The organism is Deltaproteobacteria bacterium (assembly GCA_019309045.1).
Classification (GTDB): Bacteria; Desulfobacterota; Syntrophobacteria; order BM002; family BM002; genus JAFDGZ01.
Genome location: JAFDGZ010000021.1, coordinates 57,672 through 111,179 on the forward strand (window position 1 = coordinate 57,672; position 53,508 = coordinate 111,179).

Annotated in this window: 46 protein-coding genes and 2 pseudogenes (1 of these 48 cut by a window edge); 39 read left to right on the forward strand and 9 right to left on the reverse strand. The window is 52.1% G+C overall.

Features of this window, described 5'->3' with window-relative positions; all coding sequences use genetic code 11:
• The 7 genes from JRI89_06470 to JRI89_06500 form a co-directional block, all read left to right on the forward strand.
• Positions 1-234: the 3' end of a cytochrome b/b6 domain-containing protein gene (locus tag JRI89_06470; protein MBW2070885.1), read on the forward strand. 603 nt of this gene lie to the left of the window's left edge; only the last 234 of its 837 coding nucleotides appear in the window; its start codon lies beyond the left edge, outside the window; its stop codon occupies positions 232-234.
• 478 nt (positions 235-712) lie between these two features.
• Complete coding sequence (locus JRI89_06475; GenBank protein MBW2070886.1) at positions 713-1,684, forward strand: serine acetyltransferase; 972 nt, start codon at positions 713-715, stop codon at positions 1,682-1,684.
• A gap of 95 nt (positions 1,685-1,779) precedes the next feature.
• A complete protein-coding gene (gene cysK, locus JRI89_06480) occupies positions 1,780-2,694 on the forward strand; it encodes a cysteine synthase A (protein MBW2070887.1) in 915 nt (304 codons plus the stop codon).
• 435 nt (positions 2,695-3,129) lie between these two features.
• The gene (locus JRI89_06485; protein MBW2070888.1) at positions 3,130-4,359 is read left to right on the forward strand and encodes a homocysteine biosynthesis protein; all 1,230 of its coding nucleotides are present in this window, start codon (positions 3,130-3,132) and stop codon (positions 4,357-4,359) included.
• A 141-nt stretch (positions 4,360-4,500) separates the two neighbouring features.
• Positions 4,501-4,908 carry a 4Fe-4S binding protein gene (locus tag JRI89_06490; protein ID MBW2070889.1) on the forward strand — a complete coding sequence of 136 codons (408 nt, stop codon included), beginning with the start codon at positions 4,501-4,503 and terminating at the stop codon, positions 4,906-4,908.
• A gap of 204 nt (positions 4,909-5,112) precedes the next feature.
• Positions 5,113-6,090 carry a phosphate/phosphite/phosphonate ABC transporter substrate-binding protein gene (gene phnD, locus JRI89_06495; GenBank protein MBW2070890.1) on the forward strand — a complete coding sequence of 326 codons (978 nt, stop codon included), beginning with the start codon at positions 5,113-5,115 and terminating at the stop codon, positions 6,088-6,090.
• A complete protein-coding gene (locus JRI89_06500; protein ID MBW2070891.1) occupies positions 6,065-8,266 on the forward strand; it encodes a sigma 54-interacting transcriptional regulator in 2,202 nt (733 codons plus the stop codon). Before phnD ends, JRI89_06500 begins: the two co-directional genes overlap by 26 nt.
• Before the next feature lie 9 nt (positions 8,267-8,275).
• Here JRI89_06500 and JRI89_06505 read toward each other — a convergent pair whose 3' ends face one another.
• Both JRI89_06505 and JRI89_06510 read right to left on the reverse strand, forming a co-directional pair.
• Positions 8,276-9,748 (reverse strand): cation:proton antiporter, encoded by a 1,473-nt coding sequence (locus JRI89_06505; GenBank protein MBW2070892.1) that lies wholly within the window; start codon positions 9,746-9,748, stop codon positions 8,276-8,278.
• Positions 9,749-10,073: 325 nt separating this feature from the next.
• Entirely contained in the window at positions 10,074-11,852 is a 1,779-nt protein-coding gene (locus JRI89_06510; GenBank protein MBW2070893.1) for a dynamin family protein, read from the reverse strand.
• A gap of 445 nt (positions 11,853-12,297) precedes the next feature.
• Between JRI89_06510 and JRI89_06515 the strand changes: the two genes are divergently transcribed.
• The 13 genes and pseudogenes from JRI89_06515 to JRI89_06575 all read left to right on the forward strand — a co-directional run bounded on the left by JRI89_06515 (position 12,298) and on the right by JRI89_06575 (position 26,900).
• Entirely contained in the window at positions 12,298-12,642 is a 345-nt protein-coding gene (locus JRI89_06515) for a winged helix-turn-helix transcriptional regulator (GenBank protein MBW2070894.1), read from the forward strand.
• Between the two features lie 71 nt (positions 12,643-12,713).
• The gene (locus JRI89_06520) at positions 12,714-13,238 is read left to right on the forward strand and encodes a Fe-S cluster protein (protein MBW2070895.1); all 525 of its coding nucleotides are present in this window, start codon (positions 12,714-12,716) and stop codon (positions 13,236-13,238) included.
• A gap of 44 nt (positions 13,239-13,282) precedes the next feature.
• Positions 13,283-13,839 (forward strand): annotated as a pseudogene (locus JRI89_06525) (arsenate reductase ArsC).
• Positions 13,836-15,044, forward strand: a complete 1,209-nt coding sequence (gene arsB / locus JRI89_06530; protein MBW2070896.1) for an ACR3 family arsenite efflux transporter — start codon at positions 13,836-13,838, stop codon at positions 15,042-15,044. The pseudogene JRI89_06525 and the gene arsB overlap by 4 nt, the downstream one beginning before the upstream one ends.
• Positions 15,045-15,052: 8 nt before the next feature.
• Positions 15,053-15,574, forward strand: a complete 522-nt coding sequence (locus JRI89_06535) for a rhodanese-like domain-containing protein (protein ID MBW2070897.1) — start codon at positions 15,053-15,055, stop codon at positions 15,572-15,574.
• Between the two features lie 253 nt (positions 15,575-15,827).
• A complete protein-coding gene (locus JRI89_06540) occupies positions 15,828-16,268 on the forward strand; it encodes a DoxX family membrane protein (GenBank protein MBW2070898.1) in 441 nt (146 codons plus the stop codon).
• A 358-nt stretch (positions 16,269-16,626) separates the two neighbouring features.
• Positions 16,627-18,375, forward strand: coding sequence for a metalloregulator ArsR/SmtB family transcription factor (locus tag JRI89_06545; GenBank protein ID MBW2070899.1), 1,749 nt, complete (start codon positions 16,627-16,629; stop codon positions 18,373-18,375).
• Between the two features lie 91 nt (positions 18,376-18,466).
• Entirely contained in the window at positions 18,467-18,700 is a 234-nt protein-coding gene (locus JRI89_06550) for a TM0996/MTH895 family glutaredoxin-like protein (GenBank protein MBW2070900.1), read from the forward strand.
• A 165-nt stretch (positions 18,701-18,865) separates the two neighbouring features.
• Complete coding sequence (locus JRI89_06555; GenBank protein ID MBW2070901.1) at positions 18,866-19,372, forward strand: thioredoxin family protein; 507 nt, start codon at positions 18,866-18,868, stop codon at positions 19,370-19,372.
• Between the two features lie 181 nt (positions 19,373-19,553).
• Positions 19,554-20,744 carry an efflux RND transporter periplasmic adaptor subunit gene (locus JRI89_06560; GenBank protein ID MBW2070902.1) on the forward strand — a complete coding sequence of 397 codons (1,191 nt, stop codon included), beginning with the start codon at positions 19,554-19,556 and terminating at the stop codon, positions 20,742-20,744.
• A 13-nt stretch (positions 20,745-20,757) separates the two neighbouring features.
• Entirely contained in the window at positions 20,758-23,871 is a 3,114-nt protein-coding gene (locus JRI89_06565; protein ID MBW2070903.1) for an efflux RND transporter permease subunit, read from the forward strand.
• A gap of 284 nt (positions 23,872-24,155) precedes the next feature.
• Entirely contained in the window at positions 24,156-25,385 is a 1,230-nt protein-coding gene (locus JRI89_06570; GenBank protein ID MBW2070904.1) for a SpoIIE family protein phosphatase, read from the forward strand.
• 276 nt (positions 25,386-25,661) lie between these two features.
• Positions 25,662-26,900, forward strand: coding sequence for a universal stress protein (locus tag JRI89_06575; protein ID MBW2070905.1), 1,239 nt, complete (start codon positions 25,662-25,664; stop codon positions 26,898-26,900).
• Between the two features lie 95 nt (positions 26,901-26,995).
• Here the strand turns inward: JRI89_06575 and JRI89_06580 are convergent, their stop codons facing one another.
• The 4 genes from JRI89_06580 to JRI89_06595 all read right to left on the reverse strand — a co-directional run bounded on the left by JRI89_06580 (position 26,996) and on the right by JRI89_06595 (position 30,175).
• Positions 26,996-27,724, reverse strand: coding sequence for an ABC transporter permease (locus JRI89_06580; protein ID MBW2070906.1), 729 nt, complete (start codon positions 27,722-27,724; stop codon positions 26,996-26,998).
• Positions 27,721-28,686: an ABC transporter ATP-binding protein gene (locus tag JRI89_06585; GenBank protein ID MBW2070907.1), complete on the reverse strand. Its 966-nt coding sequence runs from the start codon at positions 28,684-28,686 to the stop codon at positions 27,721-27,723. Before JRI89_06585 ends, JRI89_06580 begins: the two co-directional genes overlap by 4 nt.
• Positions 28,683-29,435, reverse strand: a complete 753-nt coding sequence (locus tag JRI89_06590) for a sulfite exporter TauE/SafE family protein (GenBank protein MBW2070908.1) — start codon at positions 29,433-29,435, stop codon at positions 28,683-28,685. Before JRI89_06590 ends, JRI89_06585 begins: the two co-directional genes overlap by 4 nt.
• A 365-nt stretch (positions 29,436-29,800) precedes the next feature.
• Positions 29,801-30,175 carry a helix-turn-helix transcriptional regulator gene (locus JRI89_06595; protein MBW2070909.1) on the reverse strand — a complete coding sequence of 125 codons (375 nt, stop codon included), beginning with the start codon at positions 30,173-30,175 and terminating at the stop codon, positions 29,801-29,803.
• Positions 30,176-30,916: 741 nt separating this feature from the next.
• Here JRI89_06595 and JRI89_06600 point away from each other — a divergent pair.
• The 8 genes and pseudogenes from JRI89_06600 (at position 30,917) to JRI89_06635 (ending at position 39,496) form a co-directional block, all read left to right on the forward strand.
• Positions 30,917-31,303 (forward strand): response regulator, encoded by a 387-nt coding sequence (locus tag JRI89_06600; protein ID MBW2070910.1) that lies wholly within the window; start codon positions 30,917-30,919, stop codon positions 31,301-31,303.
• A gap of 76 nt (positions 31,304-31,379) precedes the next feature.
• On the forward strand, positions 31,380-32,081 hold the full coding sequence (locus JRI89_06605) for a 4Fe-4S dicluster domain-containing protein (GenBank protein ID MBW2070911.1): 702 nt from the start codon (positions 31,380-31,382) through the stop codon (positions 32,079-32,081).
• Positions 32,081-33,229: a polysulfide reductase NrfD gene (nrfD, locus tag JRI89_06610; protein MBW2070912.1), complete on the forward strand. Its 1,149-nt coding sequence runs from the start codon at positions 32,081-32,083 to the stop codon at positions 33,227-33,229. Before JRI89_06605 ends, nrfD begins: the two co-directional genes overlap by 1 nt.
• Positions 33,230-33,249: 20 nt before the next feature.
• On the forward strand, positions 33,250-36,051 hold the full coding sequence (locus JRI89_06615) for a molybdopterin-dependent oxidoreductase (GenBank protein ID MBW2070913.1): 2,802 nt from the start codon (positions 33,250-33,252) through the stop codon (positions 36,049-36,051).
• A gap of 16 nt (positions 36,052-36,067) precedes the next feature.
• Complete coding sequence (locus tag JRI89_06620) at positions 36,068-36,748, forward strand: molecular chaperone TorD family protein (GenBank protein ID MBW2070914.1); 681 nt, start codon at positions 36,068-36,070, stop codon at positions 36,746-36,748.
• Between the two features lie 274 nt (positions 36,749-37,022).
• Positions 37,023-37,709, forward strand: a complete 687-nt coding sequence (locus JRI89_06625; protein MBW2070915.1) for a TraR/DksA C4-type zinc finger protein — start codon at positions 37,023-37,025, stop codon at positions 37,707-37,709.
• A gap of 222 nt (positions 37,710-37,931) precedes the next feature.
• Positions 37,932-38,931, forward strand: a pseudogene (locus JRI89_06630) (molybdopterin-binding protein).
• Between the two features lie 67 nt (positions 38,932-38,998).
• A complete protein-coding gene (locus JRI89_06635; protein ID MBW2070916.1) occupies positions 38,999-39,496 on the forward strand; it encodes an MOSC domain-containing protein in 498 nt (165 codons plus the stop codon).
• On the opposite strand, the gene JRI89_06640 is transcribed toward JRI89_06635, so the two are convergent.
• From JRI89_06640 to JRI89_06650, 3 genes are all read right to left on the reverse strand, one after another.
• The gene (locus JRI89_06640) at positions 39,471-40,184 is read right to left on the reverse strand and encodes a tetratricopeptide repeat protein (protein ID MBW2070917.1); all 714 of its coding nucleotides are present in this window, start codon (positions 40,182-40,184) and stop codon (positions 39,471-39,473) included. The two genes, JRI89_06635 and JRI89_06640, sit on opposite strands and share 26 nt — an antisense overlap.
• 124 nt (positions 40,185-40,308) lie before the next feature.
• Positions 40,309-41,484: a cysteine desulfurase gene (locus JRI89_06645; GenBank protein MBW2070918.1), complete on the reverse strand. Its 1,176-nt coding sequence runs from the start codon at positions 41,482-41,484 to the stop codon at positions 40,309-40,311.
• A 9-nt stretch (positions 41,485-41,493) separates the two neighbouring features.
• Positions 41,494-41,742, reverse strand: coding sequence for a sulfurtransferase TusA family protein (locus JRI89_06650; GenBank protein MBW2070919.1), 249 nt, complete (start codon positions 41,740-41,742; stop codon positions 41,494-41,496).
• A 534-nt stretch (positions 41,743-42,276) separates the two neighbouring features.
• On the opposite strand from JRI89_06650, the gene JRI89_06655 reads away from it, so the two are divergent.
• The 11 genes from JRI89_06655 to JRI89_06705 all read left to right on the forward strand — a co-directional run bounded on the left by JRI89_06655 (position 42,277) and on the right by JRI89_06705 (position 53,024).
• On the forward strand, positions 42,277-42,663 hold the full coding sequence (locus tag JRI89_06655) for an NADH-quinone oxidoreductase subunit A (GenBank protein ID MBW2070920.1): 387 nt from the start codon (positions 42,277-42,279) through the stop codon (positions 42,661-42,663).
• Between the two features lie 59 nt (positions 42,664-42,722).
• Entirely contained in the window at positions 42,723-43,217 is a 495-nt protein-coding gene (locus JRI89_06660; GenBank protein MBW2070921.1) for an NADH-quinone oxidoreductase subunit B, read from the forward strand.
• A complete protein-coding gene (locus JRI89_06665) occupies positions 43,217-43,759 on the forward strand; it encodes an NADH-quinone oxidoreductase subunit C (GenBank protein ID MBW2070922.1) in 543 nt (180 codons plus the stop codon). Before JRI89_06660 ends, JRI89_06665 begins: the two co-directional genes overlap by 1 nt.
• Positions 43,759-44,874, forward strand: a complete 1,116-nt coding sequence (locus JRI89_06670) for an NADH-quinone oxidoreductase subunit D (GenBank protein ID MBW2070923.1) — start codon at positions 43,759-43,761, stop codon at positions 44,872-44,874. The genes JRI89_06665 and JRI89_06670 overlap by 1 nt, the downstream gene beginning before the upstream one ends.
• Before the next feature lie 80 nt (positions 44,875-44,954).
• Positions 44,955-46,292 carry an NADH-quinone oxidoreductase subunit H gene (locus JRI89_06675; GenBank protein MBW2070924.1) on the forward strand — a complete coding sequence of 446 codons (1,338 nt, stop codon included), beginning with the start codon at positions 44,955-44,957 and terminating at the stop codon, positions 46,290-46,292.
• Positions 46,293-46,309: 17 nt separating this feature from the next.
• Positions 46,310-46,948 (forward strand): 4Fe-4S binding protein, encoded by a 639-nt coding sequence (locus JRI89_06680; GenBank protein MBW2070925.1) that lies wholly within the window; start codon positions 46,310-46,312, stop codon positions 46,946-46,948.
• A complete protein-coding gene (locus JRI89_06685) occupies positions 46,929-47,429 on the forward strand; it encodes an NADH-quinone oxidoreductase subunit J (protein ID MBW2070926.1) in 501 nt (166 codons plus the stop codon). The genes JRI89_06680 and JRI89_06685 overlap by 20 nt, the downstream gene beginning before the upstream one ends.
• 5 nt (positions 47,430-47,434) lie before the next feature.
• Positions 47,435-47,758, forward strand: a complete 324-nt coding sequence (gene nuoK, locus JRI89_06690; GenBank protein MBW2070927.1) for an NADH-quinone oxidoreductase subunit NuoK — start codon at positions 47,435-47,437, stop codon at positions 47,756-47,758.
• A gap of 63 nt (positions 47,759-47,821) precedes the next feature.
• Entirely contained in the window at positions 47,822-49,876 is a 2,055-nt protein-coding gene (nuoL, locus tag JRI89_06695) for an NADH-quinone oxidoreductase subunit L (protein ID MBW2070928.1), read from the forward strand.
• A gap of 83 nt (positions 49,877-49,959) precedes the next feature.
• Positions 49,960-51,462: an NADH-quinone oxidoreductase subunit M gene (locus JRI89_06700; protein MBW2070929.1), complete on the forward strand. Its 1,503-nt coding sequence runs from the start codon at positions 49,960-49,962 to the stop codon at positions 51,460-51,462.
• A gap of 68 nt (positions 51,463-51,530) precedes the next feature.
• Complete coding sequence (locus JRI89_06705; protein MBW2070930.1) at positions 51,531-53,024, forward strand: NADH-quinone oxidoreductase subunit N; 1,494 nt, start codon at positions 51,531-51,533, stop codon at positions 53,022-53,024.
• Positions 53,025-53,508: the final 484 nt, after the last annotated feature.

Sequence of the window (53,508 nt, forward strand, 5' to 3'; positions counted from 1 at the left end):
TTCCCCATGGATCGCGCCATGTTTGAAGGAAGCATCGACCTGGAGAGCGCTAATCACGAAAGGCCTGAATGGATCGCCCGCCTGAAAAAAGCAGGCGAACTGGAAAAAAGGCTGGTGCCCGGGGCAGCACCTGGCAGACTGGTTTTCTTCTATCTCTTTGGTTATGCTGCCATGGCAGTGGGCCTCTTCCTGCTGATAGGCGGCGTCGTCAACAGTCCATACATTGCCTGGTAGCAACCCTTTGTAGCAGTGCATATCGGGGCGTTATTTCATGCCATGATGGCCGCATGTACCAGGGGTACAACCTAATTCCTTGACCTTGCAAGCCATAGCTCTGCAGTTGCCTCCCAGATTATAACCGCAAAGTAGAGGCGCCAGCCTCATATCACTTGACAAAAACAATTTAATCTATATAATAGTAAAATAATATGAATAGTTGCCCAGGGGGTGATGACGTGGAGATGACCATGAGCGAAGACGATATGGGCTGTTGTGGTTGTCAAATTATGAGGAATTGGAAGGCGGCAAGCGGCAACTGCACGGTGTCTTCGGCAACCATGCTCTACGTACCAGTGCCCCTGACGCAGTACAGTCTTTGAGCCCACCTCCCCTTTCCACCTCAGGTTTCGCCTAGCGTCCACAAACGTTTTTCCAAACCTGCAATAGTAATCACAATGAGTATCGGCCATTTGCCGAAAGTTAGGGGAGTGAAATGAGTGAAGCATACCACCTGAGAGATAAAGAAGTCGAAGCCTGCCGTGTAGAGATTGACACTGCCGCAAAGTTCCGCAGGAAGCTGCCAGTGGTCGTTGGCAAGCTGGTGACCTCTGCCAGGGATCCCGAGCTCTTCTCCCATATTGATGCAGAAACCATTCCGTCCCTGGAACGCATCATAGATATATTACACCGTTCCAGGCGTCTGCTGTTTCCCGGCTATTTGAATGGGCAGGTTCTGGATGCAAACGCCTTGGAATATGTCATTGGCATGGAAGCGACCCGCTTGTTCGAGGATGTTGCCAAGCAGGTGGCCCTGAGCATCCGGCACGACTGTCAGAGGTACCAGATGGTGTGCACTCGCTGCCAGGAACGGGGACAACAGGAAGCTCTTCGTTTTCTCGAGGAGCTTCCCAGGATCCGCAACATACTCGCCACCGATGTCCAGGCAAGCTATGATGGCGACCCAGCTGCCAAGACCATTGATGAAGTTGTCATCAGCTATCCAGGAGTTCTGGCTATAACCGTGCACAGGATTGCCCACCAATTCTGGCAGCAACAGGTGCCTCTAGTGCCGCGAATGATGTCCGAGTATGCTCATAGTATCACCGGTATCGACATTCATCCTGGGGCCTCCATTGGACCCAGTTTCTTCATTGACCATGGCACCGGCGTGGTAATAGGCGAAACTACCACCATCGGCTCGAGAGTACGAATCTATCAAGGGGTAACACTTGGCGCCCTTTCTCTGCCCAAAGAGGAGGTGGAGCGTTTGCGGGGTGCAAAGCGACATCCCACCATTGAAGACGACGTCACCATCTACGCCGGAGCTACTGTACTCGGCGGTGATACTGTCATTGGCGCTGGCGCGGTGATTGGCGGCAATGTCTGGATCACAGAATCGGTTCCTCCTGGAACCAAAGTTTTTCTGGCTCCACCCAAGCTGATCTACAAGAACTCCGTGAGGTGATCCTCTCGCGGTAGTTCAGGTTTGTCAATCGCATAAAGATAGCCGCTCGCCTTGTCTGCAGGTGCCAAGTTGAGAAGAAAGAGAGGAAGCTTCCTATGAAAATTGCCAGCCTGATTGGCCATACCATCGGGAATACCCCGCTGGTGGAACTCAAGAGTATGGCAGGGGATCTGCCCGGGAAGATCCTTGCCAAATTGGAGTTCTTCAATCCTCTGGGTAGCGTCAAGGATCGCATCGGTCGGAGCATGATCGAAGCGGCTGAAGTTGACGGCAGATTGAAGCCCGGCGGCACCATCATCGAGCCCACCAGCGGCAACACCGGCATCGCCCTCGCCATGGTTGCTGCCAGTAAAGGCTACCACCTCATTCTCACCATGCCGGAAACCATGAGCGTGGAGAGGCACAAATTGCTGCTGCGCCTGGGGGCAGAACTTGTCCTCACTCCTGGAAGCGAAGGGATGAAGGGGGCTATCAAAAAAGCTCAGGAATTGCTTGAGGCAAACAGCACAGGATTCATGCCTGATCAGTTTTCCAATGCTGCCAACCCGACGGTGCATCGTGAGACAACCGCCCTGGAGATCTGGCATGACACAGACGGCAAGGTAGATATCCTGGTCTCCGGTGTGGGCACAGGCGGTACTATCACCGGCGTTGCCGAAGTAATAAAAGAGAAGAAACCTTCTTTCCGGGCCATTGCCGTGGAACCCAGCGAATCACCCGTACTTTCCGGTGGCAACCCCGGTTCTCACAAGATTCAGGGAATCGGCGCCGGGTTTGTACCAGCTGTGCTGCGTCTGGATCTGGTGGACGAGGTCGTTCAGGTGGGATATGAGGAAGCTGAAGAAATTGCCGCCCGCCTGGCTCGGGAGGAGGGAATCCTTGCAGGCATTTCCAGCGGCGCTGCGGTCTGGGCGGCTCTGCAGGTAGCTGGAAGAGAAGAGAATCGCGACAAGACCATCGTTGTTGTCCTGCCCAGCACCGGGGAGCGGTACATCAGCACCTGGCCATGAAGAAGGGTGCAGGGTTCATAGCGCAAGGTGCACGGCCACGGGAAACCCTGGTCGTCTGCTGATCGCGGCAGGATGCCGCTCCCACAGGTTGATGGTGGTGCGAGTTGACAGTTTCGCGTTGCGAGTTGCAAGTTACGAGTTGCTGGTTACCATTTGTCTCTCATTGATCCCTGCGCCGTGCGCCTTGCACCCTGCGCCTTTATTTATTTGATCGCGGCTAGCCTGTCCCGTCGCCGGGGAGAGCCGCTCCTACGAAAGAGAGAGAAGTGAGGCTACATAAGTGTCAATTCTCTATAGGTAGTCAATATTCGGCGCGTTGCGCTGCAAAGGGGGTGGTCTCATGCTATGGATAATGGCCGGCCCCGTATGGGGGCTGTCAAGAACAACAAGATTAACATTAGATAGCTCGACACATCTTATAGCAGGAGGAGATTCATGGCTAAGACCATCCAGGAAATCAATGAAAAAATACGCCGAGGTCGGGCAGTGGTCTGTACCGCCGAGGAGGTTATCCAGATAGCAAAGAGTAAAGGCGCCAAGCAAGCTGCAGCCGAGGTGGACGTGGTCACCACCGGCACTTTTGCGCCCATGTGTTCATCCGGAGCCTATTTCAACGTGGGCCACAGCAAGCCGCGCATCAAGCTCGGCGGCGGCACCGTTACCCTGAACGATGTTCCCGTATATACCGGGTTTGCCGCTGTCGACTTCTTCTTGGGTGCTACCGCCGTGCCTGACACCGACCCGAGAAACACTATTTATCCGGGCAAATTCTCCTACGGCGGCGGCCATCTTATCGAGGATCTGGTAGCTGGCAAAGATGTCCAGCTTATCGCCCGCGCTTATGGTACGGACTGTTATCCGCGGCGCAAGCTCGAGACCTGGATCAGGCTCGAAGATATGAACGAGGCCGTGCTCTTCAACATGCGCAACTGTTATCAGAACTACAATGTGGCAGTGAACCTTTCTGACCGGCTGATTTACACTTATATGGGAGTCCTGCAGCCCAATATGAGGAACGCCACCTATTGCAGCGCTGGCCAGTTGAGCCCGCTGCTCAATGATCCTTTCTATCGAACAATAGGGATAGGAACCCGCATCTTTCTTGGCGGCGGCATTGGCTATGTGGTGGGCAACGGCACCCAGCACAATCCCAGCGTACCTCGGACCGCCAAAGGCATTCCCCGCATGGGTGCCGGCACTCTGGCAGTCACTGGCAGCCTGAAGCAGATGAGTGCTCGTTGGCTCAGAGGAGCTTCCTTCACTGGCTATGGCGTCACCTTGGCGGTTGGCATCGGTATCCCCATTCCGATACTGGATGAGGACATGCTGCTATACACTGCCGTCACCGATGCAGATATCGTGGCGCAGGTGGTGGATTACAGTGAAGCTTATCCACACTACACTTCGGGAAATCTTGCTGAAGTGAGCTACGCTGAACTCAAATCAGGCTCAATTACTGTAAACGGCAAGAAAGTTCCCAGCGCTGGCCTTTCTTCCTATGTCCGCGCCAGGGAGATTGCCGAAATCCTCAAGAGTTGGCTAGAAAAAGGCTCCTTTCTGCTCACCGAACCGGCGGAAACTCTTGTTTCTGCCGATTCGGAAGTCGAATTCAAGCCCCTGCAGGAAAGGCCCATCCTAAACAACAACAGGGTGGCTGCCTCTTGAAAAATGAGCTCTCAAGCCGGCAGATCATGCCAGCGGTTGAGCATATGGTCCGGAGCCAGGGAGCTCTCATGGACAAGGCACATTTCAGTCAAAATCAATCTGGCAAAGCAAATGAGATTATGAGCCTCGAGGAGGAATGAAATGGCGAAAAAGCGTCTCGTGCTCAATTTTCCACCTCAGTTGATCGACCAGCCGGTCACTTACCGCCTGATCACTCAATATCAGCTGGAAGTAAACATTCTGCGAGCCAGCATCACTCCGCGGGAATGGGGCAGACTCGTGGTGGAGGTGACCGGCAGCAAGGAAAATCTCGATTCCGGCTTGAAGTTTGCCTCCAATCTGGGAGTGGAAATCAAGCCACTCGCCCAGGATGTCCAGTGGTATCAGGAACGCTGCATCGAGTGCACCGCCTGCACAGCCATTTGCCCCACCGGTGCGCTGCAGCTGTCGAGAGAGGAGATGAGGGTCTCTTTTGATCACGACAAGTGCATCGTCTGTGGCCTTTGTCTTCCCATCTGTCCATATGGCGCAGTGGAGATTATGTTTTGAACCGGGGCACACTTTTCGGACACCGAGAACACTCTCTGTTATTGCCTAGTCACTGGCGCGCATTATAAGGCGCGGACAAACGGTCTTCCTCACAGAAGCAGAAAAAACTGTTTGTCCGCTGCCTTCCTTGTGTTAGAATCTAGAGTAAAATAATAGGGAAAACGTGCCTAAACAACAAGCCCTGGTTTCCTCAGAGAGCTGACAATGCAACATATTTCACCTGCCACTTTCCTTATCAGCTCTTCACTATTGGCCGTCAGTTTGCTGTTTTCGTTGAGTTGCAGCCGTGATGTGGACTCACATGTGGTTGACTTCAGCAAGACTATGCAGGTGGAGCGGCCCGGCGAAAGCACATCGCCAAAGGGTTCGTCTCTGCGGGTAGCGGTGGGCGCCATGATTTCTCCTAGAGAGACTTTTGCCTATTATCACCGTATGTTAGATTACATTGGCCGACGTCTACACATGGAAGTGGAACTTGTTCAGCGCAAGACTTATGCCGAAGTCAATGAACTCTTTGCCAGAGGCCAGGTGGATGTAGGGTTCATCTGTTCAGGCCCTTACGCCCTGAGCAAAGCGACATATGGCTTTGAACCTTTGGCCACACCTTTGGTTCACGGGCAGCCATCATATCAAGCTTACCTTATCGTCAATAGAGAAAGCACCATTTATCGGCTGGAAGATCTGAGAGGAAGAGTTTTTGCCTTCACGGATCCTCAATCCAATACCGGGAAACTGGTGCCCACTTACTGGGTGACCCAGCTGGACGAACAGCCGGAGACCTTCTTTGCCAGAACCATCTACACTTACAGCCACGACAACGCCATTATCGCGGTGTCCAAGGAGCTTGTTGACGGTGCTGCAGTGGACAGTCTGATCTGGGAATATTACAATCACAAACGACCCGAGCTCACAAGCAGAACGCGCATCATTAGAAAATCCACACCATATGGCATACCTCCGCTGGTCTGTTCGTCATCCCTGCCAGCGCAGCTCAAGGGCCGCATTCGGCAGGTGCTCTTTGCCATGCATGGCGATCCGGAGGGCCAGACAATTCTCAGCCAGCTCATGATTGATCGATTCGTGCCCGTAAGGGAAGAATGGTATGAAACGATCAGAGATATGAAAAAGAAACTTGCTTCCCCTGGAAACAGACTCGATGCGACCTCTAAAACTCAAGAGTAAGCTGCTGCTGGCAGTGTCCCTGCTGGTGATCGCTAGCGGTCTGAGCATCTCCTCTCTGGTTGCCCAACGTTACTCGAGGAGTCTGTTGAGTGCAGTATCCTCGCAGGCAGAAAATCTTGCTCATGCCGTGGCTCTGGAATCTGCGGACAAAATCCTCACCAACGACCTGGTCGCTCTGCAAAAGATGCTCGAGTACCAGGTGAGAAGTAATCCGGCCATCTCCTATCTCTTCATCTACAACAAGGGGGAGGTAATTGCCCACACCTTTCCTGCTGGCGTGCCGGTAGATCTCATCAATATCCATCCAGCCGTCTCAGGCACGCAACCTCATCTTTTAACACTAAAATCTACCAGTGGTGATGAATACCTGGATTTTTCCTGGCCAATTTTTGATGGCAATGCCGGCATCCTCAGGCTCGGATTCTCCGAAGAGGCTTACAGAAAACAGATCCGCAGGCTCTGGGTAGAGATGTCCACCCTTACTCTGGTAATTCTTCTTGTTGCCCTTGCCATCACCCTGTTTTTCTTGAAAAGATTCACCAGACCTCTGGAAAATCTCGCTGCAGCTACACAAGAGATCTACAAAGGAAATCTCGCCGTGCGGGTTCCTGTAAGCAGTGAAGACGAAATCGGCACACTGGCCTCCTCTTTCAACCACATGGTGGCAAGTATGGAAAGCTACACCCAGCGATTGGAAGAGCAGACCATCGAGTTGGCGCATGCTCACCAGCAGACTCGGACTTTTTGCGGCATCGTCCAGGAAATAGGTGGCCTCCGGAGCCTGAGTGAGATTGGTTCTTTTCTCTTTTCTCGGTTTTATCCCAACCTAGAGTGCAACTGTCTGGAACTCTTCGTCTTCAATGATGCCCGAGGTCTTCTCTTCGCTTTTGCCGGGGATGGGGTACGTATCCTGAAATCTCCGGAAGTGTTGGAAGCAGCCATTGCAGCTTTTCAAGAGCGGTCCGAGACTCACTTCAGTCCCATTAAACCGTTCGAGCCTCCTCTGAACTCTGTCAGCTTCGAGAAGGCATTGACACAGATCCTGGTACCTTTTCCCCACGAAAAGCAAGCCACGGGCGCTCTCCTTATTGGCTGTCAGGGAGACTGCCGCTGTCATTCCAAAGAGATCGAGGTAGTTAGTCTGATATTGAGCCAGGCAGCGGGCGTCCTGAGGCGTGCGGTCATCCAGGAAGAGGAAATGCAGGGTCTGCAGGCCAAGTTGGACAGTACCGCCGAGTTCAGTGGCATTGTCGGCCGGGATCCCAAGATGCAGCTCATATATAAATTGATAGAGGATGTGGCTCCCACAGATGCTACAGTGCTCATCCAGGGAGAGAGCGGCACGGGCAAAGAAGTAGTTGCCCGGGCTATCCACGAGCAGAGTCTTCGCAAGAACAACAAGTTTGTAGTCATAAACAGCTCCGCCTATCCGGCAACCTTGCTCGAAAGCGAACTCTTTGGCCATGAGAAGGGAGCCTTTACTGGAGCCACTCGCAGGAAGGCTGGTCGTTTCGAACAGGCCCATGGAGGCACCGTATTTCTCGATGAAGTTGCTGAAATTCCTCCCTCGGCTCAGATAAAACTGCTAAGGGTGTTGCAGACTCAGAAATTTGAAAGGGTGGGAGGCGAAAAAACCTTGTCGGTAGATGTGCGCATCATCGCCGCTACCAACAGGAACCTTATAACTCGGGTGAAGGAGGGCAACTTCAGAGAAGATCTCTACTATAGACTCAATGTCATTCCTATTTTTCTTCCTCCTCTGAGAGAAAGAAAAAATGATATTCCATTGTTGGTTCGCCATTTTCTCCGCCACTTCACGGCGGAGCAGGGGAAATCCATACAAGAAATTTCCCCGGAAGCCATGAGGCTCTTTCTCGACTATCCCTGGCCGGGAAATGTACGTGAACTGGAAAACAGCATCGAACATGCCACGGTCCTCGCCAAAGAGGAAAGAATCGTGGCATCAGACCTCCCTGTCAGCATACAATCAGACAGCAAGGTCGCCACGGCTGTGAAGGGGCCCATTTTGATGGAACACGAGAAGAAAGTCTTGCGTGAAGTACTCGATGATTGCCGCTGGAACAAGAAGCAAGCAGCCAAGCGACTTGGTATCAGCCGCAGTACTCTCTACGAGAAACTCAAGAAGTACCAGATCTACAGGCCCACCCCCCACTAGGCCGGCAGCTCAATCATAGAGTATTTCCCAGTGCTGATCAAAAGAGCTATCCAGTATGCTGTAGCGGTACTCCATGGTCTTGCCCCTGCCTGGCTCCAGCCCCGGTTCGACCTTCCAGTAGCGCAGATAGAGGGCAGGAGTGGGTACAAAGCCGGTTTCAGGCGGCACTGCCGGCTCTAACCAGACTTCCCTTTCCTCAATGATCTTCCAGACAGTCCCATATTTCTTGCTCCGCACCTTCTCTCCCACTCTCGGCAGTCGCAGTTTCTCTCTGAGGTCTTTGAACCGATAGGTAGTGCGCTTCTCGATTTCGAGGATGGGCTCCCCCATGAGCATGATGCCAATGGCTCCCAGCGGAGCTGTCACCAGTATCGACAGCACTGCAACTGCCAGGATGACCTCACCGGCAGCCACTCCGGCTTCCAGGGGCACCGCACCGATTGCAGCCTGCACTGTGGCTTTGGGTATATAGGAAACCACGCAGAACAGTCTCTCTTTCCAGTCCAGGTCTGTACCCATGACAGACAAATAGGTGCCGACTGAGCGTGCCAGCAGTCCTAGTGAAATCACCGCCAAACCAGCAGCACCAGCCTTCCAGGCCACGGAGATATTGACCTGCGCCCCCACCAGTACGAAAAGCAGTAACTCGGCAAATACCCAGAGCTTTTTGAGCTTCTGTGAAATAATGTGGGCAATTGCTTCCTCTTTCTCCAGTATTATAAAGCCAATAGCCATAACTCCAAGCAAACTGGCGATGGGAACTACATTGTGGGCTACGTCCTCGAGCCAGGTGAGGCAGATGGCCGTGCCCATGACCAGGAGAGTCCGTCTGGGTGGCTGCCAATCATATTTCAAGAACAGTTTGTAGAGCAGGTAGCCGGGAATGATCCCCACTATTATGCCAAGGATAATAGATATGGGAATTCCCGCCAGTTGCCAGGCAATATTTACCTTGTGGCCGGTGTACATGCCGAGAAGAATGGTGAAAATGACAATGACGAACACATCGTCCACTGATGAAGCCGCCAGGATCAGGGTGGGGATGCCCTTCTTGGCCCCCTTGCCTCGCTCTATGAAATCAATCATCAAGGGGACCACTACCGCGGGTGACACTGCTCCGAGGATGCTTCCCAGAATAGCAGCCTCCAGATAGGAGATGTGCAGAAAGTGAGGACCAATTAGGGTAACTACTATGATTTCGAAAATGGCCGGCACCGCAGACATCACAGCAGCTGTCTTGCCGATTCGGTTCAGGGTGTCTCGCCGCAGCTCGAAGCCGGCTCGCAGTAAGATGACGATCAGGGCAATTTTCCTGAAGTCGGCGGATACTTTCATCATCTCTGGCCGCATGAGACCAAGCACATAGGGCCCCACCAGGACTCCAATGATGAGCATGCCTACAAGACCTGGAAGTTTGAACTTGCGGAAGAGTATGTCAGCGGCCAGACCCAGAACCACAATCAATGCCAGGCTTATAGCCATAAAATTCCTCCTCTCGACATGCTATTCTGCCACCCACCCAACTTTGCCCTAAACTCGGATTTTAGGCAAGAGCGGATCGAGTTAGCCCCTGGGTATCTGCTGAACTGTCTCGTGAAGAAAATGTGACTCTTTGAAAAGCAAGAATACTCATAAAAGTGAGGCGGCCGTCAGGTCCCACATACCCTTGGCCGCCTCTGTTGGAGGGTAGTTCCAGCGCGCTTATGTCGCAGTAGATGTCCTCCCTTAATCACGCAGCCAGTCTCTTGCTCGAGCCGGCGAACATCTGTGGCGAGCGATTAGACTGTTGAGCATCGCTCGCACCGTTTCACAGACCCTGGATGGCCTCTTCCAACACCTCGAGTTCGCCCTTGACCTCCTGGATCTGCTTGTATTGTTCGGCAATCAGCTGTTCTGCTTTGTTCATCTCCGCAGCGCTGACCTTTTTCAACTCCACAGCCTTGTCGATAGCCTTTCTGATTCCTTCTTCAGTGGCTTCGATCTTGAGGTTCAGGTCCCAGCGAAATTTTAGAAAACTCTTTTTGATTCGGTCCATAAAATCCCACCGTACTCGGCCACAGTTCATATCTATCTTGTCAGGCAGCTTCTTCTGCAAGTCCTTCAGTACCCTGGCCTGAGAAAGCCCTCTGGGGAGAATTTTTTGCGAAAAGAAGTCGAGGGCTCCTTCCAGATCAAAAAACTTCGGGGGGTCCCCCACCATGTAGTACAGTTGACTGTCGCTGCTTATGGTTTCCTCAGCCACAAATCTTTCCAACTGCAAGTCAAATAATTCAGCAGAGGCATTGACGATTGCATCGATGATCTCATTGGCCCTATCGGAGAATTTTTTCGACACGCGGGCATACTCTTCGTTCAGCTTCTCTTCTTCGCGGACAATCCATTCATCAAACGTCCGAACGATGCCATTCTGGAGTACCTCTTCCATGATTCGTACATACTCAGCTGTGCTTCGGTGCTGGTGTTTTTCTCCAGCCTCGTGTAGCTCATTGAGAAGCCTTGGGATTTCAACCTCTTTCAGCCGCAGCAAGTCGCGGTCCAGCATATCGATGAGGCGCTTCATCTCACCTTCGAAATAGTAAGAGTTGTCTTCACGGTCGCGCTTGATCAACTCCATCTTTTCCTGGAAGAGACGGATCTTTTCTTCCAAGGCTTCCAGTGGTGTGGCAATGGCCCGCCTCTCGAGCTCTATGGCGAACTCTTCGTCCGACAGCAGTTTTCTGGCGCCGTGGAGTGCAGAGCGCAGCACAGTTTTACCCTTCTCTTTCAGAAGAAACTCTCCCAGCACCCTGTCAAACTCAGGCAGACCACTCTGAGTAAGCAGTCTCTGGTTGCCGGATTGTTTTCCTTCCAGGGCCAGTTTGGCAGATAGAGGATAGATGCGGATGCCGTCCGAACCCAGCGCTTTCTCGATAACCTCCTTTGAGAAGGCCATAGACTCCTGCCGATCTTGCTCGTCCATGTAGTCGATCTTGTTCTGGATGAAAAAGATCTTCTCCACATACTGTCTTACATCTCCGAGAAAGGCGATCTCCGACTGGCTGATCGGTGGATCCACAGCCAGTAGAAACAGAGCTGCATCGACTTTGGGCAGGTAGTTGTAGGTCATTTCCGTATTGTTCTCAAAAGTGGAACCCACGCCGGGGGTGTCAATGAGAAACACCCCGTCTCTGAGATAAAGCGAAGGATAGCTTACCTCCACGTGTTTCACATTCTTTTCGTTGCCGGGGTTGCCTCTTTCGGTTACGTAGGCTGCCATCTCCTCCCGGGATATGGTGCTTCGCTGACCATGGTTGAACACAACTTCAATCTTCTCGCGGTCACCGTATTTGAGCAGGGTCACAATAGAGGTGAGGGGAACTACTGCGGTAGGCAACACCCTGTCTCCCAACAGACTGTTGATAAAGGTAGACTTGCCCCTTTTAAACTGCCCCAACACTACCAGGTGAAAACGGTTGCCGGCAAGCTTCTCACCGATTTCCAGCAAGCTCTCTTCCACCTTGGTATCACCACGACTTGAGGAGACCGCGGCCAACCGTTCAATATTGGCCATGAGATCCTGCCGAATCTGTTTGTATCGGTCTAGCATAGCAGTTCTCCTGCAGAAAGGCCCCGCCAGGTCCCGGCCTGACAGGGCCAAACAAAAAACCCACCTGGCAGTTCCGGTGGGGTAGGCTTGTTGCTGGCTCCTACCCCAATATACTGTGGAGCAGGAGTCATCAGCCCCCGCAGGGGCGGTTTAAGGCAGACTCCATTGCCTTTTTTTTCACAATAGCAGAGCTATTGTCGGCTTGTCAAGCTTGGCAAATTCGACCTTGCTATTTATGAAACATATAAACTAGAGGCACGGAGAAGCCTGTTTTCGTCATTCATCCACCAGGTTTTGTCACATAAAATGTCGCGTAGAATCCGACTTTGTAATCCTTGTAAAACAATAGGTACTTTTTCCGCGTCGCATTTTTCCCAAACAATCTCGCTTGACTCCAATTTATCTACCAACTATATTTATTTTTAACTATATAGTGGAGATTGTAATGAATGGTTTTCTTGCCGTCATGAAGGCTCTTTCCGACTCAACCAGGCTGAAAATTATCAAGATGTTGCAGCAGAAGGAAATGTGTGTCTGTGAAATCAAAGAGGCTCTCGACCTGGCGCAACCCACGGTTTCCAGGCATTTGAAGGTCCTAGAACAGGCAGGACTCGTGAGACACCACAAAGACGGTCTCTGGGTCAACTACAGTCTTACCGATGGAGAGAGCAGTCCTTATGCGGCAACACTACTAGGCAACCTTCGCCACTGGCTGACAGAGGAACCCGAGATAAAAGCCTTGCTGGAGAAGGTTTCCACTATTCGCCGAGAGGAAGTGTGTCGCAAATAAGCTTCTGCCACTATATTTATGGTGAGCTATTTAGTGATACAGCACTATGGAACAACAGCAGGAGGTCTGCAATGCTGCTCACAGGATACCGCAAGGAGATCTTTCGGCCGGAGTGCAACCCGCAGTTTCAATCATTGCACTGCATTGCCCACCTCGAGGAGGACATCTCCGAGGTGCTGCCCTACCTCAATACGGTCCTGGGGGGACACCAGTATTTAAAGGAACCGCCAGCGCTTACTCTCAAGATATATGGAAAACTCATCACACTCCACCCCAGGGAAATTGCCATCAACGCTCTGAAAGATGAGGCAGAAGCAGAAAAGATTCTCGAGTGGCTCAAAAAAGAAATCAACGACACCTGGGAGAAGCGTACAGAAATTGAACCGAGTTTCGAGACCCCGGAAAAACCAAGAGTTCTGGAGATTCTCAAACTGCTACCCAAAACAAACTGCCGTGAATGCGGTCAACCCACCTGCATGGTGTTCGCCACTCAGGTCGCTGACGGTGGCAGGGGCCCGGAGGATTGCCCGCCGCTGAGCGAGGAGGCCAGGAGCAAACTTGAGGAGTATCTCGGGCAATTCCGCTTGCTTCACTGAGCACTTCTGACTGGCACGTCCAATTTGACAATGGAGGGCAGGGTATGCTGTCCCAGGGGAAGACAACCATCCTCTTTTTGTGCACTGGCAACTCCTGCCGCAGCCAGATGGCAGAAGGTTTCAGCCGCCATCTGAAGGGGAGCCAAATCAAAGCGTACTCTGCCGGGGTAAATCCAGAAGGGGTAGATCCGTGGGCTGTAAAGGCCATGGCGGATGTTGGCATAGACATCTCGCAGCAAGGCTCTAAATCTCTTGCTGACATAGGGCACCTAGAGTTCGACACGTCATCACTCTTTGCGACAACGCCCAGAAAGCTTGCCCAACCTTCCCGGCCAAAACCAGAGTCCTGCACGTGTGATTCGATGATCCACCCAGACTGGCCGCAAGTGTTCACAGCGAAGAGGAAACTATGAAGCATTACCGCCGGGTCCGGGATGAGATTAGGGCCTTTATCCAGCAACTGCCTGGAGCTCTCTTCATTGGTGAATCCGGAGGCATGTCAAGCAAGGCACAGCTCCTTGAGAAAGGAATCAAGTCGTTTCTAGAGCAAATACCGAAGGATGTTCTGAAAAAAACTGATAATCAGGAGGAAAACAGATGACAGAAGCAGCAGCAAACAAGCTTGCCGTGGAGGAGCCTCGCAAGGGTCTCTCTCTTTTTGAGAAATACCTTTCTCTGTGGGTTATACTCTGTATTGTCGCTGGCATCCTCCTGGGCAAATTTGCACCCGGGGTGGCGAAATACCTGGACGGTCTGGCCATTTATGTGGGTGAAGCACCGGTGGTTTCCATCCCCATTGCAGTGTGCTTGTTTTTCATGATGTACCCCATTATGGTAAAGATCGATTTCGGTGAGGTGATAAGGGCTGGAAAAAACGTCAAGCCAGTAGCCCTCACTCTTTTTGTCAACTGGGCCATAAAACCATTTACAATGTATGCTATATCTTTTTTTTTCCTGGGCACCCTTTTCTACAATTTCATAGGACCTGAAGCTGTGGATTATGTAAAATTGCCGCTTGGGCTGAACCTGCCAGTAGGAGCAACGCACGGTGTGGGAAAGGTGGTCCTGGTGGAAGGCGTCAAAATGCTCCAGGTGCCCCTGTGGCGAAGCTATCTGGCAGGCTGCATTCTCCTGGGAATAGCTCCATGCACGGCCATGGTTCTGGTCTGGGGCTTTCTGGCCCGCGGAAATGACGGCCACACTCTGGTCATGGTTGCCATCAATTCCCTAACCATGCTTTTTCTCTACGGCCCTCTGGGGGGCTTTCTCCTCGGGGTGGGACGACTGCCGGTTCCCTGGCAGGCCCTGGTACTCTCCATTGGCATCTATGTTGCGCTACCCCTGGTAGCAGGCTACATCTCTCGCAGACTCCTCATTCAGGCCCGCGGTGAGCAGTGGTTCAAGGAAAAGTTTCTCCATATACTGACGCCCATCACCATCACAGCTCTACTCATTACCCTGATATTGCTTTTTTCCTTCAAGGGAGAAGTAATTGTTGCCAATCCTCTCACCATTCTCTGGATTGCTATTCCTCTGTTCATCCAGACAAACCTGATATTTTGGCTTGGCTATGGTCTGTCGAAACCGCTCAGGCTCACATATGACGATGCAGCGCCTTCAGCAATGATCGGTGCTTCGAATCATTTTGAAGTGGCCATTGCCACTGCCACCCTGCTGTTCGGCCTTTCCTCTGGTGCTGCTCTGGCCACGGTAGTCGGCGTTCTCATTGAGGTGCCAGTAATGCTCATGCTGGTCAAAATCTGTCTGTGGACTCGGAACTGGTTTCCGAGAGCTGTATACGCATAGGAGTTGCTGTGGCTGTAGCAGATCGTCCGCCAACCCCGTGGCTGAGGGCAAGCTGGCAAGCCCTTTTACTGGTGGTGCTTGCAACGGCAGTGGCCTTGCTGACAAATCAGCTCCGCTCAGATCAGCTGCCTCTGGTCGCCGACTGGTCACCGGCAGCACGGTTGCTGGACGAAGCAGGCGACAGCCTGATCATATCACTCGATGAGGCCATTGCTCTCTTCGATACTCAAGAGGCACTGTTTCTCGATGCCCGCCCACCTGACGTTTATGAATTGGGCCACATCCTGGGCGCCCGCAACCTGCCGTGGGAGGATTTTGAGACTTACTATCAGAGGGTCATGAAAGATGTCCCCCAGGAGGCGCAAATTATAACCTATTGCGATGGGGAGGGGTGCTCGCTGAGCAAGGAACTGGCCCTGGCGCTCATTGCCAATGGCTACCAGAATGTGAGGGTTCTGGTGAACGGCTGGAGCCACTGGCAGGAGCAGCAGCTTCCTGTTGACATGGGCAGCCTTTCAGGCTCGCCCTAAAGCAGGCAAGAGAATACTCGGTTACGTCCTGTGATAATCAGCATTGCAAGAAGAACTCGAGCGAGGGAAGATGAACCCAACGGATGAAAATGAAATAACAGGCAACACTGTCCGCGGAGACAATGACCATGCTAGCCTGCGCAGTGAGAGGTCTGAAGGTGACAGCGACACCATGTTGAAGGAGGTCTCCTGTGGCGCCAATAAAGCTGCTGGAAAACTGTGCCGCAACTTTGAAAAGAAAGATAGATGGAATTTGGGAAAGGTCGCGGCCCTTACTGTCCGCTTTGTTCTGGGCGCTGTCTTCCTCTATGCCAGTGTGGACAAGATTCTCCATCCACAAGCCTTTGCAGAGATTGTCTACAACTACCAGATCCTGCCTGACAGTCTCATCAACGTCACTGCCCTGATACTGCCGTGGTTGGAATTGCTTCTGGGACTCTCTTTGATCAGCGGTATCTGCCTCCCTGGCTCCGTGCTCTTGGCCAACCTACTGCTTGTCACCTTTTTGGCTGCTCTGTTGTTCAATGCTGTGCGAGGTCTCGACATTCAGTGCGGCTGCTTCAGCACCTCTGCACTGCAGTCAGAATCTGCAATGATCTGGTACCTGGTAAGAGAGGTACTGTTCCTGGTCTTATCCGGCTACTTGTTCTGCTATATATTTCGTGGGAAAAGAGCATCTTCCCTGACCTTGTGAGTTGAGAAGGTGAGGTATATGCAGTGCCCAAGCCTGAAACCGGAGGGCTTGCCGCAATGCAGCAATTTTGCAGACAAGACTGTAGGAGATAAATGTCTGCTTTGCTGGATCTATAATTCTGGCCAATCATTGTCATCTTATTATCCTAGTTCTCAACTATAATTTCTCATAGGGTTGTGATCTCGGCCAACGCGAATCCTTTGCCAAAGCATGGGAATCATGTCCGGAGTTGCTAGAGTGGATCAAGCCGGGCAGCAGTTGCACTGGGGAGGTGGAATAATGTGGTTGACGGAATATAGCTATATGGTTATATAGAAATTAACAAATAAAACATCCCCACATGAAGGAAATCTTGCACATGCGAACTTATGTCAGGGTAATGAAGGCAGCTGGTGACAGCACTCGAGCAAAGATCATGAAGATTCTTCAGTGCCGCGACCTGTGCGTCTGCGAGATACAATCCCTTTTGAAAATGAGTCAACCAAGCGTCTCTCGCCACTTGAAATTGCTGGAAGTGGCAGATCTGGTCAGAGGCGACAAGAAAGGAATGCAGACCCGTTTTCGTCTTCTCGAGCCCCAGGAGACAAACGAATATGCCGGGGCTGTCCTCGCCATGATCTGCACCAACATACAGAGCTGCTCTTCAGGAGCACCTTTAGAACCGGCCCGACCAATTCGGGCGGCCAAACCGGACAAGTCGTCAACAGGAGGAACCAAAATGGGCAACGCAACAGTGGTCAAGGGAGAAGCCGCTCCAGATGGAGCGGCAGCATTTGCGGCAAAGGAAGAAAAACGGCCGAGCCTCATTGACTGGAAATCCATCTGGAAGCCTTTGAGTGTAATTACCGGGGTGTTTCTGGTTTTCTTCTGGCTGCCCATTGATAACAGCCGCTTCGCTGGAGCGGTTATCGAGTCCCTGGCCCTGGCCAAGTGGTACGCCCAGGAACACGTCTTGCTCTGCCTGGTGCCCGCTTTTTTTATCGCCGGTGCTATTGCCTGCTTTATTTCCCAGGCAGCGGTAATGAAGTACCTGGGTGCAGGTGCCAAAAAGGTGCTTGCCTATGGGGTGGCCTCCGTTTCAGGCAGTATACTGGCGGTGTGCTCCTGTACAGTGCTTCCTCTTTTCGCCGGCATCTGGAAGCGCGGTGCCGGCCTCGGCCCAGCCATAGCCTTTCTCTATTCCGGGCCGGCCATCAACATTCTGGCTATCGTTCTGACCGCCCGGGTGCTGGGGCTTGCCATAGGTCTGGGCAGGGCAGTGGGAGCTGTGGTCTTCAGCGTTGTTATCGGGCTTCTCATGCACTTCTTTTTCAGGAAAGAGGAGCAGGCCAAAGCCCAGGCAGCCATGATGATGCCCGAACCCGAGGTAGAACGGCCCCTCTGGCAGAATGTCATCTATTTTGCCACCATGGTGGGAATTTTGATATTCGCCACCTGGGGAAAGCCGGCCGAGCCCAGCGGACTCTGGCAGGCAATCTACAGTGTCAAGTGGGAGGCAACCGGCCTCTTTGCCGCCCTTCTGGGCCTGCTGTTGATTATCTGGTTCAATGTCAAACCCTTCAAAGTCGTGCTCACCGCTGTGGCAGTGGCGGTGCTGGCTTTCCTCTTTCCCCATGAGCCGCTCATTGCCTTCTCCGCCGGCATTATCGGCCTGACCGCTATGATCACCACCACCAGAGGAGAGACCGAGAGTTGGTTTCTCTCCACCTGGGAATTTACCAAGCAGATCATGCCGCTTCTCTTTGCCGGCGTCCTTGCTGCAGGGCTTCTTCTGGGACGGCCGGGCTCCGAGGGCCTCATTCCTTCGCAGTGGGTAAGTGGACTGGTGGGCGGCAATTCCCTCCTGGCCAACCTCTTTGCCTCGGTAGTGGGAGCCTTCATGTACTTCGCCACCCTCACCGAAGTACCCATCCTGCAGGGACTTTTAGGCGCCGGCATGGGCAAAGGACCAGCCCTGGCCCTGCTGCTTGCCGGGCCAGCCCTGAGTCTTCCCAACATGCTGGTAATCAGAAGCGTCATGGGCACTAAGAAGACCGCTGTGTTCGTCAGCCTGGTCATAGTAATGGCCACAATCACCGGCATTATTTTCGGCCGCTTCTTTTCATAGTCATATGACGATTGCCTGAAAAGGAGAAGGTTTGAGGGTGGGCATGGCGCACCATGTAACAAAAAACAGAATCTAACTGGGAGGTAGAAACATGGAAGTCAAAGTACTGGGACCCGGCTGTCCCAAGTGTCAGGCGCTAGAGCAAAACACCAAGGATGCCATTGCCGAGCTTGGTCTCGATGTGCACCTCGACCACGTCACCAACCCCAATGAGATCGCCGAGCACGGCGTTTTCATGACTCCTGGGCTGGTTGTAGACGGTGAGGTCAAGATCGTCGGCAAGGTGGCCAGCAAGGAAGAGATCAAGCAAGTGTTGAGCAAATAGACGGACGCTGCTAAATACTCAACTGTTCCAAGAATGCAGAGTTGAAGATGCATCACATTCACTCATAGAGGATAGGGCCGGTCTCCGCACCGGCCCTCAAGACATTTCCCCGACTATTCTCATTGTTGACTTCGGCGTCCAGCCAACGCATTGCCACTAGGGAAAATGGCTGTGGGCAAAGAAACCGACATCAGCAAAATCAGCGTCGGCAAATTCTCCATAGGAATCGTCGGCTTGAAAGCGGCACTGGAAGAGGCAGAGGGGAGACAATTCTCCTCTGATGAGGAGATTGCTCAATACCTTCTCCACATCCTCAAGTCCAGCAATTACATCCCCACCAAGTCAGAATCAGAGTATGCCTGGGCTTTTCTGCGGGAATATAAGAAGTTCAAAGGTGAGCCTTTTATTGACGTAGAACCTCAGGGCCTCGAAGTTAAGATCCTTGGCCCCGGCTGCCCCAACTGCGACAAGCTAGAGCAGGTGGTCTACAAGGTCATGGCCGAGAGCAACATAGTGGGCAGTGTAGAGCACGTGCGAGATATGGCAGAAATAGCTTCTTACGGCATTCTCCCCACCCCGGCTTTGGTGATCAACGGCAAAGTTAAATCTACAGGCCGACTGCCGCTGGAACGGCAGGTGCTGCAGTGGCTCGAGGAGGCAGCTTCTCTCTAGGTCCGGCACAACCCTCACAGGCCAGAGCAAAAAAACAGTACAAAGCGCTTGTGTCCTTCTGTGGTAATGAATAGTATGTCTCTTTGTTGATCGCTGCTGTTCCTGGCAAGTCACCTGTTGACCGCCAATGATGAACAATTGACGTGCCGCTCCTGTGGCCTCATCTCTTGTGGAATACATTATGTTGACTTTCACCAAGAAGCAGATACTGGCCATGCTGGCCATAGTCTTTCTTGTGGCGGCTCTTGCGGTGCTGATCAAGAAAAGGCAAAGTGAACTTGCTCAGATGAAGCCTGCCAGCACTTACCCAGCTGTGGTCAAGGTAGCTGCGGTAACCTCAGGTGAGCTGGAACTGTGGGTTCCCTACCTCGGTGAAATCGTCCCTGTCACAGAAAATGCCATTGCTTCCAAAGTATCCGGCTTTATCGAAAAAATTCCGGTAAACGAAGGGGATAAGGTGACATCTGGGACGATCATCGTCCAGATTGATGATCGAGAAATCCAGGAGAAGCTCAGACAAATTTCTGCCCAGATTCAGGAGGCCCGCAGCAACTTGCTGGCTTTGCAGGCCAGAATTCCGGGGCTGGAGTCTGCAGCTGTTACCACTCGGAGGACCCTGCAGCGCAACGAAAAACTCTTCAAGAGCAAGACAATTGCCAGAGAGGCACTGGATGCTTCTCAAGAGGCGTACGATATGGCCCTGTCAACCCTGAAAGCAACCCAACAAAGCATCGAAGCAGCTAAGAGTTCCATCATTACCTTTGAAGCCTTGCGAAGCCAGGAAAAAGCACTCTTGAATTATACTGCCATAAGGGCTCCCTTTAATGGGATAGTGAGCAAGAAACTCTTGTCAATGGGTGATCTGGCAATTCCTGGAAAAAGCATTCTAGAGCTGGTTCGCCCTGGTGATGGGGTCAAGGTCGAAGTGCAGGTGCCTCTCGAAGATTTTGCGCATGTCCGAGTTGGCACCCCCGCAACGATACTTTTTGACAACCGCTCCGCTGCTGCTTCAGTTTCTGCGATCTATCCTGCCACAGACCCTGCAGGCCTGGGAATAGTCAATATTATGTTGCCCCACTCCCCTTTCCACCTGCCTTTTCACAGTAAGGTCAATGTAAAGCTGTTGTTGGCCAAGGTGAAAGGCTTTATAGCGCCTGTCTCCTGTTTGCTCCATCGAGGCAGGAAATTCCTGGTCGTTAAGGTGGACTGCAAGAGCCGAGCTAAGCTGGTTTCTGTAGAAGTCTGTGGGCAAAATGACAGCCACTTTTGTTTTCACACTACTGCAGTTCAGGCTGGTGATCGATTGGTCTCGGCTCGCGAAAGTCGCCTGATGCATATCTTTCCTGGGCAGCAGGTCGCAGTGGTGCCGTAAGGAAGGCTAGATCTTGATCCGCAAGTTCCTCGAAAAGCCCTATTTTGCCCTCTCACTGGTGTTCGTCTTCTCTGCACTCGGGGCACTTTCGTTCCGATCCTTGCAAAAGAATCTCTTCCCCGATGCCAATCGACCCCAGATTGCAGTGGTCACTATTGAGCCCGGCGCCTCAGCCACCGATATAGCCAATCATATTTCCCATCGTCTCGAACAGGAGTTGCAAGCCATCGACCTGGTTCGCAAGGTCAGCTCCATTTCCAAAGAGGAAGTCTCTATTGTGCAAGCGGAGTTCGAATATGAGAAAGGGTTGGATCCGGCCAGCGTCGATGTTGCCAATGCACTCAATAAAATCATCACTGAACTGCCGGGGGACATTCTTCCTCCGCAGATCTACAAGATCAGTGACGCTACGCGGCCGGTAATGATTTTGGCAGTCAGAGCTAAAGATGGAACTTCCCTTGATCTGGCCCAGGTTCGCCAGATAGCGGAAAATGATCTGCAAGATGCCCTGCTGAACATTCCAGGCGTTGCTGATGTTGACGTTTTTGGCGGATATGAGCGGGAGGTCAGGGTCGACGTGGACCCTGCTGCCCTAGAGCGCTATGGCCTGACAGTTGCAGACATTGCCACCGCCATATCCAGCAAGAACCGCAATATTCCAGCTGGACTGATCATAGGCCGCGAAAACCAGGTGACTTTCAAATCCAGCGATGAAGTCAGCCACCTGAGCCGCTTCTTGAATATTCAGCTCACTGCCGATGTCAAGGTAAAGGATGTTTGTCGGGTCTATTACGGTCATAAGGACAGGCTCTCTGCATATCATGGCAATGGGGCGGCGGCAATAGGAGTCAGCATCATGCGGGCGGTGGGCGGCAACACCCTTGCTACTATTGATGCCGTGAATCACAAACTGCCCGAGTTGCAGGCCAGATATGCCCAGCTGGACATCCAGACCGCCGATACCCAGCAAAGTCTCATCGAGCTCAGCATTGACAATATGCTGGAAGCTTTGCGCGATGCCGTGGTCATGACTCTCATTGTCATCTTCCTGTTTCTGGCGAACCTCCGCAGTCTGCTGATTACAGCTGCCTCCATTCTCCTGACCTATCTAATGACCATTGCTCTCATGCATCTGCTCCACCTCGAGTTCAATATCGTAACCCTCACCGCTATCATTCTGGCAGTGGGCTTGCTCCTGGACGACGCTATCGTAGTAATGGAAAACATCGAAAGGCATTATTACGAACTGGGTAAGACAGCTCATCAAGCGGCCATGGAAGGCACCTCTGAAATCATGCTTGCGGATTTCGCCGGGACTATCACCACGGTCATTGTGCTGGTGCCCATACTCTTCATCGGGGGATATGTACAGAAAATCCTGGAGCAGTTTTGTACTGTCCTCATTTTGGCCCTGATTTCCTCTTATCTGGTTTCCATCTCGGTGATTCCTTTGTTGTCGCCGTTGCTGATGAAAAAAACACCTCACAAGAATCGCCTGGAAAAAATCACCTACAAGTTCAACCTCTTTTTCGTCAATCCCCTGGCGCGACTATATACTTCCCTGGTACAGATTGTTCTCAACAAGCGCAAGACCTTCATCCTTTTTCTCATCCCACTGCTGCTCAGTATGGTGCTTACGAGCAGGATGGTGATCCCCTTATTGGGAAGAGATCTCATGCCACCCATGGACACCGGCATCGTAAAGGTCTCTTTTGCCACGCACAGCAATAGTTCCACCGAGTTGAGCGAGGCGACTTTGACGGCCATGGAAGAGATCATCTACAGCTTCCCAGGCGTGCAGATGGTCTCCTCTACACTCGGTTCTGAACCGGGGACCTTCAGCTTTGGCAGCGGCAAGCGAACTCAAGATGGCAGTATTACCATTCATTTTGTTGACCGCTTTCACCGGAAAAAGACCATCTGGCAGATTGAAGAGGAACTGCGCCAAGCCTTTTACCGACTTCCTGGTCTGCATTACGTCAATGTCTACGACTATGGCGCCACGCCGCTCTCTTCTATTGTCTCTACAGTAGACCTGCTGATAACTGGTGACAGCCTCGAGGTGTTGCATGATATTGGAGGAGATGTCTCCACCCGACTCCATGGGGTGCGGGGAATCACCTCAGTGTCTCGCAGCTGGGATCTGGACAAACGTGAACTGATCTTTCGTATTGATCAACTGCAGGCATCTCACTATGGACTCACACCTGCAGACATCTCCTTTCAGGTGGCCGCAGCTCTTGGTGGAAAGCTTGCTACCACCTTCAACATTCCTAATGAAAAAGGGTTGCGAGTTCGAGTCCAATTTCGCAGCGCGGCTCGCAACAATCTGAGCGATCTGGAAACGCTGCTGATCAAGACGCCCAAGGGATACGTACCATTCAAAGTTTTTGCCGAGATATCGCCGGTGTTTTCTCCCTCGGTAATCACCCGCCAGAACCTCAAATACAGTCTCGATGTTTTCGGCTATCGAGCAACAGCAGCCATCAGTCATCTTCACCAGGAAATTGACCAGAAGGTTCTGCCCTACATCCAGCTGCCACCCGGGTACCAATTGAGCAAGGAGGGAGAAATCGCCCAGATGAAACTCTCCAGCACCCGACTGGAACATGCAATGCTGATCGCCATGATCCTGCTCTATTTTTCATTGGCGGTCACCTTCTCTTCCTGGAAGAGTCCTCTGACGATCATGCTGGCGATCCCACTGGCTGCCCTGGGAAGCATGTGGTTCATGCTCGCCTTTGGCAGACATCAATGTATGCCTTCCATGATGGGACTCATTCTCCTGGCGGGTGTAATTGTTAACAACTCCATCCTCCTCATCGATTTCATAGATGAAGGCCGCAACAAGGGTATGGCAACAGCCGCCGCCATTCAGGAAGCCATCAGACTGCGGGCCCGCCCCATACTCATGACTGCCTTTGGCACCAGTGTGGGCATGTTGCCGGTAGCTCTTCAGCAGGCAATCGGCCTGGAACGGCTGTCTCCACTTGCTGTGGTAGCCATAGGAGGACTCATTGTGGGCACCTTCTTGACCCTCATCTACGTGCCAATTTTTTACATTCTTCTCGAAGAATTACACCAGCGAGTTGCCTCAGCGCTAGCCAGGAAGACAAAGATGACCTAGGGGAGGCGACCCTGTATCAGCAAGATGAGGAAACAGTATGAAAGTCTACTTTCGTACGGATCTCAAGAAAACCTTCGCGGTTGGAATAAAGCCTCATTCAGAAAATTGCTAATATCCTCAGACAAAACAAAAAAAGTAATAAAATGCTCCCCTTTATACTACAGTCGGCCAAATTGACAGGCAGCCAGAAACTGGCGCTTTCTTTTGACTTTCTCTCGGAGAACGATACCATAAAGATATATACGTTGGGGGTCAGATAGTTTAACTAGTGGGAGAATTTTCTTGTGGAAACGACTTTTCTGGAGTTCAGAGTATCCAACGAATTTCTGAATCTTCTTCTGGACAACATTAATGTTGCAGTGCTGATTGCTGATGAAAACCTGCGCATCTATCATGTAAACAACAGTTTTGTCCAGCTTTTCGGCACGGGGCAGGAACAGATCCTGGAACGGAGATTTGGGGGTGTTACTGGGTGTAAATACCGGGTAGAAGAAGGAAGAGACTGCGGGGAAACATCGTATTGTGCCGAGTGTCAACTCCGCCACTCCTTGTTAAAAACTATGGTCAGCAAGGTCCCCGTAGATAAAGAGAAGATGCAGCGCATCTTTTATATCGATGGCAAGCCTGTCAGCAAGTTTCTGGAAATTTCCACGCGGCCAATAACTTACCGAGGCCGCGACATGATACTGATAATTCTCTACGATGTCACTGAGACAGAAGAACAGAAGATCCGTCTTCAGCAGCAGCAAAAACAGATTGAAGAAGATCTCGAGGCGGCAGCCGAGATTCAGAGAACACTGTTGCCGCAGCAACCATTTAGTTGCCACGGTGTGGAGATTGCCTGGGAATTCGAACCCTGCAGCCGAGTTGGTGGTGATATATTCAATATTTGCTGCCCGCAAGAAAATCGCCTTGATTTCTATATGCTCGATGTCTGCGGTCACGGGGTGGCAGCTGCCTTGATTGCAGTCTCAGTCTCACAATTTCTGCGGAGCAGACGCGAATTCTCGGGTGACTTGCCCAGTTTGTTCTCTCCCAACACCGTGTTGCACAGCCTCAACCAGGCATTTCCTTTCGAACGCTTCGACAGCTACTTCACTATAATTTACGGTTCTGTGGATCTCAACCGGGGCATACTCAAATACAGTTGTGCCGGCCATCCTCCACCCCTCATACTGCAGCCAGACGGAACTCTAGAGGTACTCGACCGAGGAGGTCCGGCCATTGGCATATTCAGTGATGAATTTTTCCACCAGGAGGAGAAAAAGCTGGTGCCAGGTCACAAAATTGTTCTCTACACTGACGGCGTTTCTGAAGCGTTCAATACTGCCGGTGAGATGTTCGGCAAGCACCGATTCTACCAGGCTTTGAGAAAATATGCCCACCAATCACCTGCTTCTTTTGTAGAGGCAGTCTACCAAACCATCCGAGACTTCAGAACAACCGCAGCTCTGGAGGACGACATCAGTCTCTTGGTAATTGAATATGTAGGAAATTCCTTGCTTTCAGGGTAAATTGCTGACCAGGGGCTACTGTCTTTCAGTGCTTTTGCAGCCAGGCTTTCTTTGGATCAGCCCCCTGGGCGGCAAATTAAGAGCATGCTGTGATATACTTTAATAGTAGCCCCTGGCTTGGCTGCAGCACTTGCAAGGGCTACCTCAGCATCTGCCGGGCGGCTGTTGCCGCATGCAGAGGGGAGTGTAAGTGGCAGGGATTCAACCTGCGGACCAATGCTGGGTCGAGGTGAGTGCCCATGGACCATATGGATGATAAAGAGTTGAGGGCTTCTGGTGTCAGTTGATTTTTTAAAAAACCTGCCTCAGGACAACTCTCTGTTTGAAGAGGTCCTGGCACTGCTCACCTCTAGCCAGGCCATTCATCGCTGCCTTGAACATATCTGGCAAAGATTCCACTTGCGCGCTCGTCTCTTTCTCCGAGAGGGAGAAAACCTGGTAATGCGGGCCTGTGTTGGCAATTACCAGCGTTGTCCAGAGATCGGTCTCCAGGTCCATCCTGACAGCATTGTCTGGGAAGTATTCCGCAGTGGCATGGCATTCAACTTTACCGAGCCCGCCGACCTTGTGGGTAAATCCCACACTCTCCCTGAGCCAGTACCTATTAAGGCAATTATACCTTTGAAAAGTGCCGCTCTGCGGCATGACTTGGGGCAGACCCTGGGGGTGCTGGTAGTCGATGCAGGGGATTCTTCCGAGCCCATCTCCCAGAAAGACTTTCAGTATCTCGAAGTTGTGGGACTGCTGCTCGGAGAGATCCTCGAGCGATCGCTTATCATGGAAAAAATGGATGCAATACAAAGGGAAAAAGAGAGCATGTCTCAAGAGGTGTCTCATATCTTCCGAAACCGCTTCACTGCTATCGGCGGCGCTGCCCGCCGGCTGGAAAAGGCGCTAGCCGATCCACTGCTCAAGCGGTGGGCCCATATCATTGTCGAGGAAGTCGCTAGAGGAGAACATGTACTCAACATGTGGAAAAAGTCTCCAGAGAAAAGAGGTTTTCCTATGGCAAAAGAAACCACACCTGAAAAACAGGCAGGCAGAAAAGGCTCGAGTGTTCTCATTGGTGTAGATTTTTCTGATTCTTGCCGACTCGCCCTGCGCAGGGCGATGAGATTGCTGCCCCAGCAACCAGAGCGCATTGTCGCCCTTCATGTAATCGACAGTGATTTCATAGAGCAATGCATCCGGCATCGACTGGGCGCGGAAAATCAAATCAAGAGGGAGTTGTTTCTCAACGCCAAGAGAGACTTGCAAAAATTTCTGCAAGAGGAAGGAATGCTGGGCAACGGCGTACAAGCCATAGTTACCCAGGGCGTACCCTTTGTGGAGATTAACAAGCAGGCCATCGAGCATCAGGTAGACATGATAATCGTGGGAAGTTGCGGCAAGACAGGCGACATGGAAACCATCTTCTTCGGCAGCACCGCTGAGAAAGTCTTGCGCTTCATTGCCCGCCCTGTACTTTGTGTGCCGCCGGATGTGGAATTTGACAAGTCGGCATCCCCGAAATAGTTACCATCCAGCAGGCAGGGGCAAAAACAGGCCACGACTTTAAGGGAATGTATCCTTTTTCTGCCGCCTCTTGCCGGAAGAATTTTTCTCTTAGACTACAGTAATACGCGCCGCCAGTTTTTGGCAGTGCAGAACCAGCCGATGCCAGCAAAAATCAGGGTGGCAACAACAGGCAGCAGTGGCGAACTGAAATAGCCCTCGCCAGTGATTCCAAGGCGCAGGAGCTCTACCACATAGGTGAGGGGTGACGCCAGAACCACGGGTTTCAAGACAGCGGGAAAATGCTCCACGGGCATGAATACTCCGCTGACAAAAAGCAGAGGAAACCTGAAAAAATTCATCAAGGTCATGGCCTCGAACACTTCCTTGACCATGACCGAGGCCAGCAGGCCGAACAAGGAAAACACCACAGCACCCAGCAGCAGTCCCAGCATGAAAAGGGGCAGGTGTTGGATGCGAAGCCCGAGAAGTGACATCAATCCTGTGGTGAGAATCAAGGCAGTGGCGATGCCGTAGAGGCCTGCACTTGTCATTTTGCCCAGGATGATAGTCTCCTTTCTCAGAGGGGCAAGAAGCAGTCTTACCAGGGTGCCGCTGCGCTTCTCAAAGGTAATTACAATGGCAGACATGGAAGTGTTGCCGAAGAGCAAAGTCATGGCAATAACACCCGGCGCTATCTGTAAATATTTCCTTGGTTCTTTCAGGTATACCGCCAGGATGAGTACTGCTGGCAGAAGCAGTCCCCAGGTAATCAGAGGTGGCTTGCTGTAATAGCTCTCGAAATCCTTTTTGCTTATGAAAAGTGCCCGGCGCAACTGCTTCATGCGACCTCCTGGTGAGACTGCAGCAAAGACAGAAATGCCTCTTCCAAAGAGGGCGGCATTGAAACCACATTCACGATCTTCACCCCATGCGCTCCGGCGTACGTCACAATCTGGCGCAGAGCTTCATCGAGGTTGGCAACTGCCAGTATAGCTGTATTATCCTTCATCACCACGCCTGTTACCGCGGTGCAATTCTGTAGAAGTTCTCTGGCGCCAACTTTTTGAGAAAATACCACCTCCAGCCGTTCTCGCTGCTCTGCAAGCTTGCGGATTTCTTCTGGCGTACCCGTTGTAACCAACCTCCCTTTGATAAGAATGCCAAGGCGGTGGGCGAGTTCATCTGCCTCAAACATGTTGTGTGTGGTGAGAAGCACTGTAGTGCCGTTGCCGTTGATTTCCATGAGTAGTTGACGCAGGTATCGCGCGCTAGGTACATCCAACCCAGTGGTGGGTTCGTCGAGGAATAGGATTTCCGGCTCGTGCACAAGTGCTGCCGCGATGGTGAGTCTGCGTTTCAATCCCTTGGAGAGGCCCTGAAACGGTACCGTTGCCTTGTCTTGTAAACCGAACATGGTCAACAGTTTTTCTCTCTGCAGTTGCCGTTTTACACGAGAGATGCCATAAAGCTCTCCCAGGTATTCCAGGTTTCGCTTGCAGCTCAGTTCAGGGTAGAGATTGGACTCATCAGGGACCACGCCGATGATTTCCTTGACTCTTATTGGATCCCTGTCAAGATCATAACCGCAGATCATCACCTTGCCGCCATCACGCCCCAACAGCCCGCTCAATATATTGACGGTTGTGGTCTTGCCCGCGCCATTCGGCCCCAGGTAAGCAAAGATCTCACCCCTGCGCACATGAAAGCTCACCCCATCCAGGGCGACTAGATCACCATAGCGTTTAGCAAGCTTTTCAACCTTGAGAGCAACGCCTTGTTCATTTATGGCAGAATCGTTGTTCAAGACAACACCCGTTGTACTAGCTTTACGGCAAAAAGCAGCAGAACTACGCCAAAAATTCGCCGCACTGTCTTGCCTTTCAGACGTGCCGCCATAATCCTGGAGCCCATCTGCCCGCCGGCAAAGGAAAAAAGTGCCGCCAACAGGATAAAATGCCAGTCTACTTTTTCCATGGACACGTGGGTAGCAAAACCACTGAAGGAAGAAAACACCACAATAAAGATCGAGGTAGCGGCAGCAGTCTTGGTGGGGACCTTCAGCAGATAGATAAGCAGGGGTACAATAAATACACCGCCGCCGATGCCCAGCAGTCCAGCCATAAAGCCGATTGCCACACCAATGGCCCCGCCGCCGATGATCCTTCGCCGGGCGGAAATTTCCTCTCCTTCGGATTCAAGCTTGCCGGAAAAAAGCATACGCCCAGCAGCCAGCAGGATTACCCCCGCAAGGACTGCTGTAAAAATTTTCACATCAACTTTTGCACTGGTATAGGCACCGAGAGGAGCGGCCAGAGTGGAACTCACAATGAGCGGCACCCCGATGTGCACATCCACCATTTTCTTCTGAAAGTAGGTGATGGCTGCAGAAATTGCCGCGATTCCATTGAGGAAAAGCGAAGCCGACAGGGCTGTAGGTACTGGAAAGTAAAGGAGAATAAATAGCGGCGAAAAGATGAGACCGCCACCAAGGCCTACCATGGTGAGCACCAATGAACTGGCAAAAATGATCGGCAGAAGCAGGAACAGGGGCATGGTATCGGTGGCCTCAAGCAAGAACTGATTCGAGTCGCACTAGAGCAACATTAGAAGCGGTTGCAGGCACACTCCCTAAAAAACAGGAGGACCCGGACTCTTCAGCGGCATGTCATCGTTGTCTGCCGGTGCATGGATGCTCTTGCTCTTCTCCATGGCATTCTTTGACCTGCTCCGGGCTGCAGTTTTCAGGCTTGTCCTTCAGTCTTTCCGGAAACTGACAGATACCCTCCTTTACCTGACAACACATAATGTCTTCCCTCCTCTCTTTGCTCTAATTCCAGACAGGAAGCCGCTGCTACAGCACAGGCCAATCTGGCATCTCTAATTTGCGCCATCCCCCAGAGACCTATCCAGAAGTTTTATTATCCGCCACTTGCACTCCTTTCGTAGTGGTCGAGAAAACGACTGAGCGCATCCTTGCTCTTCTGCATAAATGGGATCCAGTTTCGCAGCAACTCCTCACCTTCTCTGGTCAGATGATAATATCGCCGGGCAGGACCGCTTCCAGTGGTATCCCAGCGGGAAGATACGAAACCTTCCGTTTCCAACCTTCGCAAATGACGATAAATGATTCCAGGATCGATGTTTCCATCAACAAAGCCAAAACTTGAAATCTTCTCTATTAGTTCATAGCCATAGGATGGCCGCATTTTGAGAGCCAGCAGTAAAGAAGGCTGCAAAAAGCGCTCTGTCTTTCCTGCAGGGCAACCGCAGCCTTCACTATCGCCATGGCACATTTATTTTCTCCGATAAGGATTTATAGTCTATATAGTAGAGACACAGCTATCAGTCAACATAAAAACGTCGCTTTGTATTTAAACCGTGCTGCTCAGGGATGACACAGAGAACCAGTTCGAGCAATTTCTGCAAAGACAACAATGCAGCCGCTTGTGGTTTTGTCCACTCAGCAGGTCTAGCTACCCCGCAAAGGGCTCCACTGCCGGAATCCCGCGCGGGTTTTGCCCGAACCAACAAGGTATCAAGCCAATGGCACTCTTGCATACAACAGGCAGCAGAGCAACTCCCTGTGGCCATACACTGCCATTCTCTCAACTCAACAGTCCACTATACCGCAATAGTGACTTCATCTCATTTCCCAGACAACTACCAAGATAGCAGCCCGAAGACCATGCTGCAAGACACCATAATGTCCGGATTACGGACATAGCAACATGTTAAATTCATTTTCAAAACTTCACCTAGACATCAGTTCTGTCCGCGCATCGGACAAGGTTGGCATGCCATCTACCGTCCACTGCCATGATTCATCTCTCCTGTCCTTCAGAAAAGGCGCCAGGCAAAACTTTTTAGTGACTCATTATTGAATGTAATTACAGTTAGTTATAGCAATTCTTCCACAAATGCCTCAGGTGCAAGCATGACACATTCAAATCCACTCACTAGCCTGGCACAGGTATTGCCTTTTGTCAGGTACAGTGCACACCATTTTTACTTTTTTCAAGATACCGGGATATTGGATGCTTGACCCTATTTTCATAGTTGATGCCAACAGTAGACAACGGGCGGAGCTCTGCTCTTTCCTCGAGCTCGAGCACTACCGTTCCGTTGCCGTGGGTTCTCTTGGTGCTCTAGAAAAAGGCCTCAAAGAGAGCGGTTTTCAGTTGGTAATACTGGATCTTGACACGTTGCAGGTCGACAACCGCTTTCTTAGAACTTTAATCCACAAGAACCCCAGGACCTGTGTGATTGCTACTTCGACTCGCTCATTCCATCCAGAACTAAAAGAAGCTTTCAGTACTCATATCTCTGTCTGCCTCAGCAAACCACTGGATCTAGATGAGTTGCTCTACTGGATCAAGGCCATATGCGAGTCGCGGCCCAGTTCAAGGGATTCTCCGCAATGAACAACAGGAAACTGTGTTGTTCACTGCTTTCTTATTCTTACAAGGAGGTGCCCAGATGAAGAAGAGGCAAGAAGCCATGGACCGCCGCCAGTTTTTACGAAAAATCGGCAGCCGGGCTTCCATCATAGGCGCTGGTGTTGTTCTGTTGCAGCCCGACAGCTTAGTGCAGGCAGCGATTCCCAGGAAAAAGTACGGCATGGTTATCGACGTCAACAGATGCACAGCCTGTCAGGGCTGCACCATTTCCTGCAAGAGCGAAAACAACGTTCCGCAGGGTTATTTCAGGAGCTGGGTCAAAGTGATGTCTAAAGGAATCTATCCTGATGTAAGTGCCCATTTCCTGCCACGGCTTTGCAACAATTGTGAGGACGCTTCGTGCCTGAACCTTTGTCCGACCGGCGCTACTTACCGCACAAATGAAGATGGCGTGGTGCATGTGAACAGAGACGTCTGTGTAGGATGCCGTATATGTATTGTGGCCTGCCCCTATGGTTCTCGTTATCTCAATCCCATCAGCAGAACTGCCGATAAGTGCGACTTCTGCTATCACCGGATCACCGAGGGGCTAGAGCCAGCCTGTGTGGATGCATGTACAGGACGTGCCCGCATTTTCGGAGATTTAAATGATCCAACCAGTGAAGTTGCCAAGTACAAAGAAAGGCACGCAACTCAACGTCTGCGGGCAGATCTCGACACCCGCCCAAAGGTTCACTATGTCAATGCCGACGAGAGCATAATGGGGCCGGATTATTCTCGGCTTCTCGCAAGGAGGTCCTGATGAATGAGACCAGTCAATACATTTTCTGGATTCAGCCCGACGTGGCCCTAGGATATCTTATAGCCTGGTATTTATGGCTAATTTCACTGGCCGAAGGAACACACATCGTAGCACATCTCAGCTGGCTTTATTACCGCAGTGAAGATTATCGACCCCTGGAAAAAGTAGGGACTTTCCAGCCCTTCATTATCCTGGCCCTGGTCCCTTTGTTCCTGGTGGTGGATCTCGCTCGTCCGGAACGGTTCTACACTATGTTCTACCACTGGCACTGGACCTCACCGGTGGCATATGGTGTATATATTATCACCCTCTGTATGATCTCCTATGCTATCCACTCCTACTATCTGTTCAGGCCGGAATTGTTATATCGCTCCAGGCAAGAAGGCTCCTTCCAGGGCCTTTATCGGTTGGCTGTATTCAGCCAACAGGAAGCCGGCAGCCTCAAGCAAATAAGAGAGAGACAGCGGCGCAAAGAACGTTTCTGGGCCGGAGTCAGCCTGTTTTTTTCTTTTCTCGGCCTCATCTATCTGGGCATCCTGCTCTCCTCTTTCAAGGGTCGGACCATGTGGCACTCTTCAGTGATGGTGTTCATCTTTTTCAGCTTTGCTGCCTGCTCGGGTTCAGCTTTTCTAATCCTTCTCACCCATTTAAAGAACGGACTGGCCCACTCACCCCCCAAGGCACTTGCTGAACAGCAGCGCTACCTGGCAGAATTCGGCATCATTCTCAAGTATGCGCTTGTGGCGCAAGCCGGCGTCCTCTTTATCTATTTCGTCTTACTGCAATACACTGGCATTGGAGGCAAACTGGCGAGCCAGGTCTTTTTCAGCGGTCCGCGAGCCTTGCAGTTCTGGTTTTTCCAGGTAACGGTCGGGCTTGTTTTTCCCTTTGCCTTGATGCTGTTCAGAAAGATGCGCGAAAATGTCCTCATCTCATGCATCGCCGCAATAGCCGCCATGATCGGCACAGTTTTCGGTTGCCTTAACATATTCATCGGCGGACAGTTACTGCCCATGACTGGTCCCAAATGGGAACACCTCCCACCGGATCCGGCGAAGATGATTTTCGGTTTGCTCCTGATGGCAGTTATGCTCGTTGTTTTTCTAACTACTTATAAAATATTGCCTTATGAAAATATTGAAGGCTAACCTCAAGGAGGAGCTGCCCTATGAGCGCCAGTAGAAGAACCTTTATCAAAGGAGCGATGACTCTTTCAGGCTTGCTTGCCACCGGTGGTTGCCTGCGCCAGAGCCTCGAGCCGAAACCGTGGATAAGCGGGGCCCCAAACCCTGATGCAGTTGACACCAAAGTGGTACGTACCGTCTGTCTAGGCTGCCACAGCGCCTGCGGCCTGCAAGTAAAAGTTGAAAACGGCGTAGCAGTAAAAATTGACGGCAATCCATATCACCCCAATGTACGCGAACCCCACATCCGCTATGATACTGATGGCAAAGCAGCGAACAAGGAGAACGGCACAGTCTGCGCCAAAGGTGGGTCCCTGCTGCAAACCATGTACAACCCGTACCGCATCCAGCACCCGTTGAAGCGAGTGGGACCCAGGGGCTCCGGCAAATGGAAGACTATCACCTGGGAGCAAGCTTACCACGAGATTATCAATGGCGGAGATCTCTTCGGCGAAGGCCATGTGGATGGGCTCAAAGCTATTCGCAGCTTTGACCCTATAGAGCCGCAAGCTCCCGAACTGGGACCAAAGGCCAATCAGTTGGTCTTTATGCCCGGCCGCATTGAGCACGGCCGCAAAGAATTTACTGATCGCTGGATGGCCAATTATTTTGGCACCATCAACAAACGTCTCGATCATACTTCCATCTGTGAGGTCTCTCACCACGTGGGCCTGGCACTCTGCTTCAAAGGAAAACACCACATCAAACCTGAGATCCTCAATTCTGAATACATCATTTTCTTTGGCACCACGCCTTACGAAGCCAATTTTCCTATGCAGGCCATCGCCCGCAAGCTCAACTTTTTTAGGGAGAGGGGAGGAACATTGGTAATCGTCGATCCACGATTTTCCAATTCCGCAGCCAAAGCGGCACGCTGGATTCCGATCCTTCCAGGAACTGATGCCGCCTTTGCCCTCGGCATGATGCGCTGGATGATGGAAAATAATCGGCTCGACCTGGAGTACCTCTCTTTTCCAAACAAGAAAGCTGCCAAGGAAGGCGCCAGACACCTCACCTGGACCAATGCCACCTATCTAGTTCGGGAAGACAACCGCAAACTTCTGCGCCATGGCAAGGATTTTATCGTCATGGTCAACGGCAAACCGACTCCAGCTCGAGAGGCCAAACAGGCAGACCTGCTCGTCGATACTACTGTGGACGGGGTGAAGGTCCGCAGCGTCTACAAAATGCTGGTCGACCGGGTAATGGAAAGACATATCCCTGAGTATGCCAGGATTTGTGGCGTCAAGACCAGAGACATAGAGCGCGAGGCTGACGATTTCTCTTCACATGGTCGGCGAGCCACAGCGGATTTCTATCGCGGTTCCGTGCAGCACACCAATGGCACCTATACTGCCAGAACACTTGGCGTTTTGAACTTCCTTCTTGGCAACGTATCCTGGAAAGGCGGCTGTGAAGGCCATGGCGGCGGCCATTGGCACGAAATCGGCGGCAAGCCTGGCAATCCCTATGCCCTCAAGAAAAAGGAATTCTTGCCGGGAGCGGTGAAGGCCACCGGCGTATACCTCGATCGTCACAAGAAGCTCTACCAGGACAGCTCAGAATTCAAGAAACAGGGCTACCCTGCAAAGCGTCCCTGGTTTCCCTTTGGCTACGACAACGTCTATCAGGAAGGCTTTCCCAGCATCGCAGCTCAATATCCCTACCAGGTCAAGTGCCTGATTACTTACTGGAACAATGTGGTCTATTCTGCTCCTGCAGGGATCCACCAGATAGAGGCGGTCAGGGATCCAAAGGTGTTGCCGCTCTTTGTGGCCATCGACATTGTCATGGGGGAGACCTCATCTCTGGCCGACTACATTTTACCCTGCCGCCACTGTCTGGAAGACTACGCCACACCCCACGTGGCACCAACCATCTTGACAATGACGAGCGGCCTGCGGCAGCCGGTAGTGGAGCCAGTATATAAAGATACCAAAATGCTGGAAGAAATCTTTATCGATCTCGGCAAAAAGATGGGATTTCCTGGATACGGCAAGGACGGCTTGGGCCCGGGTCGCGATCTCAACACACCGTGGGACTGGTATAAGCTGTTGGTGGCCAATATTGCCTATGGTGACAACAAAGGAGACTCGGTTCCCGGCGAAACGGAAGAGGAAAAGGTAAAGTATGTAGTGGAACGGGGCGGCCGCTTCGAAAGCTACCAAAAGGCGTACAGGGGCCCATACACAGCGCATCCATACAAAGGCCCCCTGTACATTTACCATGAAAAACTGGCCACTACGCGCGATTCCATGACTGGCGCCTATTATGACGGCTTGCCCTATTATGAACCTATTCGCGATATCATGGGCCGGCCCATCGACGTCATGGCTGGCAAATACCCATTCCACATCATCACGTACCATCCAGTCTATCACGCCCAGGCAAGGACCGCTGCCAGCGTCTGGTTGATGGAAGTAACACCAGAAGAAACTGTGCAGATCAATGCTTCTGACGCAGCCAGACTGAACATCGAGCACGGCGATCTTGTGCGGGTATATTCATCCAGCAACCCTGAAGGTGTGCAAGGAAAAGCCTGGGTAACACAAGGCATGCGTCCTGGAATCGTGGCCATTCCTCATTCCCTGGGACATTGGCAGTACAGCAGCAAGTCTTTTGAGGTCGACGGTAAGAAAACAGCATACGCTGAATGGATTGGCAAGGGCTGTTCGGCCAACCCTGTAATGATGCTCGACCCCCATCTGCAGGATGTCTGTCTCACTGATCCCATAGGCGGCAGCGCTTCATTCTTTGATTCCCGGGTCGCCATAGAAAAACTCTAGCATAAGGAGTCCCAGAGTGGAAAAGTCCGACCTGGATGTTGGTGTTGAAAAGGGGAGAGCAGAACTGTATCAATTTTTCGGCTCCCTGTTTCTTGCTCAGCCTACTCCTGAGTTGCTGAATAAAATATCCAGCAAGGAAGGGAGTTCTGCTCTCGAGGCGCTTTTCCCGGGGCATCCTGCTGTAACTGCCTTGAGAGTTTTTTCTGAAGATTACCGCCACGGCCAAGCCCTCGCGGAAGATATCGTTGTCGACTACGAAGCATTGTTCAGAATACCTGGCGATGCTTACATCCACCCTTTTGAGTCCGTCTATCGTGATGAGAATTTCAGAGGCGGGCATGCTAGAAGGACTAGGGTTCTTGGACTGTGGGCCCTGCAGGTGGCCAACATGTACGAAGCTGAAGGCCTGGCTCCAGCTGAAGGCTTCACGGAACTGCCGGATCATCTGGGTGTGGAGCTGCAATTCATGGCCGTTCTTTGCCGCAAGGCGGCCAGAGCCCTGGAGAAAGGTGGGCGACAGGCAGTCGAATCTTTGCGCCGTAAACAGCTCGTCTTTCTCGAGGACCACTTGCTTTGCTGGAGCCCCCAGTGTCTCCAATTGATGACAGAGAGGGCAACTACCACATTCTATAGATCCCTGGCCAGGTTGCTGTCCTCTTATATGGAAAAGGATCGATCATGGTTGTCGAGGAATTGAAAGATCAATGGATCTGTACCTGCGGCAACTGGGTGGATCAGGAACTTTCCTGGTGTCCTGACTGCTGCGAGGAAGGATTGCCCCAAGAGTGCGCCCATGTCAACAGGCAGAAGTCGATCGAGCCTACCCCTTTTTAGTTCTTGCTCACCGGAGAGGTTGCAGTCCTCTCCTCTTTTTGGCATTATCTTATGCTAAAGTTAGCATAAGCAATGCGGGGCGGCTTTATGCCCCAAGACGGCAGCCACCTGCAGGCTGCCAACCGCAGGAAAATGTTGTGAAGCCTTTCAAAGAGCTCTTGGCCTCTTCAGCCGCAGCCCATGGTCACCTCTGTCCTGGCCAGGTCGTGGGTGTGCGCATGGCCATGCTCGGCTGCCGTCTTATCGGTCTGAATGAACCTACGAGCAATGAGCAGATAAAGAAGCTCATCGTCTATGTGGAGATGGATCGCTGCGCCGGCGATGCCGTTGCGCATGTGACAGGAGCCAAGCTGGGCCGACGCTCCTTGAAATTCGCCGACTATGGCATTATGGCAGCCACCTTTGTCAATCTCGAGACGGGCAAGGCCTTTCGCATCCTATCCACAGAAGAGGCCAGGGATCTGGCAGCGATGTATGCCCCGGAAATTGCCGGAAAATATCAGCAACAGCTCGAGGCATACAAGCGGATGCCGGACAGTGTGCTCTTTCGGGTCTTTGAAGTCAAGGTGCCTGTTAGTGAATTCGATCTGCCAGGACCTACTCGCCGCAAGGTGGCTTGTTCCTCCTGTGGTCAGATCGTCCGTGACGGCCGTGAGGTCATGGTGGACGGTGCTCTGCTATGTCGCCCCTGTGCTCATGGCGCCTATTTTCAGGATGCCAGAGAGATCAGCTGGCCGAAGATGGACTGGGCACCCGAGTTGCCTGAGAGAGGGCAGGCGGCAGGTGGTAGCAGACCGGAGACAGAAAAAAGAAAGATGGTCTAGGCACCTCGCGGTTCCACAAGGAATTACCTCGAGGAGCTAAATTCTCCAACGGGCTATGCAAGCCTCCTGAAGAAGCCCATAATCGCCTGCAGCCGGCAAGGAGACCGGCCCAGCGACAAGACTACCTTTTCGCTTTTCTCCAGGTGACAGCATTGGGGGCCTGAGTGCTGAAAAGAACGCCGAGAGACCACAATTATTGAGCAAAGTAAGGGAGGCCACTAGGTGTTGAAGAAGATAGTTTTGCAGGAGGCAGTTGGCAGCAAGCTGGCTCATGATATAACCGAAATTCGTCCAGGAAAGTTCAAAGGCCCCGCTTTCCGCCGCGGACACACTGTCTGTGAAGCGGATCTGTGTCATCTGCAAAGGTTGGGCAAGAATCACCTTTATGTCATTGACCTGAGCGAGGATGAAATTCACGAAAACGAAGCAGCAGTTATTCTGGCCACAGCTCTTGCCGGAGACGGCATCATCTGGAAGGACGGTCCTGAAGAAGGAAAAATCAATTTGCTGGCAGCAAGGGACGGCTTACTCGCAGTGAATGTCCCCGCTCTTGCTGCCTTTAATATGGTGGATGAAGTAATGTGCGCCACCCTCCACAATCACACCCTGGTGACACGGGGAAAGAAAGTGGCCGCGACCCGGGCCATCCCCCTGGTAATGAACAGGACGACCATTGAAAGGGCCGCAGCTCTTGCCCGGCAACACGGCGGGGTGCTTGCAGTGCGGCCTTTGCGCAAAGCCAGGGTGGGCCTCCTGATTACCGGCGATGAAGTGTATCACGGTCTCATCCGGGACCGTTTTGCGCCAATTCTTTCAGGAAAAGTGGCCGCTCTTGGTTCAGAGGTAATTGCTGTAGACATTGTCCCTGATGATGCCATCCGAATCCAGCAGGTGATCTGCTCACAGTTAGCCGGAGGCTGTGACCTGCTTCTCCTCAGCGGCGGCATGAGCGTGGACCCGGATGACGTGACCCGCATCGGCATCAAGCTTGCCGGCGCCCCTTCCCGGCTCCATGTTCCTGGCAGCTTACATCGGTGAGGTGCCGCTTCTAGGGGTGCCCGCCTGCGGACTTTTTCATCGCATAACCGTGCTGGACCTGGTGCTGCCGCGCATCCTGGCTGGGGAGAAAATCGGCAACAAAGAGCTGGCATTCCTTGGCCACGGTGGCCTTTGCCAGAACTGTGCTGAATGTACCTATCCCCAATGTGCCTTTGGCAAGTGAGCGAATGTGTAAATGACCATCTGTTTGCTGGCGCACGAGTTGAAGGATTTCCAACATGACAGCAAATATGACCATGGACAAGGGACGCATCGTGGCCGTTTCCACCAGCAGCAGCAAGGGCGTCAAGAAGGCAAATGTGGCTGAAGCCCGTTTGCTGGAAAAGTTTGGCCTTCAGGACGATGCTCACGCAGGCAACTGGCACCGGCAGGTGAGTTTGCTGGCCGAGGAGAGTATCGTCAGAATCAGAGAAAAAGGACTGAAGGTTGCTCCGGGAGATTTTGCCGAAAACATCACCACTCGTGGACTCAGGCTCTGGGAGTTGCCCATCGGTACCCAGCTCAGGCTTGGGCAGAAGGCCATAATTGAAGTGACCCAGATCGGCAAAGAGTGTCACAGCCGCTGTGCCATCTTTCACCAGGTGGGCGACTGCGTCATGCCGAGAGAGGGCATCTTCGCCCGCGTCCTTAAAGGGGGCACCATACGTCCTGGAGACCACATCGAGCGCCTCCCAGCGGCGGCCAGCAGCAAAAACTCTCAGGTCAGTCGTCTTTCTCTGGAGGCTTGAGTCGCAGCCCGAAGATAAGCACCAGAGCCAGCAAAATGAGCAGAAACGGCGCCACACTTCGCAGTTCTTCGGGACTGGCATATTTGAGGTAGTACCGCCAGAAGCGAGGAACTCTCGGATCCACATCCATGGCAGCCCTTACGTCCTCAACAGCCAGGTTCATCCGTCCAAGTTTGCGATATATTCTAGCTCTGGTTCTATAGGCATCCGCCCTGCTGCGCGAATCCCTCCGAAGTGCAATTGCCCTGCTGCAATCTTCGAGAGCTTGCTCATCTCTGCCGCTCAATCGGTACGCCTCTGCCCGGTTGGCATAACCACTGGTCAGTTTGGGGTCTATTGCAATCGCCCTGCTGAAACTGGCTATTGCCTCATTATACTTGCCGCTTTTCAGATATCCCATCCCTAACATGCGATAGGCTTCTGCGGTTGGAGATGCCAGGGCAAGGTATTTCTGATAATCCTCGATCACCTTGTCATAATTGCCCTGATAAAATTGCAGCAGGCCCCGTTTTTCATAGGCGGCAGCCAATTTTGGCTCCAGCTGCAGAGCCTTTGTGAAGTAGGCAATCTTCTTGCGAGTGTTGGCCCCCTTGATGCCAAGGCTATAGTACTCCATGGCATCCTCGGCATGTACACTGGCGCCGCTCAGACAGAAGAAAGTGACAAGAATGACGGCAAAGGCTTTCATTCACTGTTGCCTACAGTCAGGAATAATAGGGCAGGAGCCCTTTCTCTAGTATATTAGAGAATCCTCCGGCCAAGGCAAGGCAAAAGTCTGGCCGGCGCCGGTAGTTTCTCGAAAAGAGAATTATTCAGGCAGCACTGTAGCGCTGCTTCCAGATGGGAGAATAAGAGCGAAGCCTGCCCACAACCTGGGGAAGCTTTTGCAGGACATAATCGATCTCCTCGGCGGTGTTCGTCCTGCCCAGGGTAAAAACTATTGATCCCTGGGCAAGATCGGCACGAATGCCGATCGCTACCAGAACAGGAGAGGTCTTCAACGCCTTGGAGGCACAGGCGGAGCCTGTATTAACGCAAATCCCTTCCCTGTTCAACAGAAGCAGCAAGGACTCTCCTTCAATGGCCTCCACACAGTAGCTGGCATGACCCGGCAACCTCTGGTGTGGGTGACCTGTAGGTACAATTTTTCCAATAGAACCTCTGATTCCTGCATCCAGCTTGTCTCTCAAGCTGCTGAGGTAAGGTACCAGGTCGGGCAGTTCCTGCCGGGCGAGTTCTGCTGCCGTACCGAGGCCCACAATGCCAGGAACATTCTCGGTGCCTGCCCGCCTCCCCTTCTCCTGAATGCCTCCGTGAATCAAAGGCATCAACCGCAAGTTATTCTTGAAATAAAGTGCCCCAATGCCCTTGGGCGCTCCCAGCGGCGACCCCGCAAGGCTCAAGAGGTCCACGCCCAGTTCCGCCACATTCACAGGGATGTTGCCGACAGTGGCAACCGCATCCGTATGAAATAGCACCCCTTTCTCTTTACAAATGGCGGAGAGTTCCGCCAGCGGTTGGATGGTACCTATTTCATTGTTGGCATGCATGATCGACACTAATACAGTTTCTCCGCTGATAGCTTGCGCCAACTTTTCAGGATCTACCAGACCATATTGGTCAACTTGCAGAAAGGTCACCTCGAAACCAAACCTTTCCAGGAAGCGAGCCGAGTTCAAGACCGAATGGTGTTCGATGGTAGAGATAATCAGGTGATTGCCCTTTTTTCTCCTGGCCAGTGCTGCGCCTTTCACTGCCAGGTTATTGGCTTCCGCACCCGAAGAGGTGAAGATTATCTCCTGCGGCTCAGCGCCGATCAGACGTGCGACTTTTGCCCGCTGCTCTTCCAGGACCTCCAGGACGCTGGTCCCCAGATCATAGAGGGTGGCCGGATTACCAAACTGTTCCGTAAAGTAAGGCAGCATGGCCTCCAGCACTTCTGGCCTCACCGGCGCTGCCGCGCCATGATCCAAGTAAACCCGCTTCATTCTCTCCTCCTACCTGGTCTTCTTGATATACAGTTTGTAGCAATCTTCATCCTCTTCCACACCAAGAAACTCCTGGCCACATCTCCGGCACCAGGCGGGAATGTCCTCAAGGGCTCCATCATAATCTGTCAGGACTTCCAGTACCTGGTTTTTCTTGAGGCATTTGAGCATCTCCCCAGGTTCGAGTAAGTGTAGGGGGCACATGCGACAGACTAGATCTAGAGTGGCATCCGCAGGCTGATTCTCTACAAACTTCATGTCATCCTCCTTTTGACTCTTGCTATAGAATATATACTAATATAATAGATTAATTTAAAGAAAAAAAGAGTGCTCGGCCCTGCAACCATGCCAGCCGTCCAGACAACCAGAAGCAACAGTTCTCCCAACCACGCCGGCGCCTATCATCTGCCGTCCAGCTCTTACTTGCAGAACACGACAGCTAACTTGCCCATAACCTGAAAGAGGGACAAGCGACTCACCGAGGACCGCAGTTGACACAAAACTTTGGGGTTGATATATTATATATTATTATTGTATATATTGAATACATCTTTTAAGCAAAGAGACCTCGGGTAAACCATCTTCATTCTGCGCGAATGTGCAAGCGAACCTTGAGGCACGACTTCTGGTGCCAGTAGTAAACGAACTCACGCCGACTGTCTCCTGCGCTCACTCACAAAACCCAGAATCTCACCAACACCCGAGGCCAAACTAGTGGGCAGAGCTACAGGTAGATAACTCGTGCTATTCCACTACGCCAACGTCTTTATCTTCATCATCTTGGGACTGCTCATGACTTTTGTCATTATCACAGTCTCCAAGATGCTTGCCCCACGAGTACAGGACAACCCCGACAAGTACACCACATACGAGTGTGGTGAGCGCCCGGTAGGTTCCGCCTGGATACTATTCAACTTTCGCTTCTATGCCGTAGCCCTGGCTTTCCTCATCTTTGAAATCGAGTTGGCCCTGGTGTTTCCCTGTATTTCCGTGTTTCGTCAATGGCTTCGTTCAGGCAACGGCTTGTTCGCTCTCATAGAGATCTTCGTTTTCGTAGGGATTCTTTTTCTTGGTCTCATCTACATGTGGACCCGGGGCGACCTGCAGTGGAGCAAGGAGACTCCAGAAGGACTGGAAGACGCAGCCCTTTTAGAAGAAGAAAGACCGCTGCTGTTTTAGTTTCCTTGCCACAATGCTCGCCCATCCATTTCCCGACCACAAGAACTCAAGAGGGGAAAATGCACCTGTATAACAAAATGCCATCCCAGGGCTTTTTTGGTGCAGTGTTTACCACGGTAGATCGGGCTCTGAACTGGTTCAGGCTCTCTTCAGTGTGGTATCTGCTTTTCGGCTTGGCATGCTGTGGCATCGAATTGATGCAAACTGGCGGACCCAGGACAGACATCGACCGCCTTGGTTCTGTGTTTCGGGCCACTCCTCGACAGTCCGACCTGATGATCGTCGCAGGAACCCTGACTTACAAGATGGCCTCCCGCTTGCGGCTGCTCTACGACCAGATGGCGGAGCCAAAATACGTCATTGCCATGGGAAGTTGCGCCAATTGCGGCGGTCTCTTTCAGCTTTCCTATTCGGTTGTCAAGGGCGTCGACAAGATCGTTCCGGTAGACATCTACGTTCCTGGCTGTCCTCCCCGGCCAGAGGCTTTGACGGAAGGACTCCTCAAGCTGCAAGAAAAGATTCAGCAGGAACGATTCCTTGTGGAGAAGCGCTAGTGGAACAAAGGGATATTGTCTATAGAATACAGAAAGTCCTTGGCAAAGAGGGACTGCAGTGGCATGAGGAGGAGCGTGGTGATAACTACCTGCTGGTTTCTAGAGACAAGATTCGCCAGGTGGCTGTCTTTCTGAAAGGAGACAAAGACCTTGCCTTTGACACACTCATGAATTTGAACGGCGTGCACCTGGAGGGTGAAGCAGAGTGGTTGGAAGTAGTCTACCATCTTTACTCGATTCAGCATCGTCATGGGCTGACCCTCAAGGTAAGAATGGCTCGCCCCCGCCTTTTTTCCCATTTTTATCTGAGAGTGAATTCTGTCTCTAACGTCTGGGCTGCGGCCGCCTGGATGGAAAGAGAATGCTATGACATGTTCGGCATCCATTTTAGCGGCCACAAAGATTTCAGGCGGCTCTTGCTACCACCCGATTGGCAGGGTCATCCCTTGCTGAAGGATTACCGGGAAACAGCAAGCTATCGGGGCATCAGTACTACCAGAGAGAGCAGCGAGCCAGTGCAGAGACACCAGGAGGCAGGGTGATGCCTTTCAGTACCGATGAAATGATTCTCAATATGGGGCCGCATCATCCGAGCACCCATGGCGTGCTGCGATTCATCCTGCGCACTGATGGCGAAGTCATTCACAAATGTAGACCCGATGTTGGCTTTCTGCACCGCGGCCTGGAAAAGATCGCCGAGCGGGTCAACTATGCCCAGTTCATGCCGTACACTGATCGCATCGATTACCTGGCAGCCATGAACTGCAACCTGGGCTACGCTGTTACAGTGGAACGTTTGGCAGGAATCGAGGTCCCCTTGCGGGCAGAGTATATTCGGGTGCTTGTGGCCGAGCTCAATCGCATTATCAGCCACCTGATTTCAGTTGGCACTTTTGCCCTCGACATCGGAGCAGTAACTCCTTTTACCCATGCCATTAGGGAGCGGGAATGGGTAAACGACCTGTTTGAGGAGCTCTGTGGTGCCCGGCTCACCTACAACTACATGCGCTTCGGCGGAGTGGCCTTTGACTTACCTCCAGGATTTCTGCAAAGGGTAGAACATTTCCTGGACTACTTCGAACCCCGTCTAGAACAGTACAACCGGCTCATTTCAAGAAACAAGATCTTCAAAGAACGGTTGTTGGGCGTTGCCGTCATAAGCGCCGCCGACGCCCTGGATTACGGCCTGGTGGGTCCAAATCTGCGAGCCTCCGGGGTGGACTGGGACCTCAGAAGAGATGAGCCTTACTCTGTATACAGTGAACTGGATTTTGAGGTCCCGGTGGGCACCTCGGAGTTAGGCGTACTGGGAGATTGCTACAACCGCTATTGGCTGCGTATCAAAGAAATGCAACAGAGCGTCCGCATCGTTCGCCAGTGTATCGATAAAATGCCCGACGGACCATTCTGGAATCGCTCGAAGAAAAAATTGAAAGTGGCGCCGGGTGAAATTTATGTACGTACAGAAGCTCCGCGGGGTGAATTGGGCTTTTACCTCATAAGCAGGGGTGAAGACCGTCCATATCGTCTGAGGATTAGAACAGGTTCCTTCTCTGCCATGAGCATTGTGGAAAAGGTGGCCTCTGGTCTCATGGTTGCCGACATGGTGGCACTCATTTCCAGTCTGGATGTGGTTGCTCCGGAAATCGACCGCTAGCTGCAGATGATAGAGAAAAGCAGGTCCGGATAGAAAGCACGCTGTTGACCTTACCCTGAAAGTGAAGACGTTTTCAGCCTATGGAAGGTCTCATCAACAATCTTTTTCACGATACCCAGCTGTTTCACCATCTGGGTTACGTCCCCACAGCCGCCGTAGTCATGTTCGCCTGTGGCCTGGCCGTATTGAATTTCTTTGGCCTCATGGGGGGACTGTTCACTTTTTTTGAGCGAAAGCTGGCTGGCTGGACCAATGCCCGTCGGGGACCAAATCGTGTTGGGCCTTACGGCCTGCTGCAGTTTGCAGCCGATGGCGTAAAGCTGGTGCTCAAAGAAGACATCATTCCTGCCGCCGCCGACCGCAATTTTTTCAAATTTGCCCCTTATCTTGTTCTGCTTGGCACGGCGCTTTCTTTTGTGGTCATCCCTTTTGGTCCCAGGTTGATTATCAGTGATCTCAATGTGGGCGTCTTCTATCTGCTGGCCACCGGCTCCTTTACAGTGGTTGGCCTGATCATGGCTGGCTGGGCCTCGAACAACAAGTGGGCCCTGCTGGGAGGCATGCGCTCGGCCGCCCAGATCATCAGCTATGAAATACCCAATGCCCTCGCCATCCTGGTAGTAGTGCTCATGGCTGGCACCTTGAGCATGCAGGGAATCATCAAGAGTCAGGCCGGCGGCATACAGAACTGGTTTCTATTTCGCAGTCCCTTCAGCTTCCTGGCCTTCTTTATCTACTTTGTTTCTGCCATTGCCGAGATTAATCGCATCCCTTTTGATATTCCAGAAGCGGAATCGGAACTGGTTGCAGGCTACAATATCGAGTACAGCGGCATGCGTTTTGGTGCTTTCTTCGCGGCTGAATTCGGCAACATTTATGTGATCAGTGCAGTGGCCGTAACCTGTTTCCTCGGCGGCTGGCAGGTCCCCCTGGTCGATGACCTGGACAGCCTCGGGCCATTGGGACAGGCCCTGGGCAGGAGCCTGAGCCGGCCAGCAGTACTTGTACTCCTGCTCGCCGGGGCTCTGCCGTTTACCTTTTTCGCCTGGAGAGCCTTGCAAGCCTTTTTGAGGGATGTATCCCGCAAACGGTCCTTGCTGCGCAGTCGCTTTATCCGAGTCAATAGTGAACTGTTTCTCCTGGCATCCCTCTTTGCAGCCGTAGCGCTGCTACTTGCTCTGCACATCCCTCTGCGGCAATGGCTGCCTGCTATATACGGAGGGTTGTTCGTCTATTTGCTGCCCTTTCTGGTCTTCTTTATCAAGGCCATGTTTATCTCTTTTGTAGTTCTCTGGTGGCGCTGGACCTTGCCCAGATTGCGGGTTGATCAGTTGATGGGAGTATGCTGGAAGTACCTCATTCCCATAGGCTTCGTCTGTCTGCTGGGTCAGGGTGTCTGGATGTGTTGGCTTTTCTAGGAGGAGTACGGCAAAGAGTGAAGCCCTGGCAACACATGAAGATGTATTTTGGCAACATCTATGAAGCCGTTGCCACCATCGCGGTGGGCATGTGGATTACCTTCAAGACAGCCTTTTTTGAACGCAAGGTAACTATCCAGTATCCATCCCACGACGTGCTGGAAGGCAAAGCACGAGACGCTGTCACTTTTCCAGAACAAGAATTGAATCCACCTTTTGAACCATTCCTGGGAGCGAGCCAGCAACAGTACCGCGGCCCGCTGCAGGCAAGGATCGCCGATCGCTACAGAGGATTTCTTGGCTACCGAGAAGACAAGTGCATCTCTTGCAACCTGTGCGTTCAGGCGTGCCCCATCGAGGTAATCGCTGTGGAGGGAGTAAAAATAGAAGGTCGCAAAGGCAGAGCGCCAGTAATGTTCCGCATCGACTATTCCAAGTGCATGTTCTGCGGCCTTTGCGTGGAGGTATGTCCCACTTCAGCCATTTTTTTTACGCGGCGGTTTGCGGCCGCCACATTCAGCTACCACAGCCTCATTGAAAATTTCATCAGCGAGGAGATGCGGCAGCAGCGTCTGGAGCTGGCCAGGCAACTCAAGCAGAAAAAGCGCTCTAAGACCATAAAAAGGAATGCCAAAGATGAAACAACTCATTTTTAACGTGTTCGTCCTGATCACTGTCATACCTTGTTTCTGGGTGGCCTTTTCCACCAATATTGTCCATGCCGCCTTTTCCCTGCTGTTTACCCTTTTTGGCATAGCCGGGCTCTTTGTCTTGTTGGGTGCAGATTTTATCGGCATCGTCCAGGTGGTAATCTATATCGGCGGCATTCTCGTCCTCATCATTTTTGGCGTCATGATGACTCAGCGAGCCAAGATGCTGCCCCTCTCCGTTCAGCTTCCTGGTCGTGTTCTCGCCCTGGCACTCACTGGCACCATTTTTGGCGCCCTGGTGCTGGTAGCCAGCAAATCATTGTGGCCAGTTGCCTCACCGCTGCCCGAGCCGGCTCCCACAACAGCGGCCATAGGCAATCTTCTGCTCGGCAAGTATTTGATTCCCTTCGAGGTAGCCTCATTGCTCTTGCTTGCAGCACTGGTTGGAGCAGTGTTGATTGTAAGACGAAGCATCGGTGGAGAATAGACATTATGCCGTACAGTCTAGCCAGCTATCTAACGGTCAGTTCTCTCCTCTTCTGCCTGGGCATGTACACAGTGTTAACTCGCAGAAATGCCATTGCCATTCTCATGGGCATTGAACTGGTTCTCAATGCAGCAGCCCTCAATTTCGTGGCCTTTTCTCGTTTTCTTCAGGCAGTAGAAAAATCTGCCCAGCTCAGTGGTCAAGTATTCACACTGTTCATCATTGCAGTGGCCGCCGCTGAAGTGGCGGTAGCCCTGGCCATTGTCCTTTCTCTCTACAGCAAGATGAAAACCATAGACGTGGAGGAGTTCAGGCAGTTGCATGGCTAGCGATTAGACAAGAAAAATCTTCATACTGGCAGGACCATGACTGTTTTCATCAATCCAAAATTTATCGGCGATTTCCTCTGGTTGATCCCTGCCCTTCCTTTAATGGGAGCCGCAGTCACTGGCTTGCTGAGAAGAAAACTCCCCCCCAGGCACATCCACATAATTGCCTGCGGCACAGTCCTGTCGGCCTTTGTGCTTTCTGCCGTGGGCTTTCTGACCCTGTTGCAAATTCCTGAACCACAGCAGCGGCTGGTGATCCAGTCTCTGTACCAGTGGATTCTCACAGTGTGGCAGCACGGCCGTTTCAGTCTGGAAGTGGCTTTTAGATTGGACCCTCTATCGGTTTCCCTCTGTCTGGTGATCACCGGCGTCGGCTTCCTCATCCATTTGTATTCAGTGGGCTACATGGCAGGCGACGAAAGCGAGGGCCGCTATTTCGCCTATCTGAACCTTTTCACCTTCGCCATGCTCCTTCTGGTTCTGGGAGACAACCTCTTGCTGCTTTTTGTGGGATGGGAAGGTGTGGGACTCTGTTCTTATCTCCTCATTGGCTTCTGGTTCACCGATCTGGAAAAGGCCAGAGCAGGAATGAAGGCCTTCATCGTCAACCGGGTGGGGGATTTCGGTTTCTTTGTGGGCCTGATGCTTCTTTTCTGGGCCCTGTTCGACAAGAGCGGCGGCCTGGTAACCGGTATGCGCTTTTCAGAACTCCAGGAATGCCTGGTATTGCTGAAATCTGCCCAGCCAATAATGGGAATTTCCCTGGTCACCTGGGTGGCCCTGCTGCTGTTCATCGGTGCCACCGGCAAATCGGCCCAGATTCCACTCTATATCTGGCTTCCAGATGCCATGGCGGGTCCAACCCCAGTGAGCGCCTTCATTCATGCAGCCACCATGGTCACAGCAGGCGTCTATATGATTGCCCGCCTCCACTTTCTCTACTCAGCCGCACCTGCAGCCCTTGCTCTCATTGCGGTATTAGGAGCTGCCACAGCACTCTATGCAGCTACCATCGCCCTGACCCAAGACGACATCAAACGAGTGCTCGCCTACTCCACTATCAGTCAACTGGGTTACATGTTCCTTGCCGAAGGTGTCGGCGCCTTCACCACTGGCATTTTTCATCTGATAACCCACGCCTTTTTCAAGGCCTTGCTGTTTCTAGGGGCTGGCAGCGTCATCCATGCGGTGCATGACAACGACATGAGAAAAATGGGCGGCCTCAACCGTTATATGCCCGTCACCTACCTGACGTTTATGACTGCCTTTTTGGCCATATCTGGAATTCCACCATTTTCCGGCTTTGTCAGCAAAGACGAAATCCTCTGGGCTGCCTTCACCAGTAGTCTACCGCTGCCCTGGCTGGGCCCGATTCTCTGGCTGGCAGCTCTTCTGACAGCGGGGCTTACTGCCCTCTATATGACCAGGCTGATCTGTCTCACCTTTATGGGAAGGTTTCGCGGCAGTAGGGAGCAGGAAAATAAACTGCACGAATCTCCCCCGGTAATGACGGTCCCCCTGGTGGTACTGGCAGTACTGTCGCTATCTGGCGGCATCATAGGCCTGCCAGCATTCACTCATCTGCCTAACTTGCTGGCCGATTTTCTTGCTCCCACACTGGGGGCCCTACCAGTGGGAAGCGAAGGTGCTCACAGTGCAGCTCTGGAAGTTCTCTTGCTGGTTATCTCCACAGCAGTGGCAATAGCAGGCATTGCGGCTGGCTGGTATCTTTATGTAAGACAGCCCCAGCTGCCGGAACGGTTGGCCCAGCGTTTCTCTCAGACGTATCGGTTGCTCCTCAACAAATATTATGTGGACGAGATATACCAGGCAGCATTCGTTCGTCCTCTGCTGAAGCTTGTGGCATTCAGCGGCCATTTTGACCTGCGAGTCATCGACGGCGCAGTCAACTTGACATCTCTGCTTACCAGAAAATTCTCTTTTGTCGTTGGCTTTGAGGATTGGCGTATTGTCGACGGTCTGGTCAATGGCATTGCAGACATTGTCAAGAGATGGGGCGCCAGATTGGAGCGTCTGCAGAGCGGCAAGGTTCAACACTATTTGTACTCGGTAGTACTCGGCCTTTTCGTGCTCTGCGTGTTTGTCCTGCTGGTGTAACAGCAGGGGCAGCGATTTTCAAGTCTCTGGAGAACAGAGCAGCATGACTCTACTCTAGTCAGCAGCTACAGGAGGTCCACTCCATGATTCCTGCAAACCTCTTGACGTGGATCATTTTCTTTCCTCTGCTGGGAGCCTGTCTCATCATGGCTGTGCCGAGGAGATATCCAAGCCTGATGAAAGTCATTGCCCTGGCTGCCACCATTCCCCCTCTCTTTTGGGCAGGTTATCTGTACCTGCAGTTCGATAGGTGGAACAGTGGCTTTCAATACGTGGAAAAGCTACCCTGGATCAAGGCCTCCAATATTTTCTACTACGTGGGCATAGATGGCATCAGCATTCCAATGGTGTTGCTCACGGCGCTGCTCTGTTTCCTCTGCGTTATTGCTTCATGGAACATAACTGAATACCTGCGGGGATATTTTGCCCTCTTCCTGTTGCTGGACACCAGCATGATGGGAGTATTCTGCGCTCTCGACTTCTTCCTCTTCTACGTTTTCTGGGAGCTGATGCTGCTCCCCATGTACTTCCTCATTGGCGTCTGGGGTGGGCCGAGAAAGGAATACGCCGCAATTAAATTCTTCCTCTTCACTCTGGTGGGCAGCGTCCTGATGCTGATTGTCATGCTGGTTTTCTATTTTGGTTCCGTGGATCCCAGCACTGGATTGCACACCTTCGATCTTACCGTTCTAATGAATCAAAGCGCCCATTTTTCATTGCTGCGAAATCATACGATACGCTGGTTGTGCTATCTTGCCCTTCTGCTTGGTTTTGCCATCAAAATCCCTGTAGTGCCATTCCATACCTGGCTGCCCGATGCCCATGTGGAAGCCCCCACCGCCATCAGCGTCATACTTGCCGGAGTTCTCCTCAAGATGGGCGCCTACGGCATTCTGCGTATTTCCTATCCCCTGCTTCCTGAGATGGCTGCTGCCTTTGCTCCGTATGTGGCGTGTCTGGGTCTCGTAAGCATCATCTATGGAGCCCTGTGTGCCATGGCCCAGAATGATTTAAAAAAACTCATTGCCTACTCCAGCATCAGCCACATGGGCTTCGTAGTACTGGGCATGTCCGTATTTACCAATACCACCGCCATCTATGGCGCAGTGCTGCAAATGTTCAACCATGGCACCGTTACTGCCATGCTCTTTTTGCTCGTAGGGGTAATCTACGACCGAGCCCACCATCGCGATATTGACCGCTTTGGTGGTCTGGCCAAGAGCATGCCCATATATGCTGGCTACACCGGCCTGGCATTCTTTGCCGCCCTGGGGCTGCCGGGCCTTTCCAGCTTTATAAGCGAGGCCCTTGTGCTGATCGGCTCTTTCCAGGAGTACAAGATGGTTACCATTACCGCAACCAGCGGCATAATTCTCACCGCTGCCTACTTCCTCTGGACGATGCAGCGGGTTTTCCTCGGGCCAGTGCAGAAGCGATATATATCACTGCCGGAAATCAGTTTTCGAGAAGCCTTCGTGCTGACGCCTCTTGCACTGATTGTGATTGTCCTCGGTTTTTATCCCATGCCGATTCTTGATTTGATAGGCACCACCTTGCAGCACACTGTGGCCATGGTTGCACCCTAGCTCACATATGTGCTGCACTGGCAAGGAAAAAATAGAAACGTCTCCTGTGGTAGGTGTGAAAAGAGACTATGATTCCTGCAACCTTCATCCAGAGCAACCTCCAGGGACTGTCATTCTTTGGCCCCGAGCTTATCTTGACGCTGGCCATTTTGATCCTGCTGGTTCTCGGCATTGTGCTCCCCTTCTGGCGCTATCGTCTGTTGTATACGCTTGTCGGTATAACAGCCCTGGCTGCTTCCCTGCTTCCCCTTTTCTGGCTGCATCCCCCTGCTGCAGGACTACCCTACCTGTCAGAACTGTTCGTCTGGGACTGGCTCACATTTTTCTTCAGGCCTTTTTTTGTGGTGGCTGCTGCCTTTACCATTCTCCTCAGTCAGGCAAGTCTGGAAATCGAAAAGGAAACTTACAGCGAGTGCGTTCTGCTGGTGCTGGCAGTTACTGCAGGCATGATGCTGCTGGTAGCTGCAACTGATTTGTTGATGATCTACCTCGCCTTTGAAACCATGGGTATCTTGAGCTATGTCCTGGTGGGCATCAGGGCAAAAGACAGCCGCAGTGGTGAAGCAGCTCTCAAATATGTCCTTTATGGCGCCTTTACATCTGGTACCATGCTCTTCGGCTTCTCTCTGGTCTTTGGTCTTGTCGGCAGTACCAGTCTGGCACAAATCAGCTCGCATATGGCGGCAGCAGCGCAGAATTCCGCCGATCATCTGCTGCTGGTGCTGGTGCTGTTGTTCTTCCTTGCCGGTTTGCTCTTCAAGACCGCAGCCTTTCCATTTCATTTCTGGTGTCCGGACGTCTACGAGGGTGCTCCGACTCCCATCACTGCCTTTCTCAGTGTCGGCCCCAAGGCTGCTGGCTTCGCGCTGTTTTTGAGATTTTTTTATCCTATGTTCACCAGCGACCAGGGCCACGGCCTCTATAAAGCGCTTGCTGGTTTGCAGTGGCCGGCAGTTCTGGCGTTGATCTCCGCTATAACCATGACCCTGGGGAATCTAGCTGCCCTCAGACAGAACAACCTGAAGCGACTCCTGGCCTACTCCAGCATTGCTCACGCAGGTTATCTCTTTATGGGAATTGTATGTCTTACTGGGCAGGGACTGAGATCGGTAGTGTTCTACCTGGTTGTCTACCTGTTTATGAACCTGGGTGCCTTTGCAGTTGTGACTGTAGTGGCTGGTGCTGGAGGCAGCGAAGAGATCAATTCCTACCGGGGGCTGGCCAGCAAAGCGCCTTTTACTTGCGTGGCCATGGCCATATTTCTCTTTTCACTGGTTGGCCTGCCGCCTTTCGCAGGGTTTATCGGCAAAGTGTACCTGTTTGCCGCGGTTATCTCTGAACAGATCTACTGGCTGGCAGTGGTAGCCGCAGTCAATACTGTCATTTCACTTTACTACTATCTGCGCATCGTCAAAGCGATGTTTCTGGAGACTTCGCCGGGGGGCATACAGATCTCAGTGCCCCTGAGCTTTCGACTGCTTCTGGCAAGCCTGTTGATTCCCACCCTCGGCCTTGGTCTCTACTGGCAGCCTCTAGCTACTGTAATTGCTTCCATGTTCTGAATCGCCACAAGAAGAATCCGGCCCTGCCACATGGCTTGTCCTCTCTAAATCTTGTGCTATAATATATACGTCTTTAATAGGAATAACGAACAACCCTCTGTTATTCTTGACCTAGAGAGGGTTTTTTATGGCTCTCTTTCTCTGTGTTGGGGCCCTGCTGTATTGTGCAACAGCAGGTAGACTGCCTGCGGGCCGGAAGGCCACTGCTTGTCGAGAGCCTGCTTCACTGTTTTCTCAGACAATGCCGGGGCAAACTCCGGCCGCCAAGCATGGCATGTCCAACTGACAATAATACTAAAGAGGTATGAGAATACCATGTTCAACGCTGTCCTGGTCTCTGTCGCTCTTGTGATTTTTCTTGGTGGCATGCTGTACAAGGTCTCGACCTGGTTTCGCTACACCATAGGACACCATGTGGAGCATATATCTCCCTACCGAAGAGCTGCTGCTGCCTGCAAGGGAATTGCCCGTACGCTACTGAGCA

Bases quoted from the DNA above. Each gene is read 5' to 3' on its own strand.
- JRI89_06595 (MBW2070909.1), bottom strand. From the start codon at position 30,175: ATGTGCCATGGCGATAGTGAAGGCTGCGGTTGCCCTGCAGGAAAGACA.
- JRI89_06600 (MBW2070910.1), top strand. From the start codon at position 30,917: ATGCTTGACCCTATTTTCATAGTTGATGCCAACAGTAGACAACGGGCG.
- JRI89_06500 (MBW2070891.1), top strand. From the start codon at position 6,065: ATGCGACCTCTAAAACTCAAGAGTAAGCTGCTGCTGGCAGTGTCCCTG.
- JRI89_06515 (MBW2070894.1), top strand. From the start codon at position 12,298: ATGAATGGTTTTCTTGCCGTCATGAAGGCTCTTTCCGACTCAACCAGG.
- JRI89_06685 (MBW2070926.1), top strand. From the start codon at position 46,929: ATGAAACAACTCATTTTTAACGTGTTCGTCCTGATCACTGTCATACCT.
- JRI89_06650 (MBW2070919.1), bottom strand. From the start codon at position 41,742: ATGAAGTTTGTAGAGAATCAGCCTGCGGATGCCACTCTAGATCTAGTC.
- JRI89_06475 (MBW2070886.1), top strand. From the start codon at position 713: ATGAGTGAAGCATACCACCTGAGAGATAAAGAAGTCGAAGCCTGCCGT.
- JRI89_06485 (MBW2070888.1), top strand. From the start codon at position 3,130: ATGGCTAAGACCATCCAGGAAATCAATGAAAAAATACGCCGAGGTCGG.
- JRI89_06675 (MBW2070924.1), top strand. From the start codon at position 44,955: ATGGAAGGTCTCATCAACAATCTTTTTCACGATACCCAGCTGTTTCAC.
- JRI89_06605 (MBW2070911.1), top strand. From the start codon at position 31,380: ATGGACCGCCGCCAGTTTTTACGAAAAATCGGCAGCCGGGCTTCCATC.
- JRI89_06510 (MBW2070893.1), bottom strand. From the start codon at position 11,852: ATGCTAGACCGATACAAACAGATTCGGCAGGATCTCATGGCCAATATT.
- JRI89_06545 (MBW2070899.1), top strand. From the start codon at position 16,627: ATGCGAACTTATGTCAGGGTAATGAAGGCAGCTGGTGACAGCACTCGA.
- JRI89_06580 (MBW2070906.1), bottom strand. From the start codon at position 27,724: ATGAAGCAGTTGCGCCGGGCACTTTTCATAAGCAAAAAGGATTTCGAG.
- nuoK (MBW2070927.1), top strand. From the start codon at position 47,435: ATGCCGTACAGTCTAGCCAGCTATCTAACGGTCAGTTCTCTCCTCTTC.
- JRI89_06560 (MBW2070902.1), top strand. From the start codon at position 19,554: ATGTTGACTTTCACCAAGAAGCAGATACTGGCCATGCTGGCCATAGTC.
- JRI89_06655 (MBW2070920.1), top strand. From the start codon at position 42,277: ATGACTTTTGTCATTATCACAGTCTCCAAGATGCTTGCCCCACGAGTA.
- JRI89_06520 (MBW2070895.1), top strand. From the start codon at position 12,714: ATGCTGCTCACAGGATACCGCAAGGAGATCTTTCGGCCGGAGTGCAAC.
- JRI89_06670 (MBW2070923.1), top strand. From the start codon at position 43,759: ATGCCTTTCAGTACCGATGAAATGATTCTCAATATGGGGCCGCATCAT.
- JRI89_06705 (MBW2070930.1), top strand. From the start codon at position 51,531: ATGATTCCTGCAACCTTCATCCAGAGCAACCTCCAGGGACTGTCATTC.
- JRI89_06615 (MBW2070913.1), top strand. From the start codon at position 33,250: ATGAGCGCCAGTAGAAGAACCTTTATCAAAGGAGCGATGACTCTTTCA.
- phnD (MBW2070890.1), top strand. From the start codon at position 5,113: ATGCAACATATTTCACCTGCCACTTTCCTTATCAGCTCTTCACTATTG.
- JRI89_06635 (MBW2070916.1), top strand. From the start codon at position 38,999: ATGACCATGGACAAGGGACGCATCGTGGCCGTTTCCACCAGCAGCAGC.
- JRI89_06550 (MBW2070900.1), top strand. From the start codon at position 18,467: ATGGAAGTCAAAGTACTGGGACCCGGCTGTCCCAAGTGTCAGGCGCTA.
- JRI89_06505 (MBW2070892.1), bottom strand. From the start codon at position 9,748: ATGGCTATAAGCCTGGCATTGATTGTGGTTCTGGGTCTGGCCGCTGAC.
- JRI89_06490 (MBW2070889.1), top strand. From the start codon at position 4,501: ATGGCGAAAAAGCGTCTCGTGCTCAATTTTCCACCTCAGTTGATCGAC.
- arsB (MBW2070896.1), top strand. From the start codon at position 13,836: ATGACAGAAGCAGCAGCAAACAAGCTTGCCGTGGAGGAGCCTCGCAAG.
- JRI89_06645 (MBW2070918.1), bottom strand. From the start codon at position 41,484: ATGAAGCGGGTTTACTTGGATCATGGCGCGGCAGCGCCGGTGAGGCCA.
- JRI89_06700 (MBW2070929.1), top strand. From the start codon at position 49,960: ATGATTCCTGCAAACCTCTTGACGTGGATCATTTTCTTTCCTCTGCTG.
- nrfD (MBW2070912.1), top strand. From the start codon at position 32,081: ATGAATGAGACCAGTCAATACATTTTCTGGATTCAGCCCGACGTGGCC.
- JRI89_06555 (MBW2070901.1), top strand. From the start codon at position 18,866: ATGGCTGTGGGCAAAGAAACCGACATCAGCAAAATCAGCGTCGGCAAA.
- JRI89_06640 (MBW2070917.1), bottom strand. From the start codon at position 40,184: ATGAAAGCCTTTGCCGTCATTCTTGTCACTTTCTTCTGTCTGAGCGGC.
- JRI89_06660 (MBW2070921.1), top strand. From the start codon at position 42,723: ATGCACCTGTATAACAAAATGCCATCCCAGGGCTTTTTTGGTGCAGTG.
- JRI89_06590 (MBW2070908.1), bottom strand. From the start codon at position 29,435: ATGCCCCTGTTCCTGCTTCTGCCGATCATTTTTGCCAGTTCATTGGTG.
- cysK (MBW2070887.1), top strand. From the start codon at position 1,780: ATGAAAATTGCCAGCCTGATTGGCCATACCATCGGGAATACCCCGCTG.